Source organism: Flaviaestuariibacter terrae (assembly GCF_054777635.1).
In genome coordinates this window covers 57,672-115,342 of the sequence record NZ_BAAHAL010000022.1, presented here as the reverse complement: position 1 = coordinate 115,342, position 57,671 = coordinate 57,672, and the positions used below count along the sequence as shown (strand labels likewise).

Below are 57,671 nucleotides of genomic sequence, written 5' to 3'. Positions count from 1 at the left end.
CGGCTTTGGTCTCGACGTAAGCAATGTGACTGTGGAGAAGTTCCCGCTCATCGTGGCGCCGGTGACAAATTTGAAATTGAGAAGGGTCGAATAGCGCACTATTCGCATGCGGAAAACGCGGATCATGCAGCTATTTTTTCATTGAAAAAGCCCATCGCGATGCGATGGGCTTTTTGATCTGCGTTATCCGCGCTATCCGCGTCCTTATTTCTTCTTCCGCTCCGTGAGGTGCACCTCGTCGCGGTCGACGTGGAGGACGTGCTCGACCCCGTGCTTCAGGGCAACGTTTTCGGCGTCGTGCGATACGGGGAACCCGAAGCATACCGGGTAGTCGTACTCGAGAACGGCGTCGCGGATGATCTCGTACACATCTTTGCCGAAGGGCCGCTCCGTGTCTTTCATCCCGGTGAAGCCGCCTACGACGAGGCCGGCGAGGCGCGCCAGCTTGCCGCTTCGCTTCAGCTGTACCAGCATCCGGTCGATATTGTATAAATACTCACCCACGTCTTCGATAAAGAGGATGGTCTTTTTCGTTTTGAGCTCCGACGGCGTTCCGAGGCAATGGGCCAGCAGCGTGAGGTTGCCGCCCACGAGCGCTCCCTTGGCGTGGCCCACGCGGTTATGATCGTGCGCGGCCAGGTGGTACTCGGCGTGCTCGCCTTCGAGAGCGGCGCGGAGCGTGGCCAGCGAGGCATGGCCGGGGCCGCCTTCGTTGAAGGCCGCGGCCATCGGCGCGTGGAGGCCAGGGATACCGTATTCCTGCCAGATATGGCTGTGGAGCACGGTAATGTCGCTGAAACCGATGATCCATTTGGGCTTGTTGCGGAAGGCCTTGAAGTCGAGGCGGTCGATGATGCGGCTGACGCCGTAGCCGCCGCGGGCGCAGAGGATCGCGTCGACGCTGTCGTCGTCGAGGAGGCGCTGCAGGTCGATGCGGCGCTCTTCGTCGGCGTCGGAGAAGTAGTTGCCCGAGCGGCTGTGGGTGGTGTCGCCCAGCCGCACGCTGTAGCCCCATTCCTGGAGGGTATCGATGCAGGTGCTCATTTGCTCGAGGGCCATAAACCCGGCGGGTGCCGTGATGCCGATGCAGGCGCCTTTCTCGAGGGGCGAAGGTATTTTGCTCATAAAGAATCGGTAAGGGTGCTGCCCGTGTCCAGAACGGTTAGCCGGTGCAGGGCGCCGCACTTAAGGGCGAAGTTAGGCCGCTGGTGTCCAACCGGGAAATTAAACGCCACGGGATAGGGCACGTCGCCGATCCGCTGCAGCACGATGTCGTGCAATTCGCGGCCAAACTCCTCGCCCGGGTCGTCGGGCTTCAGCTTGAAGCCGCCGAGGATGAGCCCGGCGAGGCTGCGCAGCTTACCCGTTCGGTACAGGTTCTGGAACATCCGGTCGACGCTGTACGGATACTCGCCGGTGTCTTCCACAAACAGGATCTTTCCTTTCGTGTCGATGTCGGAGGCGGTGCCCGCGAGGTTCTCGAGGGTGCGGAGGTTGCCACCTACGAGCAGCCCCGTTGCCCGCCCGTTGCGGTTGTGCGCGAACGGGGGCACCGTGTAGGTCATCGGCTTGCCCTGCAGGGCATCGCGGATCGAGAGTACGGTATCGCGCTGGATGGGCTCGGCGGCTTCCCAGTTGTCCGGGAACGAATTGCACATCTTGGAGTGGAGCGTGGCGATGCGGCAATGACGGTGGATATGGCTGTGGAGCACCGTGATGTCGCTGAAGCCGATGACCCACTTGGGTCGTTTTTTGAATTTTGTCCAGTCGAGCGAATCGACGATGCGTACAGACCCGTAGCCCCCGCGGGCGCAGAGGATGGCGCCCACCGACGGATCATCGAGCAACTGCTGCAGGTCGGCGCGGCGCTCGTCGTCGGTGCCGCCGAATGAAAAGTCTTTTTTGCCGATGCTGCTGCCCAGGCGCACGTTGTAGCCCCAGCCCCGGATCTGCTCCAGGGCTGGCTGCAGCTCCGCTTCGGTGATGGCGCCCGCGGGCGCCGTTATGGCGATGGTGGCGCCCGGCTTCAGGTAGGGCGGGATCCGCACGCGGAGCGTCTCGTCGTCGCCCGCGAAGGCCGCGGCTTCTTTCGGGGCAAGGCTCCCGGCGAGCAAGGTTCCCAGGGTGGCGAGGAAAGACTTTCGTTGCATGGGTCTCAATTTACGGCATGCATGCGAACACGTCGTTGGCAAGCTCTCGGAGCCGTCATTGCGAGGCGGGCCGCCCGGAGGGCGGACCAACGAAGCAAGCCCCCGGGGCCGGCTCAGCGGTTTCATGCGGCCGCAGAAAAAGCCCCCAAGGGCTTGCTTCGGGCCTTCGCTTCACTGTGGCCCTCGCAATGACGGCTACGCAGCGAAACCATTAAAACCTTCAAAACCTTCAAAACCTTCAAAACCTTGTCGAAACCTTCCTAACCCGTCCCTGAACCTTTCGGTGTGTACATTTGCCCCGATGACAAACCCGAAACGCTATTTAGTAACCTCCGCCCTCCCCTACGCCAACGGCCACAAGCATATCGGCCACCTGGCGGGCGCCTATATTCCTGCCGACATCTACGTACGCTACCTGCGCGCGCAGGGCCGCGACGTTGTGTTCGTGTGCGGCTCCGACGAGCACGGCACCGCCATCCCCATCCAGGCGATGAAGGAAGGCACGACTGCGCAGGCCATCATCGACAAATACCATTTTATCATGAAGGAGAACTTCGACGACCTGTCGATCTCCTTTGATGTATACGACCGTACATCGGCGCCCGTGCACCACGAAACGGCGAGCGAGTTCTTTACCTTCCTCAACGACCGCGGCGCGCTGATCGTAAAGGAAAGCGAGCAATACTTCGACGAGCAGGCCAACACCTTCCTGGCCGACCGCTACATCAAGGGCACCTGCCCCAACTGCGGCTTTACCGGCGCCTACGGCGACCAGTGCGAGAAGTGCGGAACGGCCCTGAGCCCCGACGAGCTGATCAACCCTGTAAGCACGCTCTCCGGCAACCCGCCCGTAAAGCGCGCGACGAAGCACTGGTACCTCCCGCTCGACCAGCACGAGGCCTGGCTCCGCGCCTACATCCTCGAGCAGCATAAAGACGACTGGCGCCCCAGCGTCGTAGGCCAGTGCAAAAGCTGGATCGACGGCGGCCTGCAGCCCCGCGCCGTTACCCGCGACCTCGACTGGGGCGTGAAAGTTCCGCTCGCCGACGCAGTGGGCAAAGTGCTCTACGTGTGGTTCGACGCACCCATCGGCTATATCTCCGCCACTAAAACCTGGGCGGCGCGCGAAGGCAAGGACTGGAAGCCGTACTGGCAGGACCGTGAGACGAAGCTGGTGCACTTTATTGGCAAGGACAACATCGTATTTCACTGCATCATCTTCCCGCTGATGCTTCACCTGCACGGCTACATTGTGCCCGACAACGTGCCCGCCAACGAGTTCCTCAACCTCGAGGGCGACAAGATGAGTACCTCGCGCGCCTGGAAGCTCGACATGCAGGATTACATTGATGACTTTATCAAGAAAGAGAATGGTGGCCCGCAGCTGGCCGACGCGCTGCGTTATTACCTGACGACCATCGCGCCCGAAACAAAGGACAGCGACTTTACCTGGAAAGGCTTCCAGGATGCCGTCAACGGGGAGCTGCTGAATAAGTTCGGCAACTTCATGAACCGCACGCTGGTGCTGATGCACAAGCTCACGGCCGGCAAGGTTCCGAAGTGGCATGCCGATATCGTAACGGAGCGCGACAACAACCTGATCAAGGACATTCAGAATGCAAAGGCCAAAATAGAAACACTGCTCGAGGAGTACCGCTTCCGCGATGCCCTGGGCGAAGTGATCGCCCTGTCGTCGCTCGGCAACGTGTACCTGCAGGAATGCGCTCCCTGGACCGTGGCGAAGAAGCTGACCGAAGGCGGCTCCGCAGCCGAGGCCGCACAGAAGTCGATCGACAACTGCCTGCACCTGTCGCTGCAGCTATGCGCCAACCTCGCGATCCTGATCAACCCCTTCCTGCCCAACACGGCGAAGAAGATGTGTCACCTGATGAAGGTGGTGGACGGCATGCTGGAGTGGAAGAACGCCGGTTCGCTGAAGCTGCTGTCGGTAGGCTATTCGCTCCGCGCTCCCGAGCTCCTCTTCCGCAAGATCGAGGACGAGGAAGTGGCGTACCAGGTAGAGAAGCTGAAGGCGGGGATGGAAGCATCGAAGGCGGCACAGGAAGCTGAGAACGCGAGCCGTGAGCCGTCCGCCGTGAGCGGTGAGCAGGTGAACGGTGAGCTTACGACTGAAAGCAAATCTGAAATCGCAAATCTGAAATCTGACCCGTCCGCCATAGCTTCAGCGAAGGCGGAAATAGTATATGACGACTTCGCAAAGATCGACCTCCGCGTGGGCACGGTAACGGCCTGCGAGAAGGTGCCGAAGGCCGACAAGCTGCTGCAGCTCACGGTTGATATGGGTAACGAGGTGCGCACGATCGTATCCGGTATCGCGCAACACTTCACACCCGAATCGATGATCGGCAAGCAGGTGCTCGTGGTGGCCAACCTCGCGCCGCGAAAGATGCGCGGCATCGAAAGCCAAGGAATGATCCTGACGGCCGAACAGCCGGATGGAAAATTGATACTGGTGGGACCGAATGACCGGACCGAGCCCGGATCGGGCGTACGGTAAGGCGGCACGCAGATCACACGGATAACGCAGATAAGGAAAGCCATCGCTACGCGATGGCTTTCCTCTTTTGTGCTTGATCCGCGCCATCTGCGTTATCTGCGTGCCCTTCTCCCGCTTCCAACTTCCGAAATTGTTTTTCCCTTACCTTCATTACCAATAGTTGCATAACTAACTAATTTATGGACAAACGCATCATAAAGAAGGTAGCCGTCCTCGGGTCGGGGGTCATGGGAAGCCGCATCGCCTGTCACTTTGCCGGAATCGGCGTACCCGTGCTGCTGCTTGATATCGTACCGTCGGAAGCCAGGGAAAGCGACAACAAGGCCGCGCGCAACAAGATCGTCAACGATGCGCTGGCGGCGGCGGTCAAGAGCAACCCCTCTCCCATCTATACGAAGGACGTGGTCAAAAAGATCACGACCGGCAACTTCGACGACAACCTGAAGGAGATCGCTTCCTGCGACTGGGTGATCGAAGTGGTGGTGGAGCGCCTCGACATCAAGCAATCCCTTTATGAGCGCGTGGAGCAGCACCGCAGGCCGGGCACGCTCATCACGTCCAACACCTCTGGCATCCCGATCCACCTGCTGGCCGAAGGCCGCTCGCCCGACTTCAAAAAGAATTTCTGCGGCACGCACTTTTTCAACCCGCCACGATACCTGCGCCTCCTCGAGATCATCCCGACACCCGACACCGATACTGCCGTCGTAGACTTCCTCATGGATTACGGCGACCGCTACCTGGGCAAGACCACTGTGCTCGCCAAGGACACACCCGCCTTTATCGCCAACCGCGTCGGTGTTTGGGGCATGATGGCCATCTTCGGGCTTATTGATAAAATGGGCCTGACGATCGACGAGGTCGACGCGCTCACGGGGCCGCTGATCGGCCGTCCCAAATCGGCCACCTTCCGCACCGCCGACGTCGTGGGCATCGACACGCTCGTGAAAGTGGCCAAGGGTGTGTACGACAACTGCCCGCAGGACGAGCAGCGCGACACTTTCCAGATTCCTTCCTGGCTGAATAAGGTTGTTGAAAACAATTGGCTCGGCGACAAAAGCGGGCAGGGCTTTTTCAAGAAAACAAAAGGTGCTGGTGGCGAGAAGGAGATCCTCACGCTCAACCTGCAATCGCTCGAATACGGTCCGCGCGTGAAGCCGAAGTTTGCCTCGGTAGATGCCGCCAGGCCGGTGGAAGACCTGAAGCAGCGCCTCCAGATGCTGACCGCCGCGCCCGACAAGGCCGGCGAGTTTCTCCGCCATTTTCATTACGGCCTCTTCTCCTACATCTCGCAACGCATCCCCGAGATCTCCGACGAGCTGTACCGCATCGACGACGCCATGATGGCCGGCTTCGGCTGGGAGATCGGCGCCTTCGAAAGCTGGGACGTGCTGGGCGTGGAGCGCTCCGTGAAAAAAATGAAGGAAGCCGGCTACGCCGTTGCCCCCTGGGTGGACGAAATGCTGGCAGCCGGCAACAAGACCTTTTACAAAGTGGAAGACGGGAAACGTTTGTCGTACGACCCCGCTTCGAAAACCTATAAGCCCATCCCCGGCGGCGGCGACTTCATCGTGCTGCGGCACCATACCGAGGTATGGAAGAACAGCGCCTGCCTCGTGACCGACATCGGCGAGGGCGTGCTGGGCCTGCAATGGCAAAGCAAGATGAACTCCATCGGCGGCGACGTGCTGGCCGGGATCAACAAGGCGATCGAACTGGCCGAGAAAGGCTACAAGGGACTCGTGATCGCCAACGAAGGACCGAACTTCAGCGCCGGCGCCAACGTGGGAATGATCTTCATGCTGGCCGTGGAGCAGGAGTACGACGAGCTCGACTTCGCCATCCGGATGTTCCAGAACACGATGATGCGGGTGCGTTATTCGTCGGTACCGGTGATTGTAGCTCCCCATGGCCTCGCCCTTGGCGGCGCCTGCGAGATGAGCCTGCATGCCGACAAGTGCTGCCCCGCGGCCGAGACCTACACGGGACTCGTGGAGCTGGGCGTGGGCCTCATCCCCGGTGGTGGCGGCACCAAGGAATTCGTGCTCCGCGCCTCCGACGAAATGCACGAGGACGAGCCCGAGACCATCACCCTCAAGAACCGCTTTCTCACCATCGCCACGGCCAAGGTGGCCACATCGGCTCCCGAAGGCTTTAACCTCGGTGTGTACCGCAAGGGACTGGATGAGGTAGTTGTAAACCAGGGCCGCCGGATCGCTGTGGCGCGGCAATCGGTGCTGGAAATGTCGGACGCCGGCTATGTGCAACCCATTCCCCGCAGCGACGTCCGCGTGCTGGGCCGCTCGGCCCTCGGCTCCCTCTACGCCGGCATCCACGGGATGCAGACCGCCAACTACGCCACGGCCCACGACGCCCTCGTGGCCCGCAAGCTTGCCTTCGTGATGTGCGGCGGCGACCTCTCGGAGCAGAGCCTCGTGAGCGAGCAGTACCTCCTCGACCTCGAGCGCGAAGCCTTCCTCAGCCTCTGCGGCGAGCGGAAGACGCTCGAGCGGATACAGGGCGTATTGAAGAATGGCAAGCCGGTGAGGAATTAAATATCGAATATCGAACAGATGAATAGCGAATATCGAAGTGGGGCAGAATCATCCCGAAGGCTCTTCCATGAGCACCCTGACTTCGATATTCGATATTTGATATTCGCTATTTGATATTCTTCCTGCCCTTGCATAGCTTTTGCATGGGCTGCCCTATATGCCCCGACGCCTCTTGTATCTTCACCTTCGGTCACTCATCCTGATTTCCCTTATCTGGATCATTTTCGGGGTGGTGTTTTTTGAAAACCTCATCCGTAACTGCAACGACCTCGGTGTGCGGGTGTCGCTGTACCAGTTTTCCGTTGCCTTCGGGATCATCGGCTTCGTGATCACGGCCGTGATCATCTTTTACCTGAAGCCGGCCTTCAACCACCACCCGGTGTGGCGGGCATCGCTCTATAAGCTTCTCATTACGCTGGTCCTGTTCTTTTTCATTGCCTTCGCGCTGCTGCTGCTGTACTACGTGTTTCTCTACAAGAAACACTTCCACTTCGGGCACTTCCTGGAGTCGTTCTTCACCAAGATCATGCGCACGCGCACCTTCACCGTATTCATTGTCGACATGGCCATCATGACCGTGATGTCGATCGCGATGCTGGAGGTGAAGGATAAGTACGGTCCCGGGATGTTCTGGGCGATGATCAGCGGGGAGTTCAACAAGCCGGTGGTGCAGAACCGCATCTTCATCTTCCTCGACATCAACGAAGCCACCTCCATTGCCGAAACCCTCGGCCACGAGCGCTACTTCCTCATGCTCCGCCGCTTCTTTGCCGACATCACGATGCCCGTGCTCGCCTCGGAGGGCGAGATCTACCAGTACGTGGGCGACGAGGTGGTGCTCAGCTGGGCCAACACGCCCGAGAACAAGCTGCAGGCGCTGAAGTTTCTCCGCTATGCCTACTTCCTGATGGAGCGAAAGGCGGCCTTCTACGAGAAACGCTTCGGCTACATCCCGCGCTTCAAGGCCGGCGTGCATGCCGGCGAGGTAACGGCCGGCTTCGTGGGCGTCGTCAAGAAGGAGCTGCTCTACACCGGCGACACCGTCAACACCACTGCGCGGATCCGCGGCGTGTGCCACGACGTCAACGAAAGCTTCGTGCTTTCGGGCGAGTTCATGCGCGACCTCGAAAAGCCCCACGGCTACAAGATCAAGGCCATCGGGCGGATCGAGCTGAAAGGAAAAGTGGAGTGGGTGAAGCTATACTCGATGAAGTTTGAGTAGCGGCCGGGCTGCGAGAGCAAGCAACTAACAGTTCTTCCGCGTAAGCGAGGTTCGCTGATGTATCCCCTTTGCGTTTGTAAACTGGTCAGCAGGTTAGCCGACGCATGTTGCCTCAGGGCTTCCTCCTGGCAACCAGCCTGCGTTCTGCCCCGCTCAACAGGGCTTCAATCCGCATGTCAATCAGGTCAAGCAGGCGCTCCGCTGCGATGGCTACCGTGCCGCTTTCGTCGAGCCCGCCCACGATCCTGGCAGCCGGGAGCGTATCGGTCTTTTCGCCCTTGACCGTGCGCAACACGGCCACATTCCCGACGCGGTACCGCAACCCTTCGGGCGCGCCGGTCAGCTCGAGGCTTAGCTGCAGCGTTTGCCGCTCGCCGCTGGCGGCAGCGGGCAGATCCTTATACAGGAGCCAGGGCCCCGCAGCTTGCCGCGCATCGAAAGTCCAGCCCATGCTGCGTGCCGCTCCGAGCACGTCGGCGGAACGGTCCATGCCGCTGCCGCTATCCAGCACAAACAAGCCGCGGTAGATCACCGAGTCGCCGCGGATCGGCGTCGTTTGCGCCAGTACAGCGTTCGAGCAAAGCAGGAATAGAAGTATAACGGGGAGGCGCATATGCTTAAAATTGATACCCGAATGTGAGCAGGGGCAATGCCCGCTCTTCTTTGGAAAAGGCCATGGAAAAAACGATCAGGGCTTTGTTGAAGGGCGCAATCCAAAGGCCGCCGCCATAGCCGGTATGAAGGACGTCCGACTGCTCGCCGTCGCTCCACACGCGGCCCGCGTCTTCAAAGGCAAGCAGCCCTACCGGTCCGCGAAACAGGTAGGCATTCAGCGTGCCGAGCTCGGCCCGCAATTCCGCGTTGCCATATACCCGGCTGCGGCCCGAAAAGCGCTGGTAGCGGAAGCCGCGGAGATTCTGGTTAAGCCCCAGCGTGGCGGCCTGCGGCAGCACGAACTTGCCCCACAGGTGCTCGCCGCCCAGGTCGATAGCCGCTACGAGCTTTTTGCTGAGCAGCTCGTGGTAGATGGCGAAGTGGCCGCCGGCCCGCACGGGGTCGCCGTCGCCGCCGCCAAAGCCCCAGAGCGGCGTGACGGTCGCCGAGGCCAGCACACCGCGCTTCGGTCGCTTGCGGTCGGAGCGCGTATCGACCTCGAAGCCGAGACGCGCACCGAGATAGCGGCTCGGGTCGAAGAAGCGCACGTTCTCGGCTGCCGCCGTTTCGCCGACCAGCTTGCCGTCGTTGCGCCTGCGTGAGCCTTTGAAATACTGGAAGTATGGTCCCGCCGAAAGCGTAACCGACGGCGACACATGGTAGCGCGCGCTGACCCCCGCAACCACCGACGTATAAAGCGCGAGGTAAAAGTGATCGTCTCCCGGCGCCGGGTCGCGGAGCGTGGTTTCATTACCATACCCATAAAACCTCGTGCGCACGGTGGGCCAGCGGCCGTCGAAAGAGATCTGCGCATCAGTATGCGGGAGCACGCCGATCCACTCGCCGCGGTAAAAGGCATGGTAGGCATTCGTTTGCAGCGCCCGCGCAACACCCAGCTGCTGGCGGCTTCCGTAGGGATTCTTGCGGAAGCCGTTGAGCACCGCCTTGTAGGTAAGACCAAGGAACAGGCCGCCATCAACGGAGTATTCAAGCACCGGCGCCGGGCCGAGCGTACGGTATGTATAGCCGAGGCGGAGATAAAGATTCTTATCGGGGTCGACGGAAAGGCGATGGATCAGCCCGTCACCCTGCAACACGTTCTGGTCGATGCTGAGGTCGTACACCTTCGCCCGCGCGCGCCCTTCTGCCGAGAAGCTGTCGCGGCCCGCGCCGCCGATCAGGCGAACCTGCACGTGCGACCGCTTGTCTCCTACCGCAAACCGGTCGTCGCCGGCGAGGCCGTACACCTGCACTTCCTCCGTTTCGCCGGGAAGGAAGCTGCGCTCGTACAGCCATCCCGAATCGCGGGCATCGCGGGCCACAACCTGCAGCCCGCCCGATGGCGTTGTTTGCAACGTAAACGATTCGGCCTCGCGCGAGCCGGTCAGCTGCACGCTTGCAGACAGGAACCGGTAGTACGCATGCATTTCCCTTTTGAAATAACCACGGCGCTCTTTGAGCTTCTGCGCGATCTCGGGACCATGAAAGTCGCGGATCTCCAGCGGCTGCTGCGCGAGGGCCGAGTCGATCACCGCATCGGTCATCTGCCCGAGGAAGGCATCGATGGCAGCGTTCCAATCGGACCAGGAGAGGTGCGTCAGGAAATAGCGGTCGAAGTTGCGCGCCGGCCGGTTGAAGGTGCGGATATTCCGGGCCTTCGCACCGAAGCCCTGGAGCTCGGGGGCGATGCTTTTGCTGCGGGCCAGGTGCGGCAGGAGACCGTCGTTGGTGAAGAAGGCCTGGTCGCGGTCTTTGGGAATGGGCCGCCAGATGACGCGGCCGGCACTATCCTGCGGGTACCACACCCATTGCCCCTCGTGGCGGTCGAAGTCCATGAGGAAGTTATCGAGCAGTCGTGCCCGGAGCACCGCGTGCTGGTCTACCGTATTTCGGTGCGCGCCCTGGAGCTCCTGCACCAGCTCCTCGGTGCTGAGGAGGCGCGGAATGCTCCGGCCCTGGAGGTCCTGTTTGGGTGCCCGGTTTTCGAGCAGCGCCACGCGGCCGGCGAAGTCTTTTTCAAAGGCGCCGAGCCGCTTGTCGGGCGCTACGTACACGAGGGTATCGGGCAGGTACATTACGCCAGCGTGGCGCGCGAGGTAGTTGGCGGTAAGGGCGGCGTAGGGATAAGAGCCGGAGATGCCGTCGGCCACGATCCGCTCGACGGCCGTCTTCTTAAAGGCGGGATCGAGGGCTTTGGCGGGGAACTTCTGCACGGAGCGAAGGCTCCAGCTTCCGCCTTGGCGGTCTTTGAGGCGCAGCGATTTCGTTTGCTTGCCACCCCCTTCCTTCTCCACCGTAAAGCGGGCGCTGTTGAACAGGGGCGCCGAAACCGGGGTGGACCATTCGCGGCGATAAGCTCTCCCGTTGAGGAAGCGGGACAGGCGCGTTCCGGCCAGCGCCGAGTCGGCGGCGGCCCGCCGCGGCCCTTCCTGCGCCGGCTGGGCCACGGCAGCAGCGGGCAGGGCAAGCGCCAGGAGCAGTATCCAGGTAAGCCGTCGGATGATTTGAGGAACGTCCATAGTCTGCTCGGCAATAATTTCATGCCACAGCTCGTCGGGTGGGAAAAGTGCCGGTTCAGGAAGACCGCGCAGCCTCATCCCGCTCTGCAATCAAAGTTGCCGAATAACCGTCAATGAGGATGGAGGCAAAGGCCTCTGATTGTTCCTCTATGGTCAGCATGGTCGCGTTTAGCAACAAGGAATCAGAATCAGGCCTTTTTCGACCTTTTTGGGTTGCTTTCCCGCAAAATCCGGTTACAGCTTTTCAACAAAAACTTTAAGAAGAGCAAATCAGTTCTGGCTAATTCAATAAGGCAAGCCTCCGCCTTTCAAAGAACGGGAACAGCGGGGGGCAAAACTGATAAGTTGGAACCCAGTCCTATGCACGAGAAAAATTCCTCAGCGAAAGCTGAGAATTTTCGTTTGTGCCGTCGCTGCAGCGGTGCCAAGTACAGAGCTAGCAGCATTCAACCTTTCGCTCAGCAAATGGAATATAAAAAACAGTATTGGTCTCATTCATCGACGAACTGCTTTTCATGCTGCTGTTGATACTATGCAACCGTTCTTTGATTGCGAGTTCTTCTAGGGATAATCCCTCCCCACTGCCATTTCGATTAGGCGCATTATCGGTAATGCTCAAAACAATCTGATTGTCCTCTATGGATAAAATGCTGCTAATCTCCGTGGCCCCGTTCGCAGCGGCGGCTTTCAGTTTTTCCTGGAAAGTTCTGTAAATGACGATCGACACGCTAAGGCCGGTATCCACCTCCTCTTCGAACGACAGAAAAGTTACGCCTATCTTCATCTTAGCCGCTATTCGCTTACTCTCGAATTCCATGGCTTCTACAAGACCAAGATCCCTTATCATGTTGGGATAAACCTTGGTCGCCAGGTTCCTGAAATAATGCAACAGGTCGTTTAGCTGGTCCGAAACACTTTCTGTTATGCCCTGTGAAGCATTCGTGAAATTTGCTTTTCCCGAATCGATGTTGATTTTAATAGCTGTTAGCTGCTGCGCCAGCCTTTCATGTATTTCATAAGCCAATTCTCTTTTCTCATCCTCTCTTATATACTGGAGATGCGAGGTTAATCGACGCAATTGCGTATTGGCTTTCTGGATTTCTGTTTTTGCGGCTAGGGCCTCTTCCATTCTCCGGCCATTCAACTGATCCAATTGTTTCTGTAAATTTTCAGAGATTCGGATAAATGTGAACCAACCGCCTAAGATCAGCAGCACCAAAACACCAACCAAAACAATATTCTGTATCGCTTTCGCATAACGTTTTGCCTGTAATTCGGCTAGTTGCAAATTGATGTCTGCCAGCAGCCTTGATAACCCGATTTTGAGCTCGTTTTGCTGCCCGAGATATTCTGTGGAAAAGAGTATGCTTCTTGCCTCCCGGAGCTTGTTTAAACGCATTAGTTCAAAGGCACGGTGTTCCAACTCAAAGAGATTGATAGAAGCCAGATCGAGTTTGCCGCTGCTTTTTATCGGAATCAAATTCTTGATTTGCGACAGCGTTTGAAGGTACCGGGGTTCGATTTCACGATACCTTGTTTGCCACTCTACGTCACCGGTCATTGTGAACAAGCGGGCGGACATTGTCAGTGCCTCGTCATAATGGATAAGCTTGCCGTTGAGGTCAGTGAGTATTAACTGCTGCCCGATCCTTCTTTCCTCGGATCTAAATGCTCCATATTGATAAATAAATATCAGGATAAGCAGAAAAGCAGCAAAGATTATTGCTACCTTATTGAGCAGGTTTTTATTGATTAGCATGATCTTCGATCCCACTCTTAAGAAAAGTATGTCAAAGCAGTTGGTGTTCCGGCGGGATACACAAACTTAATAATACTTCTGTTTTTAATATGTAGAGCAGGCGGTTCATTTGATCGGTTAAATAGAAACAGCGGTTGCGTATAGGTGTAAACCTAATTAGTAAAGGATAGGTAATTCTAATTGGAGCGGCATCGGCTCTCCGACGCTCCGCCCACCGGTGCATAATCATCACTTAATAAAATCAGCGCGGGCTCCAGGTTGGGAGCCCGCTTTTTTGTGCCGGTATTCGTACACGAAAAAGGCGGTCATTCGTTCACCACAGTTCCCTCCAGCAGCCGCACTACTTTCTGAAACCGCTCCACCAGCACTTCCCGGTCGGCCGCGTCGGGGAGGCCGGTCTGCGCGCTCTGCTCCACGAGCCGCGCGTGGCGCAGCAGCGCCGCCCGTTGCTCCGCGCTCCGCGCGCATTGCGCCACCGTAGCGATGCAGTCCAGCATCCGCAGCAGCACCATGATACTGCTCCGCCCGTAATCGCGGATCTGGATAAAGGCGGCATCCGCCAGCCCGCCAAAGGTGATGGGGCTCGTGATCAGCCGCAGCTGTCCCTGCTCGTCGTAGCGGCGCGCGGGCGGAAAGCTCCGCCCGCAGGTGCGGCAAAGCGCCGTGCCCAGCCAGTCGAGGCAGGTCATGGCGGTAAAGGGATCGTTGATGGCGGGCGACAGCGCGCGCAGCGCCACTTCCACGAGCTCGTTGATGCCAAAGGTCAGGTCCTGCACCAGCGTCCGCTGCGCCCCCAGGATGAAGGCGGCGTTGATGGATTTCTCTACGGCGGACGAAACCGCGCCCCCCGGCCATACCGAGGCGATCGCGGTACCGGCGGTCACGAAATCACCCGGCTGTCGAAGGAGTTGTAGCACAGAGTCATGCTTACACGCAAGTAGCAGTAGGGCTTCGTCGTCGCGCACCTGCACATAGCCGCTCGCCGTTGCGAGGACCCGGCGCGGCGGAAGCGTCAGGCTTGGCGGCTCCTCGCTGATCGCGCCTTCGTGTTCCGGAACAGCGCCACCGGTTAACACGTGTGGAAGCTCGCGGTCAATAGTGAGTTGCAGGTCGTTGCTCACCCGCTCCACCACCACGGAGGCCTGCACCGAAACGGCCACGTGGTTGATAAAGAAGATCAGGATCGCGAAGCTGGTGACGCCCAGCAGCAGGCCCACCGTAACCGACACCTGCGGGAGCGGTTTCGTCGCTTCCTCGCGCAGCTGCAGGATCACGAGCATCGAGAAGATAAAGGTGGCGGTGAAGGTTCCGAGCGTCATTTGCGTGCCGGTATCGCGGAGAAAATTGCGGAGCAGCCTCGGCCCGAACTGAGAGGCGGCGATCGTGAGCGGCACCATCATGATCGAGAACACGACACCCACGATACCCACGGTGCTGGCGGCGATGGTCAGCAGCAGCGAGCGTACAGAAGCCCGGTCGTCGTGGTACAGCCAATGCGTCGGCAGCGATCCACTGGCCGTGAGCAGGCGATCGAGCCAGCTCGTGCCGAGCCAGAGCACGGCGGCACAGGCCATCATCAGCGACGGCACAAACCAATAGCTGGCGCGGAGGGTATCCCAGAGCTTGCGAAGACGGGCGGGCCTGGCCATCGGGTGCTGTTTGATTTGTTGAACGATGCGCTATCCCGACTAAGGTAGCAAGAAGCCGGCCTCGCCCCGGTTTGCTTCGTAAAACGTACCGTTCAGGCTGTGGCATGACCGCCGGGAAATACTGAGGATGCCAACGCGGTTCAGCGCGCCCTTTTGGGGCGATAAGCTGTGGGCATTCCGAAATGAACATTTATTGCAGAACGATGGTTTTCGTCAGCAGGGTTTTTTGTCCTTCCACGATAACAAAATAAGTGCCTTTAGGCTGCGCACTTAAATCAAGCATCGCGGGATTTCCGTTGCTGATATGCCCCTTCATCAATTGCACGAGCCGCCCCATTCCATCTACCACCTTTATTACGACGGCTTCACTGCTTGCCGATGTGGAGTAAACGCCCGTTATGCCTCTCGACGGGTTTGGAAAAACGGCGTAATACGGCTTGGCCGTCGGCGTTACCGACGAAACGGCCGTACCGATCATGGCATCGTTCCGCTTGTACCAAATGGGTGCGGTCACGATCTTATTTCCATCACCCTGCCTGAGTATGAAATAGTAATACCAGGTGTCCCCGTTCGGTTGACTATTTTCCGGGTTAGCAGCATCAAACGTTACCGAGGTGCCCGGTGCCACAAAGGTTTTGATCGGGCCGGCGGGAATCGCATTATTTATCGGGGCGCCCCACAGTTCGGCAATTGCAAGGGTATCATTCAGATCCAGGTCGGAAACATTCAGGGATAGCGCCGGAACCCCTGCTTTTTCCAAAGAGCTTCCCATGACCGACTGGCCACTTTTAAAATCAACCTTCACATTACAATCTTCTGAAGCATAAAACCGGTTCGCCCGCACCGCTTCCATTATTGCCGCGCGCGTCCGGGCAGTTGCCAGCACGACCATCCTGTTGCTATTGCTTTCACCGAAGGTGAAGTAGTGGGTGTCCTGGTCCATCTGTGGAGCAAGATGATACCCTTTAGCCAGCATGTTCTTATAGTAATCCAGATACGAAAGAGACGAAGGGAAATCGGAATAATTGGTGGCGGTAGAAAATGCGGGGCCACTTTCAACAGCCACGCCAACCAACGCATTATCGGCGGCTGCATTGTACGCGTTGTTGAAAAGTCCCGCATAATCGAATGGCTGGGGATGGGCAAGCGTGGCAAATGCACCGGTCCTGGCTGCCACAATCGGCCACAGCGAGTTGTAATCGTTTTTGGCCACGAAGATGTCATAGTTATTCGGCTCCCACCCGATAAGCTGGTTGTCAAAGCCGTAAACCAAAACGTGACCGCCGTTCGAAATCACACCCCATTCCATACCCCATAGCGTTACGATGGACTTTCCCGTAACCGCGCTCGGTACCCCGTTGACCAGATTGGCCTGGTCGTAGCCCACCCGGTAATTCGCAATATGCAAACCGGCCGTTGCATGATTATGCTCCGAAATGCCCAGAAAATCAAAGCAGTTTGCATCACGGGCAAACTCATAATCGTCTTTTGGCGTACGGCTGGTATTCTCTTTATTTCCGTCTGAATACGAAGAGTGGGCATGCAGGTTCCCGTACAAATACAGGTAGCCATTGGGTTGCGGCAATTGCGCAAAAAGCGTGGCCGGAACTGCGCAAAGCAGGAACAGCAGCAGACTGGTTTGTTTCATTTTTCCTGATTAGAGAGAGCAAACAGCTCAGAATGAGGTAGCCGGTAAAGATAATAGCTCAGAAACCATAGCCAGGTTAATGACTGCTTAACGTTACGGGCAATATGCCCCGCAGAAGCCGCTATACGGGCGACGGCTACCAGATACCCGGTCAGGCAAACCGGGCCTGCAAGGACCTGTTGCTTTGCTTCAATGACATCTTTCTGTGTTCTCCTGGGATAGATGACGATAGCAAGCGGCAATCAAGTGATGCGGAACGCAACTTCAGCTGCTTGCTTTCCGGATCAGCTCGTACCGCTTTTCGATCTCGATCATTGCGGTGGCGGCGAACTCCTGTAGCATTGCCTTTTCGCTTTCAGTAAAGGTGCGTGGCTCTTTGTCAACCACGCACACGGTGCCGATCGGGAACCCATCCTTCGTGGTTATGGGAGCGCCGGCGTAAAAACGAAGACCGAAGTTCCCGGTCACCAGCGGGTTGGCAAGGAGGCAGGGCTCGTTGAGGGAGTTCTCGAAGATCGTGGGCTTATCGCTCAGGATGGCGAGCGAGCAGAGGCTGACCCCGCGCGGGGCGCTGTCGGTTCCATCCATACCCATATTTCCGGGAAAGAGCACTTCGTCCTTGCCCACGAGCGACACCAGTGCGATGGGTGTATCGAAGGTCCGGGCAATGATCTGCGCGAGCCCGTTAAAGTAGCCGGCGGGCAGCTCGTTGAGCAGGCGATAGTGGGTCATCGCAGAAAGCCGCTCTTGTTCGTTGGCAGGGATGATGTCTTTACCGAAGCTGTTGGGATACTGTTGTTCCATGAATCGTTTGCGCTGACGGCTCCGTTGTAGGGACGGATGTCGCTGCAAAAATACGGGCGTGCAGCTGCTGCCCGGAGACTTTTGCATTCCATACAAGTCAACCCAGGGGCCGCCCGGCAATACCGATGCGGACTACCTGCCCAGTTTCGATTCGAGGAAAGCTTTGAGCTCCTCCGGTGAAAGATCCTTTTTGAGGATAACGCCCTTGTCGTCGAGCAGGAAATTCGCCGGGAAGCTGCGCACACTGATCCGCTCCGCTTCTTTTCCATTCTCATCGAGGTATTGAGGCCAGGCAAGCTGCAGCCTTTCGATAGCGGCCAGCCAGTCGCCGCGGTGCTCCCGGCTGTCTACCGAAATCCCGATGATCCCGAATCCTGAGTCCTTATACCGGGTGTACAATTCCCGCAGCGCCGGCGCCTGTACAAGGCAGGCCCGGCAATGGGAGTACCAGAAGTCAACCAGCGTATAGCGCCGGCCTTTAGCCAACGCAGCGATCGATACGGAAGGAGCCAGTGACAGGTCCGGAAAAATTTTGCCGGCACCGAGCTGCAATTCCCTGCCCAGGTCGGCGGCGAGCGCGCGGCATGTATTGGATTTTTGCACGGCAAGAGAAAAGAAGCGGGTGTTGCGGAGGATGCTCCGTTTATCGTCGTCGGTCCGCGCCTGCGCCACATCGAACACCAGTTCCCACAGTGCCACGTACGAGTTCGGGTGCGCGCTGATGTAGCGGCGCATCAGGCGTTGCTTCGCCTGCATATCATGGACGGCGCCCGTGAGCGTGTCCACGGTGGCGCCGAAGCTCCGTTTAAGACGCCGGTATTCCTCATTGGCGGGCGAATGGATATCAGTACGCAACTCTTTGTTGGTTGCCAGGTCGTCGACAGCGATGCGCACGTTGCCGCCATCGATAAAATAGATGTACGATGTATGACCGGAATTTTTTTTCGCATCATAGTAGGAGACATAAAGCGGGTGCGGATAACGCAAGCTGCCGCTGACTTTGAAAGCCCCGTTGCGCACCGGGATGAATGGCGAGAATACCGAATCGCCCGCTTGTTTGCTGCGGACACAATCGTTGTAATAAAGCGGGTAAACGCCTACGAGGAGGGCCAGCTTCTGCCCGTTGTAATAGTCGGAATGCCCGGTTACGGTAAAGGCCTTTGCCTGCGCCCCTGCCAGCGCCGGGAGCAGGGCAAGCAGTATGAGAATCCTGTTCATAGCAGTATGTTTCGAAGCAGGGATGCAGGACCGGTCCATTTTGCATACGGCCTGCGCTTATTTTTAGTTGATGGGAGAAGTTGAACTCGATACCGCCGGGGGCCTGCTGACCCTTCACGCCGAGCTCGTGTTTTACGGCGGCTTCGCCACGCCCGAACTGGCGGAGCAGCTCCGCGCCGAAACGGAGGACCTCTGGAACGAGCCGCAGGGCCGCGTGCGGATCGGCGACCGTACTTATACGGTCGTCTTCCGCATCGGTGCCGCCTGCATTCCCGCCCTCGACGAGTACCGCGTGCTTTCCAATACCGACCCGCGGGCCAACTTCTTCCGCATCGAAGACTTTGCCGGCAACAACATCTCCTTTGTCGACGGCCTTGGCTGCAACACCGGTTACTTCCTCCTCGAAAACCTGTACGCCGGCTCCACCACGGCGGCCCACGAATTCGGCCATACGATCGGTCTCGACCACCCGCTGCAGCTCGACTGGCGCGGTCGTGGCACACCGGGCATCATGTGCGCCCGCGGCACCCTTGTCGACCCGCAGTTCCAATACGACCCGGCCGTTCCCGCCGGTCAGAAAGGCGGCACCATGCACCCGCGCTTCCGCCGCGTGCGCCAGCAGGACATCGATGACTTGCGTCTCGACCGGCTCCGTTTTGTTCAGGGAAGGGCCGTGCTTGGCGAATTCAGCAACGTGTACCACTGGCCGCACCAGCGCTGAGGGCCCTTCGAAGCCGTCATTGCTCCCCATCCGAAGCCGTCATTGCGAGGGGGGCCGCCCAGTGGGCGGACCAACGAAGCAAGCCCTCGGGGCTGGCTCCGGGGAATCATGCGACCGCAGCGTGCTCCCTTAGGGATTGCTTCGGGCATTCGCTTCGCTGCTGCCATCGCAATGACGGTACTGGGTGCTGCTGCATCCTTCGTCATTGCGCGCGAAGCGAAGCAAGCCCTGGGGCCAGCTCTGTGGCCTCATGCAACCGCAGAATATACCCCATGAGATTGCTTCGGACCTCCGCTCCGCTCCGGCCCTCGCAATGACGGATTGACAAAAAATCTTTGAAAAATTCTACACGCCGCTCAGCAGCGCCCTTCGTACCTTTTAGCATCCCAAAACCAATTATATGAAACGAAAAGGATTGCTCCTGCTCCTGGGCCTTGCCAGCTTGGCCGCCCGGGCGCAGCACCGCCTGCCCGACAATTACTATTGGCAGCGCCTCGACAACGGCCTCGAAGTAGTGGTGATCGAAAACCACCGCGTGCCGCTCGCCACCATCGAGATCGCCGTAAAGAACGGCGCCTACACCGAAGGCCCGGAATACAGCGGCCTCTCGCACCTCTTCGAGCACATGTTCTTCAAGGCCAACAAGGATTACCCCAACCAGGAGCGCTTCATCAAGCGCACCGAGGAATTGGGCGCGATCTGGAACGGCACTACCGACGTGGAGCGCGTCAACTACTTTTTCACCTTCGCCAAAGACAGCCTTGAGGCGGGCCTTCGCTTTATGAACGCAGCGATGCGCTACCCCATCTACCGCCCCGAAGACATGCAGAAGGAGCGGCCCGTGGTGGATGGCGAGTTTCAGCGCGCCGAGAGCGACCCCGGCTTCCAGCTGTGGCACGAGTCGCAGAAGCGCCTCTGGGGCGACCTCGTGACGCGCAAGAACCCGATCGGCGAGCACGATGTCATCAACACGGCGACGCCGGAGAAGATGATGGTGATCAAAGACAAGTACTACCACCCCAACAACTCGCTCCTCATCATCGCGGGCGACGTGAACCCGACAGAGGCCTTCCGCCTCGCGCAGCGCGTGTGGGGCGACTGGGCGCACAGCGGCTTCAACCCGCTCGAAAAGTATCCCATCCCGCCATTCCAGCCGCTTCCCAAAACCGATTACTTCATCAAGCAGTCGTCGATCGCGCAAACACCTTACATGATGTTCTTCTGGCAAGGTCCCTCCTACCGCGACGACTCGGCCAACACGGTCGTAGCCGACGTCTTCTCCGCCGTGTTGCGCCTCAATGCGTCGAAATGGAAGCAGGCCCTGGTCGACAAGGGTCTTGCGCCCTATGCCGACATGAGCTATTCCACCTGTCACTACACCGGCCCCATTTCCATCACCGTGGTGCCCAACCCGGAAAAGCTGAAGGAATGCTACGCGGCGATCATGGACCAGCTGAGCCAGTTTGCCAATGACGACTATATCTCCGAGGACCTGCTGCAAACGGCCAAGGAAGTGTTGCGCCGCAACGAGATCCGGTCGAAGGAAAAGCCTTCCTCGCTCCCGATGCAGCTCTCGTATCAATGGGCCAGCACGTCGATGGAATATTATACCGACTACGAGGCCAACCTGATGCGCGTTACGCGGCAGGACCTGCAGAACTACGTGAAGCGGTATATCGCCGGCAAGCCTTACGTGGCGGGTCTTATCATCAACGAGGAGCTGGCGAAGAAAACGCAGCCCGAAACCTTTTTCAAGAACTAAGTCGCAGCAAAACTACCACACATGAAAAAGCTATTTTTCCTGCTTTGCGCGCTGCTCGGCACGCGCAGCCTGTGGGCGCAGATGGGCACTCCCTATGAGCTCACGATTAACGGCGTTAAAGTGATCGTTCAACCGAGCGGCAACGATATTGTAGAAATACGGACCGTCATCAAGGGCGGCGTTCAGAATTATCCTGCCGCCAGGGCGGGCATCGAGGCGCTGGCGATGGATGCCCTCACCGAATGCGGCACACTCAGGCACGACAAGAACGCGTTCAAGAACGCCCTTGATGCCGTGTCGGCCGAAATGAGCGGTGAAACCGGGATGGACTTTGCCACCTTCCGGATGAATTGCATCAAGAGCGACCTCGCTACCGTGTGGCCCCTCTACGTGGAGGCACTCACGCAGCCCCGCTTCGACGGCAAGGAATTCGACCGCATCCGCCAGGACGCGCTGACCCGCATCAAGGCTATGGAGAGCAACCCCGACCAGGCCATCGACCAGATGGCGCGGCGCACTGCGTTTGCGGGGCAGCCCTACGCCACCAACCCGATGGGCAGCTCCGGGAGCGTTTCGAAACTTACCGCCGCCGAAACAAAGGCCTACTTCCAGAAGCTTCTCAATCGAGGCCGCATCGTTGTGGTGGTGGTCGCCGACATTCCGAAGCAGGAGCTTGAGAAACAGCTGAAGACGCTGCTCGACAAGATCCCGGCCGGGCCGGCTTTCGTTCCGAAGAAATCGACGTTTACCGCTGCCGCCAACAGCTTCAGCGCGGCCAAGAAAGACCTTGCCACCAACTACGTGCAGGGCGTCAGCAGCGGGCCGCAGCCCGGAACGCCCGACTTCAACGCCTTTATGCTGGCCATGCGCATTTTTTACAACAAGCATTTCGTGGAGATCCGCTCCAACAATGGCCTGTCGTACGCACCCGCCACCTGGTTCAGCGGCGGCCTCACTCCCTACTCCGTGCTGTTTGCCTCCACTACCGAGCCCAACAAGTACGTGATCACGGCGCGGCAGCTGCTCGACAAGATCCGCAGGGAGGGCTTTACCGAGGAAGAGGTGCGCAATACCCGCACGATGTACCTCACCGCCACCTACTACCGCCAGGAAACCAATGCCGCGCAGGCCGCCTCGCTGGCCGCCAACGAGGTGCTGCACAACAACTGGCGCCGCGCCATCACGCTCAACGAAGACCTCAAGAAAATTACAGCGGCCGATCTCAACCGCGTCTTCCGCCAGTACATCAGCAATATCAGCTGGGTGCTGCAGGGCGACCCTTCCAAGGCGGATGAGAAACTGTTCAAGCAGAAGGATACGCCTGCGAAGACATTTTGATAATCTGCTAATTTTTTAGTCTGCTGGTCTGCTAATAAACAAAAGGCCGCGCGCTGCGCGGCCTTTTGTTATTTCAATGTGCCCGTCATTGCGAGGAGGGCGAACGCAGTGGAGGCCGACGAAGCAACCCGTTGCTCTATGTGGAGAATGCACATCGCCCGCTTCAGCACTAGCCGCTCCCACATAGATGAGCCGATTGCTTCGGGCTTTCGTTTCACTCCCGCCTTGGCAATGACGTTTGAAACTCAACCTATCAAAACCTCCAAAACCCTCAAAACCTCCAGAACCTCCCTAAGAACCTTTCTCCAACGCTTCCGTCGCAGCCGCGATATCGGGGTAGCGAAAAACAAATCCCTGCTCCTCGAGCTTTTTGCTGCTCACCGTGGCGCTCTTCAGCACTTCCACGCTCATTTCGCCGAGCATGGCCTTAAGCACGAAGGCGGGTACCGGTGCAGTTAGCAGGACAAAGCCTTTGGCCGAGGCGATGGCCTTGATCAAGGCGCGGTTGGATACCGGATGGGGCGCGACGGCATTGTAAACACCTGTATAACTACGGTCGACGATCGCCGTTACGAAAAGACGAACAAGATCGTCGATATGGATCCAGCTTACCACCTGGCGGCCGTTGCCCAGCACGGTGGCAACGCCAAAGCGCATCGGCTTGCGAAATTCGGCATAGGCGCCGCCGTCGCGGCTCAGCACGATGCCGATGCGGGTAATAACGAGGCGCTTGCCGAGCTCCTCAACAGGGCGGATAGCGGCCTCCCATTGCGAGCAGGTGCGGCCCAGGAAGGCGCTGTCGGCGCCGTCGCGCTCGGTGAACGGTTTCGGGTTGGGCACCTGCGGATCGGGCCCGTACCAGCCGATGGCGGAAGCGCTGACCACCGTTTCCACTTTATTAGGCAGCGTGCGGAGCGCATTCACGAGCAGCTGCCCGGCCTGCACCCGGCTTTGCACGATCTCCTGCTTGCGGGATTCTGTCCAGCGCTTGTCGGCAACGCCGGCGCCCGCCAGGTTCACGATGGCGTCGGCTGCAGCCAGGGCTTCTGCGTCGATGTGCCCAGCGGCAACATCCCAGGTTGCATAGCGAATGTCTTTGCGGCCCGACTTCCGGGGCGAGCGGCTGAGGATGATTACTTCATGTCCCTGCCCGATAAGGGCCTTGCTGAGCGCCGTGCCCAAAAGACCCGTGCCGCCTGTGATGAGGATGGTTGCCATATGTATAGAACAACAAAGGTGCGCGATCGTTGGCGAAAAAAGGCGGCCGGCGCTAATAGGATTCTAATTGCAGCACCCGCCCCGCAGCTGAGGGCGCGGCTACCTTTGCGGTCCCTTAACCCTATTCAAGCACATGCGGATTGCACAGCTGATCTTTTTCGGCATCCTGTTCATCCTGGCGCTGTTCTCGCTCACTACCTGGATCAACTACCGGCAGTCGGAAGCCGTCAAGGACAACACGGAGTACGTGTCGCACTCAGCTACCGTGGTGCGGCAAAGCAATCGCTTCCAGCGCAACATCCTCAACATCGTCAGCAACCTGCGGGCATATTTTCTTACCGGCGACAGCAGTTTTATCGGAACGTTCCAGTCGGCAGCACAGGAAAACGACGCCATCCTCAGCGAGCTGATGGCCGGCGCCGACAGCCGACAGCTATCCGGTCTGCGCCGCATCAGCGCCCTCAACAGCCGCTGGAGCGCGGAGTTTACGCGGATCCTCGGCAACGTGCACCGCAAGGCCATCAGCAGCCGCGACCCCGTTGACCTGAGCGCGGTATACAAAACTGAATTCCCCATCATTGCAAAAGGCGATGTGGCCGAGGACCTGCAGGTGGAAGTGCGCGGATTTATCAACGAAGAATACAAGCGCCGCGAAGAGCAGAAAAAGCTGCTGGCAGCCACCATCATCAAAACACGCGGGCTCTCGCTGGGGCTCACACTGTGCTCCATCATCATCGGGCTGCTCATCGCCGGGTTTCTCGCCCTCACGATCTCGAAGCGCATCCTCCGCCTCGTGCACATGGCCAACACGATTGCCGAAGGCAACTACAAAGTGCAGGTAGAGCCGGGCCGCGACGAGCTCGGGCATCTTGCCGTGTCGCTCAACCACATGGCGCAGGTGCTCGACGCCAACATATCGGAGCTCAAGCGAAAGAACGGGGAGCTCGACCAGTTTGCGCACATCGTGTCGCACGACCTGAAGTCGCCGCTGCGCGGCATCGGCAACGTGGTCAACTGGATCGAGGAAGACCATTCTTCGGAGCTCACACCCAAGCTGCATGAATACATTGCGCTTGTAAAGGGCCGCCTCGCGAGGGCCGAAAACCTCATCACCGGCATCCTCGCTTATGCACGCGTGGGCAAGGAAGTTCAGGGACGCGAAACCGTAGTTCTACGGGACATGCTCCAGGAGATCATCGACAACCAGTTGCTGCGCGCGGGCACCGTCATCCGCCTGTCTCCGTCGCTGCCCGTGCTGCAAACCGAGCGCCTGCCGCTGTTCCAGCTGTTCAGCAACCTGGTCAGCAATGCCGTTAAGTACAATGACAAAGAAGCGCCAACGGTCGATGTAACACACGAGGAAAAGGCCGACCATTACATCTTTCACGTGCGCGACAACGGGCCCGGCATCTCAGCCGCTTACCACCGCAAGATCTTCCAGATCTTTCAAACCCTCCAGCCCACCGAAGGCCTCGACAGCACCGGTGTGGGACTGGCTATCGTAAAGAAAATTCTCGATGCCCGCGGCGAGAGCATCTCGCTGCAATCAGAACCCGGCGAAGGAAGCACCTTCTCCTTCACCTGGAAAAAACAAGAGCCATGGAAAAAGTAATTCAGATCCTGCTCGTGGAAGACGACGAGCTCGACGTAATGGATATCCGCCGCACGCTGGACAAGATGAAGATCGTGTACCAGCTGCAGCACGCCCGCAACGGAGAGGAAGGACTGCAGGCCCTGGAAAGCGCCGGCAGCCAGCTTCCGGACGTTGTGCTGGCCGATATCAACATGCCCAAGATGACCGGTCTTGAGTTCCTCCAAGTGCTGCGCCAGAAAGAAGCGTGGAAAGGGCTCAAATGCTTTATGATCACCACATCCGACGAAAAGATGGAGCGCGAGGCCGCGCGCCGCCTGGGTGTTTCGGGCTATATCGTGAAGCCCTTCAAGCTCAATAACCCGTCATCGATGGATTCGTTCAACCTGATGATCGACCTGATGAATATGCGGGGCTAGCCGCACTGGCTGCATCTCTTCAAGTTGGTTCCTCAGGGGCGATTGAAATAAAGCGTAAGGCCGTCGGCCGCGTATTGCTGCAGGAGCAGTGTATCGTTGCGAATCTCCGTTGGCACATAGCCGTTACCCGAAGGCGTCGTAAACACGTAGCCGCCGCCGAAGTAGGAAGCGGGCGCCCAGCCGATCGGGCCCTGCTCCACAACACCCAGCGAATCGTTCCCAAATACAACATAGTCCGTCGAAAGGATCATGTACGAGCCTTGCGTCACCGGGTGATCGCAGGCGGCGCAGAGACCGCCACTTATCCGTCGCAGCTCCCAGCGCCCCTTCGTGGCCTCCTGTACCGAGGCGAGTGGAATGTCTGTGAGCGACGTATTGAAGGTCCGGCCGGAGGCATCCTTGCGGCATTGGGTAAGCGTAGTGGCCAGCAGCAGGAGCGCGAGGCCCCGGGCGATTCGTAAGTTCATGCGATCTTTTTGCTACTGACAACCGCTGCGCAGCAAACGTTGCGCCGGGCATAAAAAAACCCCCGGTGCAATGACCGGGGGTAACAACTAAAAACACAAGCCCACGAGCGGCTGTTTTCAACAGGACGGAAACCGGTCCGGGCAGGACCGGTACCGCGTTTTAGTCCGGCTTTTTGCCGTCTAAGAAGGTGTTGATCGTGGAGATCTGGGCGCCGTTGTTGCCATCCGGCTGCACCGTATAATTACTGTAGAAATTCTCGACGCTGCTTTGGTTGCTCTGGAGCTCCATATTGCGTCGGATGTAGGCCGGTACCTGTTCAAACTCATTATTCGGGTCGGCCGAGTGCATATTAAACGAGAGGTTTCTCAGTTTTTGCAAACGTTCGGCTTGCCTGCGTTTTTCCTCACCAGCCCCGTCCTGCGGAGCAGGTTCCTCGGCTGGCTTGTTGTTTGGCGTATGAGCTTGTTGTTGCGGCACGGCCCCATCCGCCGCTTGTTCACTGCGGATCACCAGTTGCATCTGGAAGGTTTCCTCGTCTTCGTTCGATGCAATAGGTCCCGCAGCGGGTTTTCCTGCAGAAGTCGGTGTAGAAACATCCGGTTTGGATTCTGCGTAGATATTGGATGGTCTGGCCAGATAACCACCCGCCGCTGCAGACGGCGGGTTTGCGTTGCCGGCAGCCGAACCTTCCGGAACGGCGCCGATAATATTTTGGCGGAGCTGCTCAAACTTGTCGTCGAGCTGCCGCTTCTGTGCTTCGAGTTCGAGCCGCTCGCGCTCGCGCTCGGCTTCTTCGTCTTTGAGCTTCAATTGGAGCATCATCGGGCCTTCTTCGTCTTCTTCCGCTACGCGGTGCACGAGCGGCAGCTCGGGCTGCATTGCTTCGTCTACCAGCTGCGGGGCCAGCGGATCGATGACTGCAACAGGCGCGGGCGGGGCTTCGGCCTTGGGCTTGGGCTGCTCACCGAGCGTCAGCACGATCTTCTCCTCGCGCGGGGCCGGAGCGGCGCTGGTCGCCGCTTTCGGTGTGCCCGGCGTAAACGGATCCTTGTGCTCAAAGCCGGTGGCGATGAGGGTGATGCCCAGCTTGGCGCCGAGGCTGTTGTCGTAGCCGAGACCGAGGATCACATCGGTGTGCTCGCCGGCCTGCGACAGCAGGAAGTTCTGGATGATGTCCACTTCGTCCATCGTGAACTCGTGCTCGCCTTCGGAGGAGTTGATGTTGATCAGGATCCACTTGGCACCCTGGATCTCGTTGTCGTTCAGCAGGGGCGAGTTGAGGGCTTCCTCGATGGCGCGCTGGGCACGGCCTTCACCGTCGCAGGCTGCATTGCCCAGGATGGCTACACCACCGTTGCGCATCACGGTGCACACATCGGCAAAGTCAACGTTGATCTGGCCGGTGCTGTTGATGACGTCGGTGATGCACTTGGCGGCGGTGGCGAGCACGTTGTCGGCCTTCGCGAATGCCTCGCGCATCTTGAGGTTACCAAACTGGTGACGCAGCTTGTCGTTGGAGATCACGAGCAGCGTATCCACATATTGCTTCAGGTTCTTGATGCCTTCTTCGGCCTGCAGCTGGCGCTTGCGGCCTTCGTAGGAGAAGGGCGTCGTAACGATACCCACGGTGAGGATGCCGAGGTCCTTGCACACCTTGGCGATGATGGGGGCACCACCGGTGCCGGTGCCACCGCCCATGCCGGCGGTAACAAAGGCCATCTTAGTATTCACCTCGAGGGTGGCTTTCAGCTCTTCGAGGCTTTCCTCGGTGGCCTGGCGGCCGATCTCGGGGTTGGCGCCGGCGCCGAGGCCCTGCGTCAGGTGCGGACCGAGCTGCACCTTGTTGGGCACTTCGCTGGTCGCGATCGACTGGGCGTCGGTGTTGGCGATAATGAAGTTGACGCCTTCGATGTTCTGGCTGTACATGTGGTTCACGGCATTCGTGCCGCCGCCACCGATGCCGATGACTTTTATGATGGAGGATTTCTCCTTGGGGAGATCAAAGTGGATCATGAGTTATTCGTTTGGCCCCTCCCCGCCCTCCCCGAGGGGGAGGGAGCAGAAAGGCAGATTTTGGAATTTGGTAACTGTCATTCCCCTTCCTTTCGGGAAGGGGTCAGGGGATGGGCTTATAAATGCTGATCTTCTTCTTCCTTGAAAATGTCGATCAGGCTGTTGCGGAACTTGTCCCAGAAGCGCGCGCGCGGCTTGAGGGCGGTTTCGGTTGCGGCGGCAACGATAGTGTGTTGCTGCTGCAGCTCGCCTTCCGCTTCCTCGGGCAGCTGACGCAGGTTGTCGGGTACTTCCACGAGGCGGAAGTCCTTTTCAAACTGCTTGCGGTTGTGCTCGTAATCGTCGTAGCCTTTCAGGATAAGCCCGAGGCAGGTCGAGTACGTGGGCTTCGCCAGCTCCTCGATATGACCCGATGCCAGGTGCTCCGTCGGCAGGCCGATGCGGGCATTAAGGCCGGTCACATACTCGGTGAGCTGGATAAGGTGCTTCAGCTGCGAGCCGCCACCCGTGAGGATGATCCCGCCATTGAGCATCCGGCTGTCGAGACCCACCTGCTTCAGGTGGTAGCTCACGAAATCGAGGATCTCGCTCATGCGCGCCTGGATGATGTTGGCGAGGTTCTTCACCGAGATCTCCTTGGAAGGCATCCCGCGAAGACCGGGGATGGTGATATAGGCGTTGCTCTTCGCTTCGTTGGCGAGCGCGGAGCCGAACTGCACCTTCATCTGCTCGGCCTGCGTCTTCAGGACGCCGAGGCCCGTCTTGATGTCGTTCGTAATGTTCTCACCGGCGAAGGGGATCACCGCGGTGTGCTTCAGGATGCCTTCGTAAAAGACAGCCAGGTCGGTGGTGCCGCCGCCGATGTCGACGATGGCCACGCCGGCCTCGAGGTCTTCCTGCGCCATGACGGCGGCCGAGGAGGCGAGCGGCTGGAGCACGAGGTCCTTGGTGATCAGACCGCTCTTCTCTACGGAGCGGTTGATATTGCGGATCGCGTTCTTGTCGCCGGTGATGATGTGGAAGTTGGCACCAACCTTCACGCCGCTGTAGCCGATCGGGTCGGGGATGTTCTGGAAGTTGTCGACCGTGAATTCCTGCGGGATCACATCGATGATCTGGTCGCCGGCGGGAATGTAGGTTTTGTACTGGTCGGAGATGAGCTGGTCGATCTCCTTCTGGGCGATCTCGTCGTCGGTGTTGTGGCGCACGATGTCGCCGCGGGTCTGCAGGCTCTTGATGTGATGGCCGGCAATACCGACGTACACCTCGTTCACCTCCAGGTTGGGATTCGAAGCATAGCAGTTCTCGAGTGCCTGCTTGATCGCCTTGATCGTTTCGTCGATGTTCAGCACCTGCCCGTGCTTCACACCGTTGGAGTTGGAGCGACCGAAACCGAGGATCTCCAGCTTGCCGTACTCGTTCTTGCGTCCGGCAATGACGGCGATCTTGGTAGTTCCGATGTCCAAGCCCACGATGATGGGTTGCTCGTTGTTCATGTTTATGGGTTGTTTTTAGTTGTTCAGGTAGATGGTTAACGTATGGGGTAAGGGTTTAATACTCGTTGGTTGTTCGTTTCGGCGGCTTCGGTCGCGCGGGCATTACGGCCCGGGGCTTTCCGCCTCCTGTTGCCGCCGGCACCCTGAGTGGCGTCGGTTGCGGGCGGGCTGCGGGCTGCCGTACCGGTTGCACGGCGCGGTGGGTAGCAGGGTTTGCTGTTGTCACCCCGGGGCGCTTCTGCGCCGTATCGCGCCGGACGGGCGCCGGCTCCGCAGCGGGTGTTGCGGGCTCCGGCTGCGTGGCGATCGAGTCGATCGGCAGCGAGCCGTGGCTTCGTGCCGTATCGGCGGCGAGGCCAACCTGCACCGCGGCCAGGCTGTCTTCCTGCATCTGCCGCTGCGAGCGGTCGAGCAGGTCCTGGATGTTGCGCTGCAGCTGCAGTGAATCCACAGCCGACACCGGCCCACGCTGTACCCCGAGCACCTGCCCGGCATACTGCACGTCGATGACGGTATATTTATCAAGGCCGTTCTTCGCCAGCACTTTCCTGTAAAAAAGCAGCAGGCGCGCCAGCTTGGCATCGAGATTCTGCGCATCGCCGAGGCGGATTACGTGGTTGCCGACAACCGGGATCGCTTCGTACAGGCCCGAAGGCGTCAGGTCGACCTGCGCGATCTGTTCTTTCCAGAACGGATCGGCCGTCAGGCGCACGGCCAGCGCTTTCACATCGGCGGCACGGAGGCTGTCGGCCCGGTTGAAGTGCGCCGAGCCCGGGTAGTTGGTAACGACCAGCACGCGGGCGCTTTCCTTTTCGAGCAGCGGCATCCGCTGGCCCGACGAATCGATGTAGAACGAAGCGCCGGCGGTGGTGAACACGCGGGCCACGGGCTCGCGCTCCGTAACCTGCACATGCAGCACGTCGCGGCTGTCGATCCAGAGCTCGGCCTCGCGGATCCAGACGCCCTTCTCGAGCGAAGCTTCCAGGCGGGCCAGGTTGAGGCGGTCGAGCGAGCGGCCTACCAGCGCGCTGCGGGCCGACTTCGTCAGCTGCAGCAGGATATCGCTCTTGTCGATAAAGAACTGCTCGCCGTCTCCCTTGATCGAAATGCGCACTTCACGCACTACATGTCCCTGCTCGGGGCGGTTGGCCGCCACCAGGAGCACGATCATTCCCGTTCCGGTCAGTAACCAGAAGAGGGCGGTGAGCACTTTTCGTATGAGACGCTTGCGGTTCATTTAGGCTTTCTCAAAAATTTCTTTCAGCCGGGGCAACAGGGTATCGATATCCCCCGCTCCGGCGGTGATGATTACTTCTCCAAACTCCTTATCCAGCTGGGATGCGTGTGCGGTGGCCCAATCAAGCAGGCCTTCCTTGCTCAGCAGTTGTTTGTCCTCCTTATCCACCGCGTCCAGGATGAGCGCGCTCGTGACGCCTTCCATCGGCAGCTCGCGGGCGGGATAAATGGGCAGCAAAAGTATGCGATCCGCCCATTCCAGACTCTTGGCAAATCCTTGAAACAGGTCTTTTGTTCGACTAAAAAGGTGCGGCTGGAAGATCACTGTAATTCTACGGCCCGGGAAGAGGCTGCGGGCGCTCTTCAGGAGTGCGCTCAGCTCTTCGGGATGGTGGGCATAATCGTCGATCAGCACGGGCGCCGTGTATGCTCCTTTCACCTTCGGCTGCGGCGCGATGACGTACTCAAAGCGGCGGTGCACACCTTTGAAGTCGGCCAGCGCATTCTGAATCAGCTGTCCTTCAATTCCGATCGAGTGCGCAGCGGCCATGGCGGCCACCGAGTTCTCCACGTTGTGCATCCCGCCGATGTTGAGACGCACGTTGTAAAAAGTGGTATCGGGGAGCTGCAGGTCGAACGTGTAGCCACCGTTCTCGATGCGGATGTTGGAGGCATACACGTCGGCCGCGTCGTTCTGGAGGCTGTAGGTCCAGCGGCGGTCGGCGTTGATCTCTTTAGCCCGGGCGAGGCCATGGCGGGCGATCAGGAGGCCACCCGGCTTCAGCTTGTTGCCGAAGGTGACGAAGGCGTCTTCCATGGTCTTCGCATCGCCGTAGATGTCGAGGTGATCGGGGTCCATCGAGGTGATGATGGCCACGTCGGGGCTCAGCTTCCAAAAGGAGCGGTCGTATTCGTCGGCCTCAATGATGGCCACGTCGTTGAAGGAGCTCCAGAAGTTGGTATTGTAATTCGTGGAAATGCCACCGAGGAAGGCATTGCCGCCGTAGCCGCTGTGGCGGAGAATATGCGCCACCATCGTGGAGGTGGTCGTTTTGCCATGAGTGCCGGCCACGCAGATGTTGAACGACTCCTCGGTGATGCCGCCCAGGATGTCGCTGCGCTTCAGCACAGGGTAGCCGTTCTGCTGGTAGTAAACAAGCTCGGCATGCTCTTTCGGCACGGCCGGTGTGTACACCACCACCTGCGCATCCTTGGGAATGAGGTTTACGTCCTCGCTGTAGTGCACTTCGATGCCTTCGGCCACGAGCTGGCGCGTAAGGTCGGTTTCCACGCGGTCGTAGCCGCTTACGCGTGCGCCGCGGCCCTTGAAGTAGCGGGCCAGCGCGCTCATGCCGATGCCTCCGATACCGATAAAGTATACGGACTTCACATTCCGTATCGACGGCACGTTTGTGGGTTCATTCATCATGGTGGTTCTACGCGATCTGTTTTAAAATGGCTTGTGCGATATGTTGGTCGGCATCGCTTACCCCGAGCTTGCCGATATTTCGTTTCAGGATTTCCTGCTGGTTTCCGTCGCCAGCCAGGGCCAGCAGCTCGGTCACCACTTTCTCGTTGGCCTCGCTGTCCGGGATCATCAGGGCCGCGTTCTGCGCCACGAGGTGTTGCGCGTTGGCGGTCTGGTGGTCTTCGGCGGCATACGGGTAGGGCACGAATACCACGGGGCGCGCTACCACGCAGAGCTCGGCTACGGCCATGGCCCCGGCGCGCGAAACCACGATGTCGGCAGCGGCATAGGCCTGCTCCATGTGCGTGATGAAGTCGCCCACCCAGATCCCCGGCTTTCCATCGGCCGCCTCGCGCCAGCGCGCTGCGTTGGTCTTGCCGGTTTGCCAGATCAGCTGGATGCCCGCGCGAACGAGCTCGTCGAGCCGCGAAGCCAGCGCTTCGTTGATGGAGCGGGCGCCGAGCGAGCCACCAACGGCCAGCACGGTGCAACGTCCCTCCTGCAGCCCGAAGAACCGGAGCGCGTCGCTCTTCGAGAGGGCAGCCGTCTTCACGATCCCGGGGCGGATCGGGTTGCCCACGACCTCGATGCGGTCGGCGGGAAAGAACTTTTCCATACCGCCCGAGGCTACGAACACGCGGGCCGCCTTCTTACCCAGCAGCATATTGCTCTTGCCGGCGAAGGAGTTGCTTTCGTGCAGGAACGTCGGGATGCCCTTCGCCTGCGCATAGCGCAGCACGGGGAACGACGAGTAACCGCCCACGCCAACGACGGCGTCCGGACGAAAGTCCTTCACGATGGCCCGTACCTGGAAGAAGCTCTTAATGAGCTTGAAGGGCAGCGTGATATTCTTAAGCAAAGAGCTGCGGTTGAAGCCCGCGATGTCCAGCCCCTTGATGGGATAGCCGGCCTGCGGGATCTTTTCCATTTCCATTTTGCCGCGGGCGCCCACGAAGAGTATTTCTACTGTTGGCTCCTGCGCCTTGAGGGCATTGGCAATGGCCAGTGCGGGAAAGATGTGCCCGCCCGTGCCGCCGCCTGCGATGATGATACGCTTGCTCATACCGTAATGCCCTCCTCTTCTTCAATGACGTCTTCTTCGCCTGCAGCGTCGAGCTCCGCCTGCTGCTGTGCGCGCTCTTCCTTCAGCTTCTCCTTACCCTCGATCTGCTCCACGTTGCGGGCCACGCTCAGGATGATCCCGATCGACAGGCAGGTAAAGAGGAAGCTCGAGCCACCCATCGACACCAGCGGCAGCGTGACGCCGGTAACGGGAAACAGGTTGACGTTAACGGCCATGTTGGCCATCGCCTGCAGCACCAGCGTGAACGACAGCCCCAGCGCCAGGAAGGCGCCGAAGGCATACGGACAACGCTTGTAGAGGCGGATGCAGCGGTATAATAACGCGAGGTATACGAAGATGATGAACGCGCCGCCCACCAGCCCGTACTCCTCGATGATGATCGAATAAATAAAGTCGTTGTAGGCCTGCGGCAGGAAGTTGCGCTGCTCGCTGTTGCCCGGGCCCTTGCCGAGGAAGCCGCCCTTGGCAATGGCGATCTTGGCCTGGTCGGTCTGGTACGAGTCGTCGTTCGACACTTCCTTGGAGCCGTACATGAAGTTCTCCACGCGGCTTACCCAGGTGTCCACGCGGGCCGTGAGGCGGTTGCCTTTGGCCTTCGGCGCTGCTACCGATGTCGTCGCCTCTTCCTCTTCGCCGCCGGTCTTGTGCTTCACAACCGCAGCGGAGATGAGGATAGCCACGGGAATAGCCGCGACACCGATCACGAGCAGCAGGTGCTTGCCCGACACACGCCCGATGAAGAGCAGCATCATGCAGGTGGCACCCAGCAGCAAGGCGGTGGAGAGGTTGGCCGGCGCGATAAGGGCGCAGGTGGCGGCCACCGGCAGGATCACGGGAAGGAAGCCCTTCTTGAAATCCTTGATCACGTTCTGGCGGCGGCTCAGGATACGGGCCAGGTACATGAACAGGGCGAGGCGCGCCAGGTCGGAGGTCTGCATCGTCATGTTGATGATGGGCAGGCGGATCCAGCGGGAGCCCTGGTTGATGGTGGCGCCGAAGAACAGCGTGTAGATAAGCAGCGGGATCGACAGCAGGAACAGCACCTTGGCCACGCGCGAATACAGCGTATAATTCACACGGTGCGCAAAGTAGATGACGCAGAAGCCGAGCCCGATGAACACGACCTGCTTGAACAGGTACACTTCGGTATTGCCCTTGTAATTTTTTACAGCCAGCGACCCGGTGGCGCTGTACACCACCAGCAGCGACACGAGCACCAGCAGCCCCACAAGGGCCCAGATGACCTTGTCGCCCTTGGTCTTCCGGAGCACGTTGGCGTTCTTGGCCAGCTCGGCAAACGATATGTCAGCGTTTTGAGGCATTACAGGTTCTTGACGGCTTCCTTGAATTGAGTGCCGCGGTCTTCGTAGTTTTTAAAGAGATCGAAAGAAGCGCAGGCGGGGCTCAGGAGCACCGCGTCGCCGGGGGCCGACAGCTCGTAGGCGGCGCGTACGGCGTCGGCGGCCGAAGCCGTGTCTACCAGCGGCACCTTGCCGTTGAAGGCCTCATGGATCTTGGCGTTGTCGGTGCCCATGCACACGATCGCCTTTACCTTTTCGGTGATGAGCTCCTCGATGAGGCCGTAGTCGTTGCCCTTGTCGATGCCGCCAAGGATGAGCACGGTCGGCTTTGTCATGCTTTCGAGGGCATACCAGGTGGAGTTGACGTTGGTGGCCTTCGAGTCGTTGATGAACTCAACGCCGCGCACTGTGGCTACGGGCTCCATGCGGTGCTCGAGGCTCTGGAACGTTTGCACCGCCTCGCGGATCTTGCTCTTGCGGATCTCCATCGTCGCACCCGCCACGCATGCTGCCATAGTATTGAATTGATTGTGCTTGCCCTTGAGGGCGAAATCGTAAACGCTCATCTGCTGCTGCTCGGCGCCGGGCACATTCACGTTCAGCTCATTGTCCTGGATGTAGGCACCGGGTTCCTCTTTACGCTTCATGCTCATGGGAAGTTTTTTTACGCTGTTGGGGATAAGGTTCATATAGGGAGCGATCACTTCATCGTCGGAGTTGTAGATGAAATAATCGTCGGCTGTCAGGTTCATGGCGATCCGGAACTTGCTCCGGATATAGTTCTCAAACTTGTATTCGTAGCGGTCAAGGTGATCCTCGGTGATGTTGAGCAGCAGGGCTACGTTGGGACGGAAGCGCACGATGTCGTCGAGCTGGAAGCTGGAGATCTCGGCCACGTACAGCGGCTTCGGGTCTTCGGCCACCTGCTTGGCAAAGGAGTAGCCGATGTTGCCCACGAGGGCGCAATCGAATCCTGCCGTTTTGCAGATGTGGTAGATCAGCGCCGTGGTGGTGCTCTTGCCGTTAGAGCCGGTGATGGCGATGATGCGGCTGTCGCCCTTGTAGCGGTAGGCCAGCTCGATCTCCGAGATCACCGGGATTCCTTTGGCGCGGATCTTCTTCACGAGCTCGTTCTTCTCCGGTATGCCGGGGCTCTTCACCACCTCGTCGGCATTCAGGATCAGCGCCTCGCCCACGGTCTTCTCGGCGAAGGGAATTCCCGCCTGCTGGAGCTCGTTGCGGTACCCCTGCTTCAGCGCGCCCTCGTCGTACAGGAACACGTCGTAGCCGCGCTGGCGGGCCAGCAATGCTGCCCCTACCCCGCTTTCGCCGCCGCCCAGTATTACGAGTCGCTTCATTGTTTGTTCTTTTATGATTCCCCTTAGCCCCTTGTCGCTTGCTTTTTCCGACATCAGAGATCCGAGATCCGGTATCAAAAGTTGGTGTTAGTCATCCGGTCCGTTCCGTTCGAAGGGTGGTTCTTCATCAGGGTTGTTTGTTCTAGCGAAGCTTCAGCGTTACGATCGAGAGCACCACGCAAAGCAGCGTGACGATCCAGAAGCGGGTAACGATCTTGGCCTCGTGGTATCCTTTCTTTTGGTAGTGATGGTGCAGCGGGCTCATCAAAAAGATCCGCCGTCCTTCACCGTATTTCCGTTTGCTGTATTTAAAGTACGCCACCTGCAGCACCACGCTCAGGTTCTCCACCAGGAACACGCCGCAGAAGATCGGGATCAGCAGCTCCTTGTGCACGATGATGGCCAGCGCCGCGATAAGTCCGCCGAGCGTGAGCGAGCCCGTGTCGCCCATGAACACCTGCGCCGGGTACGAGTTGTACCACAGGAAGCCCACGCAGGCCCCGATCATGGCGCCGATGAAGATCGACAGCTCGCCCAGGTTGGGGATGTACATGATGTTGAGGTAGTCGGCGATGAGCAGCGAGCCCGAGGCGTAAGCAAATACGCCGAGGCATAGCGAGATGAGCGCCGATGTACCCGTTGCCAAACCGTCGAGACCGTCGGTCAGGTTGGCCCCGTTCGACACCGCGGTGATGATCAGGATCACGATGGCGATATAAAGCACCCATGCATAGTTGCGCAGCGAGGCCGGCAGGAGGCGGGCGTAGTTGAACTCGTGGTTTTTGACAAAGGGAATGGTCGTGACCACTTCTTTCGTCGGCACATAATAGTGCGTTTTGCCGTTGATGACACGCGTATACACCGGTGCATGTGCCGAAGTAGGTGTGCCGAAATACTCGCGCCAGGTCTCCACGTTGCTGTTGAACCAGAGCGTTGCCCCTACGGTGATGCCGAGGGCCACCTGGCCAAAAACCTTGAACCAGCCGGCGAGGCCGTCTTTGTCGGTCTTCTTGTAGGCCGAGCCCTGGGCCTGCGCGGCACGCTTCGCACGCAGCTTCAGGTAGTCGTCGATAAAGCCGATCACGCCGAGCCAGATGGTGCTGAAGATCATCAGGCGCACATACACCTTGGTGAGGTTCGCCAGCAGCAGCGTCGGGATCAGGATGGCCAGGATGATGATGATCCCGCCCATCGTCGGCGTGCCCTTCTTCATGTTCTCCCCCGCGAGGCCAAGTTCCCGCACGCTCTCGCCGATCTGCTTCTTCTGCAAAAAGCGGATAAGACGCTTGCCGTACACCGTAGTGATCAGCAGCGACAGAAGCACCGCCAGCAGCACGCGCGTGGCGATGCCGTAGAACGCCGCGCTGCCCGGAACATGGATTCCGTTCGCTTCGAGCCATTGTATGAGGTGATAGAGCATTCGTTCTTGTTTGGTGAATGGTGAATGGTCAATGGTGAAAAGACTTCACTGGTAACCGTCAGCACTCGTTTTCTTTTAATTCCTTTCCCGGGGCTGCTGTCATTGGCGGTGGCATTGACCATTCACCATTGACCATTCACCCTATTTATCCAGTAATTCAAACATTTCCTGCAACACTTCCTTATCATCGAAGTGCTGCTTAACGCCTTTGATCTCCTGGTACTTCTCGTGACCTTTCCCGGCTATAAGCAGGATATCGTCGTCAGCCGCCATGCTGACAGCCGTCTTGATGGCCTGCCGGCGGTCGGCGATCGATACGAACTTGCGGCGCGCGGCCGTGTTGAGGCCGGCTTCCATTTCCGCCAGGATCTCGAGGGGATCCTCGCTCCGCGGGTTGTCGGAGGTGAAGATCACCTTGTCGCTGTGGGCGCAGGCAACCTCGCCCATGATCGGACGCTTCGTTTTGTCGCGGTCGCCGCCGCAGCCCACCACCGTGATGATCTGCTCGTGGCCCTTGCGCAGCTTCTTGATCGTCGTCAGCACGTTCACGAGTGCATCGGGGGTGTGCGCGTAATCCACGATCCCGAGCACGTGGCCCTTCTTCGACACGATATAGTCGAAGCGGCCCTCGGCGCCGGAAAGGTTGCTGAGCACCTCCAGCACGGCCTGCTTGTCTTCGCCAAGCGAAACGGCGGCGCCGTAAACGGCCAGCAGGTTGTAGGCATTGAATTCCCCGATAAGGCGGAAGTGTACTTCCTGGTCATTCACCGTCATCACGAGCCCAGTAAGCGCGTTCTCCAGGATCTTCCCCTTAAAGTCGGCAACGGTGCGGAGGCTGTAGAGCAGCTTACGCGCTGCGGTATTCTGCAGCATCACGGCACCGCGCTTGTCGTCGGCATTGCTGATGGCAAAGGCATCGGCCGTGAGCCCGTCGAAAAAGGCTTTCTTGGCCTTGATGTATTCGTCGAATGTCTTGTGGTAGTCGAGATGGTCGTGGGTGATGTTGCTGAAGAGCGCGCCCGCGAAGTGGAGTCCCGCGATGCGGCGCTGGTGCACCGCATGGGAGCTCACTTCCATGAACACATGGCTGCAGCCGCGGCGAACCATCTCTCCCAGCAGGGCGTTGAGGCTGACGGCGTCGGGTGTCGTGTGCGTCGAGGGAATCACCTCGCCAGCAATGAGATTTTCGACCGTGCTCACGAGTCCGCAGGTGTAGCCAAGCCCGGTGAAGAGTTTATAGAGCAGCGTGGCAATGGTGGTCTTGCCGTTGGTGCCGGTGACGCCTACGAGCTTCAGCTTATTCGAAGGCTGGTCGTAAAAGTTATGCGCGATGATGCCGGCGGCTTCGGCGCTGTCTTCCACCTGTACGTAGGTCACTCCTTCCTTCTGTTCGGCCGGGAGCGTTTCGCAAACGATCGACGTGGCACCGAGCTCGAGGGCCTTCGCGATAAAGGCATGGCCGTCGGAAGCCGTTCCTTTCACCGCCACGAAAAGCGCGCCGGGCGCTACTTTGCGCGAGTCGAGCTGCACGGAGTCTACCGGGATGTCCCGGTCGCCGGTAACGGCCCGGAGACGCACTGTGTATAATATGTCGGCGAGTACCTTCATTAATTGAGCAGCAGGGTTACAGTTTGATTTTTCGTGACGGGCGTACCGGGCGCGATGTCCTGGAGGAGCACCTTGCCGCGGCCTTTGGCCTGCACTTTTACGTTCATATTCTCGAGTACGTACAGGGCATCACGGAGTGTCATGTTGCGTACATCAGGTATCGTTTTGCGGACGACGCTGATCGGCCTGGCCACAGCACCGTTGAACGAGGCATCGAGCCGCGCCCAGTCGCCCACCTTCGCCGAATCACGAACGCCGCGGTAGCCAACGTTGCGGAGCACTTCTTTCATGCCGGGCGCATAGCCGGCGTATTCGTAGCGGAGGCTGTCGGGGTGCACCGGCACCGGTGTGCCGCGCTTCTGCTGCACCTTGGTCGCAAACAGCTTCAGCGCTACTTCCTTGAACACGGGGGCCGCGAGCTGGCCACCGAAGTGACGCGGCGCATGCGGCTGTGTTTTCACCAGCACGATGCAGGTATACTCGGGTGCATCGGCGGGGAAGTAGCCTACGAAGGAAGCCTGGTATACACCATCGCCGTAGCGGATCACCTGCTGGCCTTCCTTGCCGGCAACGTGCGCGGTACCTGTCTTTCCGGCAACAGGGAAGGGCATGTCCTTGAACACATCTTTCGCGGTGCCTTCCGTGGCAACGGCTTCCATGCAGCTGCGGGCGGCCAGCACCACGTCGGCGCGCACGATCTGCGGGTCGAGCACTTCGGGCTCGATCGTGCGCAGCGCCGTACCGTTCTGGTTGATGGCGCTCACGAGGTAGGGCCGCATCATCTTGCCACCGTTGGCGACTGCGTTGTACAGCATGAGCGTCTGGATCGGGCTCACCTCGATGGCGTAGCCGAACGACATGGTCAGCATCGCATGGAGGCCTTCTTTATTTTTCCGCCACTTCGGCAGCAGCGGCGCTTCCTCACCCACCAGACCGATACCGGCCTTGCGGTCGAGGCGGAAGCGATGGAGGTAGCTTTTGAATTGATCGGGGTTGTTGGCAAAAGCCTTGAGGGCGAGCTTCGCCATACCTACATTCGACGAGTGCGCGAAGGCTTCGCGTACCGTCAGCACGGGCTTCGGCGCGCGCTCGGCGTCGTTGATGACGCGTACACCCACATACTCGGCACCCGCGCTGCCTACCTCAACGAGGTCGGTCACGCGGCTCGAGCCCGATTCGAGCACAGAGAGCAGCGTGGCCAGCTTGATGGTCGAGCCGGGCTCGGTGGTATGAAGTGCGTAGTTAAGATCCTCATCGTAGCCTCCGTCCTTGCGGCGGCCCAGGTTGGCGATGGCCTTGACCTTGCCGGTCTTCGTTTCCATCACGATGCAGGTGCCGTACTGCGAGCCGTTTTCGGAGAGCACCTTCAGCAGCGCGTTTTCGGCAACATCCTGGATGTTGACGTCGAGCGTTGTGATCACATCCTTACCATTCTCCGGGTCGATCTCGTAGCCTTCGACGGGCACATAGGCACCGCCGGAGATAAAGCGCACGAGGCGCTTGCCCGATTCGCCGCTGAGCAGCGAGTCGTAGGTACGCTCCAGGCCGACGCTCAGCTTTTTCTCGCGGGCGAGGCCGATGGTGCGGCGGGCGAGAAGACCGAAGGGATTGAGGCGGCGGGTGTTCGTTTCCACGATGATCCCACTCTTGTTGCGCCCGAGGCGTACCAGCGGGAAGCTGCGGAAGGTCTTGTATTGGTCGAACGAAAGGTTCTTGTGCAGCGGGTAGTAGCGGTTGCCCTGGTTGTAGGCGGCCTTCAGCTCCTTCTTGTATTCGCCCACGGTTTTCTCGGGAGCGCCGGTGCTGTCGCGGAAGAAGTTCGAGAGCGCCGTGGCAAAGGAGTCCAGGTGCGCCTTGAACCGCTTGCCGTTCTTCTCGCGGAGACCTTCAGCACCAAAGTCGACGTAAACGTCGAAGTAGGGAATGGAGGTCGAGAGCATCTGGCCGTCTTCGCTGTAGATCGTGCCGCGCTCGGCATCGAGGGCCACGTATTTCTGGTGCAGCGAATCGCTGAGCGCGCGCCAGTGGTCGCCCTCCACGTGCTGGATGTAGAAGGCACGGCCCATCACCACGATCCCCAGCAGCACAATGCCGATGAAGCTCAGGTAAACGCGCCATAATATGTCCTTCTTTATTTCCAATTTGGTCCTGTGTGTTTAATTCTAAAGTCAAAATTCAAAAGGCAAAAGCGTTTGCGTCGATTGGTTTTGACCTTTGACTTTTTGCTTTTTACTTATTTCGTCGAGTCTGTGAGTACCACCGGCGCTGCGCTCATTTCCTTCAATCCGAGCGGCGCCACGGCTTTAACGATCTCGCTTTGCTTGCTTTGAAAGAGTACCTGGCCTTTGACGGTCTTGTACTCGTATTCGAGTTCTTTCAGTTCGCGCTGCGTGCGGGCGATGTCGCGACTCAGCTTGTCGGCCAGGTGGCCGTTGTAGATGTACACCACCGCCAGCGCTGCGAGGAACAGGAAGAAGGGCATCTGCCGCACCACGTTGCCGTAGTTCAGCAGGCGCTTCCAGTGAAAGCGCAGCTCGAATTCCTTCTTGTTGTTTACTTGATCCAATGTTTTATTATTCGTGTGTTCGTTACTTCATTCCCTAAACCCTTCAAAACCACTCAAAACCTCTCTAAACCTTCTCTGAACCTTTCTTCTCCGCTACGCGGAGCTTCGCGCTTCGCGATCTCGGGTTTCGCTTCTGCTCCTCCGCCGTCGCTTCGATCGGTTTTTTGTTCACCAGCTTCAGCGGGTTGTAGCGTTGCTTCGATTCGAAGGGATGCTCCTCTTCGGCCTCGAAGGTGCCGTTGCGGAAGAACTGCTTCACGAGCCGGTCTTCGAGCGAATGGAAGGTGATGATGGCCGCGCGGCCACCTTCCTTCAGCGATTCCGGCACCTGCTCGAGCAGCTCCTTCAGCGCGCCCATCTCGTCGTTGACCTCGATGCGGAGCGCCTGGAAAACCTGCGCGAAGTACTTGTTGGGGTTGCCTTTCACCACGGTGCTCACCGCGTTGCGGAAAGCCAGCGTCGTGTCGAGCGAAGTCGTTTTCCGTACTTCTACGATGGTGCGGGCCAGCGTTTTGGCGTTGGTCACCTCGCCGTATTGCTCCAGCAGCTTGTGCAGCTCGCTTTCGCTGTAGGTCTTCAGGATGTCGGCCGCCGTGCGTCCGCCGCGCTGGTCCATGCGCATGTCGAGCGCGCCTTCGAAGCGGGTGGAGAAGCCGCGGCTTCCTTCGTCAAACTGGTGGCTGCTTACGCCGAGGTCGGCGAGAAGGCCATCCACCTGCGGCACTTTATAGTACTGCAGGAAGCGCTTCAGGTGGCGGAAGTTGTGCGGCACGAAGGTGACACGGGCGTCGTCGGGCACGTTGCGCACCGCGTCGGCGTCCTGGTCGAACACCAGCAGCCGGCCCTTCGGACCGAGCGCCTTCAGGATATAGCTGCTGTGGCCGCCGCCCCCGAAGGTGCAGTCCACATACACCCCGTCCGGCTTGATGGCGAGCGCCCCGAGCACTTCGTTGAGCAGTACCGGGATATGGTATTCGGCGTTGGGAACAGCATCGTGCGCTGCGAGACCCGAGGCGTCGGCAACATGTTCGTTACCGGCAGCTTTCGGCTCACCGCTCACCGCTGACCGCTCACGCTTCTTACCCATTGAGGCCTCCTGTTTTCGGTGCCATCACCGAGGCCGCCAGCGAGCTGAAGTCGGACGCGGAAACGGAGTCAAAGAACTTTTGGTATTCGGTCTTATCCCAGATTTCGATCTTGTTCACGGCCGCTGCCAGCACGATATCCTTACCGAGGTGGGCGTACTCCTGGAGGTTCTTGGGAACCAGGATGCGTCCGGCGGTATCGGGCTCCACTTCTACGGCTCCATTGAGGAAGTAGCGGCGGAACTCGCGCACCTTCGGATCGAAGTCGTTGAGCGCGGATATCTGGTCGTAGAGCGGCTGCCAGCTCTGTACCGGGTACAGTGTCAGGCACTTCTCGAAACCCCGGTTAATGACAAATCGCGTAGCTTCGCCTTCCGGCAGCTGGCGCTTGAAACCAGCCGGCAGGAGGAAGCGTCCCTTCGCATCGAGGGTCGCTTCATATTCGCCGAGAAAGCTGATAGTTGCCATTTATTGGGATAAGTTGACACAAAATAACACTTTTTACCACTTTTGCATAGCATGTGGGAGGGCGTTATTTTATCCACCAGTCCCCGCACCCCGCAAAGCATTGATTTCACTCCGTTCCACGCCATTTTTGGGCGTTTAACCGGCCACGTTAGGTGAATTCAGTGTGCATAACCAAATATGAAATGTGGATAACCCGATAGTTATAAACAACCCATGAACGACCTGCCGATTTCCGCCTTTGATTACCCGCTTCCCGACGACCGTATTGCAGCCTTTCCGCTCCCCGAACGCGATGCTTCACGCCTCTTGGTGGCGGAAAGTGGGAGAATCGACGACCGGCACTTCCGCGACCTCCCTTCCCTCCTTCCCGAAGGCGCCACCCTGGTGGTCAACGATACCCGCGTGATCGAGGCGCGCATCTTCTTTCAGAAGCCAAGCGGCGGGGTGATCGAGCTGTTTTGCCTCGAGCCCGCCCGCCCCGCCGAAATGACGGCGGCCCTTCAGAGCGAAGGGCCGGTGCAATGGCGCTGCCTCATAGGCGGCGCATCGAAGTGGAAGCCGGGCCAGGTGCTCCGCAAAACGCTGGAGCTGCGCGGCGCCGAATGCGTGCTGGAAGCACGCTTCATCGCCAAAGAGCCCGAAGACTTTATCGTGGAATTACAATGGACACCCGCGCTTCCCTTTGCCGAGGTGCTCCATGCCGCGGGCGCTATCCCGCTCCCGCCCTATATCCGCCGCGCGGCCCAGACCGCCGACTCCGAGCGCTACCAGACCATCTTTGCCCGCAACGAAGGCTCGGTAGCGGCGCCTACCGCGGCCCTGCATTTTACCGAAAGCGTCACTGCGGCCCTCGAAGCCAAAGGCATCCGCCGGGTGCCCGTGACCCTCAACGTGGGAGCCGGAACTTTCCGGCCTGTCAAAAGCGAGACGATCGGGGGCCACCCGATGCACGGCGAATACTTCCAGGTGTCGCGCGAATCGCTGCGGGCGCTGATCGACAGCAAGACGATCATCGCTGTGGGCACCACAAGCCTGCGTACCCTGGAAAGTCTTTACTGGCTGGGCGTCAAGACGGCGGCGGCCGGCAGCCTGCAAACGGAGCTGGGCCAATGGGAAGCCTACGAGCTGACGGGCAGCATGAGCTACGCGGAGAGCCTGCAGGTATTATGGAACATCCTGGAGCAGGAAGGATTCGATACACTGTACGGACGCACTTCGCTCCTGATCCGCCCGGGCTACCGGTTCCGGTCGGCCGATGCGCTCGTCACCAACTTCCACCAACCGAAGTCGACACTGATACTGCTTGTGGCTGCCTTTATCGGCGAGGCCTGGCGCGACGTGTACCAGCATGCGCTGGATGGCGGCTACCGGTTCCTGAGCTACGGAGACAGTAGCCTGCTTTGGCGGGCGTCGTGAGCGGTGAGCGGTGAGCGGGTGAACGGTGAGCGCATACGCTTCTTGCGTCGCAACCCCTCAAAAGGGCTCACTGCTCACCTGCTCACCGCTCACGAGTCCTTATCTTCCTTAAAAAGCGGGAAGTCCATCGTGAACGCAGAGCCCTTGCCCAGCGTGCTTTCCGCCTTGATATGGCCCTGGTGCGCTTCCACTACGCTTTTCACGTACGACAAGCCCAAGCCGAAGCCTTTCACGTTGTGGATGTTGCCGGTATGCGCCCGGTAAAACTTTTCGAAGATGCGCTTGAGGGTTTCCCGGTTCATGCCGATGCCGTTGTCCTCGATACGGATATAAAAGCGGCGGTCGTCGGCGCTGGTCGTCAGCGCGATCCTTGGCGGCACATTATCCTTGGAGTATTTCACGGCATTGTCCATCAGGTTGTTCACCAGGTTGGAGAAATGCACTTCGTCGGCGAAGATGACGGGGTTCGCGGCATTGAGCTGGAGCTCGAGGGACCCGCCTTTTTCCTGCAGGCGAAGCATGAAGTTGTTGGCCACATCCTGGATGATCTGGTGCGCATCGAGCTCACGCCGGTTCAGCTGGATCTCCTGGCGCTCGAGCAGTGCAGCCTTCAGGATCGTTTCCACCTGCCGGTTCATCCGCTGGTTCTCCTCTTTGATGATATCACTGAAGTACGAGAGCTTCTTGACGTCGGCCTGCACCTTCTCGTTGCGCAGGGCATCCACGGCCAGCGAAATGGTGGCGATGGGCGTCTTGAACTCGTGCGTCATGTTGTTGATGAAGTCGTTCTTGATCTGCGCAAGCTTCTTCTGGCGAAACATTGTATAGAGCGTAAGACCAAAGGCCGCCATGATGATGATCGTGAACAACACGGCAAGGGCAATACGCGAGCGCAGTTGCATGTTGACGATTGTTTCCACGCGCGGGATCAGCACGATGAGGATCTCGTCGGGCGCGAGGTTCTCCACGGCCGAGCCGCCGGGCGGCGTGATGGGACGCAGGTACTGAAAGTGGCTGGCGGAGTCGGCATACCAGGCTTCGAACTGGTTGGAGCGGCGGCCGAGGTAAAAGCCGTTGAGGTTGGTGGCGATCCCGAATTCGAAGGGCACCTTCTCGAGGCGCTGTGCCGCGAACTGCTGGCTGATCTTTTCGTAGATCTCCTGGGCCGTGAAGCGCTGGGAGATCGAATAGTTGTGCGGAAGGTCGAGCGTATTGTCGAGCCCGGGGAAGGGCCGGTTGCCCCCGATCCCCGAAGCGGCCGAGGCACCCTTGTAGGCACCGAGCTCATCGGCCACGCGGTCGACCGCATCGCGCACCTTGTGGCGCACCTGCTCTTCCTGCACGAGCATCACGTTTTTCAGCCAGGAATACTGGATGAAAAAAATGCCCGCAAGCGACAGACTGATGAGTACGATGATGAGAGGGAAAACGCGTTTCACGGCCGGAAAGTAGGAAATAGGTCCCGTCCGCAAAAATAGGGCTGCGGCCGCGCCGATCGTGGCACAATTTATTGGCCTTTGACCTTTAACAAGTTTTGTAGTGTAACCCGTACATTTAATTAATATGGTAACCCCCGCTACCGGAGTGCTCCTGATCGCTGACCCTTTCCTGAAAGACCCCAACTTCATGCGTACGGTGGTGCTCCTCACCGAGCACCGCGAGGACGGCTCCATCGGGTTCGTCATTAACCGCCAGTATGAGAACACGCTCGACGAGCTGCTCCCAGAGATCGAGGGGCACAAGCTGCCGGTGTATTATGGCGGACCGGTGCAGATGAACACGGTGCACTTTCTCCACCGCTACCCCGAGCAGATCCCCGGCGGCATCGAGGTCATCAAGGGCGTGTACTGGGGGGGCGACTTCGATTCGGTGGTGGCCCTCATCAACAGCGGCGCGGCCGACCCCACAATGATCCGCTTTTTTATTGGCTACTCCGGCTGGAGCAACGGGCAGCTCGAATCGGAGCTCGAGGAGAAGACCTGGCTCACCGTTGAAGCCACGCGCCGCCTCATCTTCCACGAGCAGGCCGAAGAGATCTGGAAGGACTCCCTCAAGCACCTCGGCGGCGACTACGAGATGATGGTGAACTTCCCCATCGATCCGCAGCTCAATTAGGTAACGGTCCGCACAGTTGAACAATTACTCGTGCGCTGGTTTGATAACCGGATCCTGAACGCTCGAAGGATTCGTCCCCCTGATACAGATTTCCCTTCCCACGCATGCTTTGTCTTTTTTCGGATAACTTCTTTTTTCATTCACGGCGCGTCAGCGCCGGCATTTTATCGCCTCGGACTTTAGTCCGAGGAAAGTGAAGGCTTTTGAAGATCAGCGGCCTGTAGGGCCGCCACCTGATGGAGCGCCCTTCACGGCGCGCTCCTCACGATTCACGGGTTTCCTACTCCAGCATCACGCGCCGGTCTTTCGGGTACTTTACCTGGTAGCTGAGATTCAGCTTCCGCTCCTGCCCTGCCGGCAACTCGAACTGCCAGCTGATGATGCCCGTCTCCTTATCGAGCTGGCCATCGGTCTTCTCCTCCTCCACCGAAATTTCCTTAACCGTCGACACGGGCACCTGGTCGCTGATCGTAATGGACACCGCTGTACGCTTGTTGTTCCGCACCGTGATCTCCCAGGCACGGCTGTCGACGCGGTTCAAGCCCAGGAAGCGACGGGAGCTGTATTCCTTCACCAGCTTCCGCGTGATGCGGATGCCATTGTCCTTGCCGAGGGAAAGCGACAGCGTATCGGACGCCGCGTTGAGATCGAGGTAGGTCTTTCCGAGGTAGGCGCCTTCAAAGTACAGGCTCGCTTCACCGGGTGTCAGGTCAAGTTGCTGCCAGCCCGTAATCCGTGCCGTGAGGAAGGCGGCCGGGTCCACCTTGGGAGCGGCGTAGTAATCGTATGTGGCAGGAACGTCGATCTGCTTGATGCCAATGGTTGTGGTCTTCCCATCGGTCTCGAGCGAGTATTTCTCGTCAATCCGGTAAACAATGGTTGTCGGCTGGTATTCGGTCTGCACCGAAACGGTCTGGATGCTTTCCTTCGCAACCGGCGTCGCGGCGTATCCCATTTCCCCGGCGTCGCGCCGGACGCCAAGCCCGGTGGTCACCACCACGCTCTCGAGCGTTGTTTCTGACCGGGCAAGCGGGATGGTGTAATAGCCGGTCCGCACCTGCGTGTTACGCGATGAATAGCCCACGGCCGACACGCTCAGGTAACTGCCCTGCGCGACGCCGGCTATCCGGAAAAAGCCATTGGCATCGGCCGATACAGCGTTCCGCGTACCCGCCGCCGTTACCGTGGCGAAGGGCACGGGGTTGCCGTCCTGGTCGATGATGCGGCCGCTGATGTCACCGGGCGCCTGTCCACGTACCGGCGGCGCGCCGGCCACATAGAATCCCAGCATCCAGGGCTGCAGCTGCGACGGTGTGGCGTTGTCGTTGGGACTGCCGGTACTCAGCACGAGGCTGACGTCTTTCCAGGTCTCTCCGCTGCGCTGGTACACGTTGGCGTTCATCAGCAGCTGCAGCGGCTTCCCCACTTCGGTTACCCGCACGTCGTAGGTGGAGTACCAGCCGGCATCCTTTACGTTGTACGACAGGTCAAACTTCACGTTGCGCGCGTCGCGGCTGTCTACGAGGGCCGTCACCATGTATTGCACCGAGTCGCGTTTCTTTCCGAACTCGCGCAGCTGCGCCTGCAGGCGCGTCAGCTCGGCCTGCTCTTCGATGATGCGCCGCCCGTATTCGAGTTGCTTTTCGTACACCTCTGTCAGCCGCTGCCGCTGCAGATCGAGGGCTGCTTTGAGGTCCGGCGCCTTCACACCCGCCGAGCCGCCGATGGCCTGGTTCTTCTCCAGCATCTCCTCTTCCTTGCTATATACCTGGAGCTGCTTTTCATCGGCTTCCTTTCGCTGCGATACGGCGCGGATGCGCTCGATAAAGTTTTTCTCGTCCTGCTCCAGGCGGCGCTGCGTGAGGTAGTCGCGCGTGGCCTGCACCGACAGCAGGGTAATGTTCGCATCGGCTTTCAGCTGCACGCTTTGCGGGTCGAGTTGGTTGCTCATCCCGGTGAAGACGATCGCGTTGCGTCCCGCCGTGAGCAGGGCCGAAGCGCTGCGCTCCACGCGGGCTCCGGTGGAAAAGATAGTAACCCCTTTCACGGGCGCTTCGATGGATTGGGTTCTCGGCTGGGCAGTGGCGAACAGGGCTGTAAGCAGCAGCGCGACGAGCAGTTGGCAGGATCTCATGTGCGTGGATTGGCGGTTATCGATGTACGTAAGGCAAGCGATCCGGCGGAAAGGCTGCATTGCCGTCTGCCAACAGGTAATCCTCGATCCTGAAGGCGCACGCCTGTTAACGAAGAACGGATGCCCCTGGGCATCCGTTCTGTATTTTTCCGTGTAGCGCGTTAACGATTCACGATCGACGATTCACGTTACTCGTTGCTCGTGGCGCCTTCTACCAGCACGGTCACTTTGTTGTTGAGCACTTCCACGAAGCCGCCCTGGATATCAAAGGTGGCGGTGTGGTTTTGCTTGTCGCGGAGCACCTTCACGCGGCCGGCCTTGAGGGCGCTGACCAGCGGAGCGTGCTTGTCGAGCACTTCAAAGGAACCGCTCATGCCCGGCATCTGCACGCCGTACACTTCGCCGGAGAAAAGTTTGCGCTCGGGAGTCAGTATCTCTAAAGTCATAAAATCAGTTTGGAGTTTGGAGTTTGCGGTTTGGAGTTTGTTCGGGTAGCCCCAACTTCAAACTCCAAACATCAAACTGTAAACTTGTATTATCCCTGCGCCTGCGCCATCAGCTTCTTGCCTTTTTCGATCGCATCGTCGATGCTGCCTACGAGGTTGAAGGAAGCTTCCGGGTAGTCGTCTACTTCGCCGTCCATGATCATGTTGAAGCCGCGGATCGTTTCCTCGATGGGAACGAGCACGCCTTTCAGACCGGTGAAGGCCTCGGCCACGTGGAAGGGCTGCGACAGGAAGCGCTGCACCTTACGGGCGCGGGATACCGTCAGCTTGTCTTCGTCGGACAGTTCGTCCAGACCGAGGATCGCGATGATGTCCTGCAGCTCCTTATAGCGCTGGAGAATGAGCTTCACACGGTTGGCGCAGTTGTAGTGCGCGTCACCAACAACCGACGGCATGAGGATACGCGAGGTCGAGTCCAGGGGATCCACCGCGGGGTAGATACCAAGGTCAGCGATCTTACGCGACAGTACCGTGGTGGCGTCGAGGTGGGCGAAGGTGGTTGCGGGAGCCGGGTCGGTAAGGTCATCCGCAGGTACGTAAACGGCCTGTACGGAAGTGATCGAACCATTCTTGGTAGAGGTAATACGCTCCTGCATGAGACCCATCTCGGTGGCCAGCGTGGGCTGGTAACCTACGGCCGAAGGCATACGGCCCAGGAGAGCGGATACTTCGGAGCCGGCCTGGGTAAAGCGGAAGATGTTGTCGACGAAGAAGAGGATGTCGCGGCCTTTGCCGGTGCCGTCGCCGTCGCGGAAGTACTCGGCGATCGTGAGACCGGAGAGGGCTACGCGGGCACGGGCGCCCGGGGGCTCGTTCATCTGGCCGAACACGAAGGTGGCCTTGGAGTCGGCGAGCTCGTCCATGTTCACGCGGCTGAGATCCCAGCCACCTTCTTCCATGGAGTGCTTGAAGGCGTCGCCGTATTTCATGATGCCGGCTTCGATCATCTCGCGCATCAGGTCATTACCCTCGCGGGTACGCTCACCAACGCCTGCGAATACCGACAGACCGGAATAGGCTTTTGCAATGTTGTTGATCAGCTCCTGGATCAGTACCGTCTTACCCACACCGGCACCACCGAAGAGACCGATCTTACCACCCTTTGCATAGGGCTCGATGAGGTCGATCACCTTGATACCTGTAAACAGGATCTCGGAGGCCGTGGAGAGGTTCTCGAACTTGGGGGGCTTGGCGTGGATGGCGCGGCCATTCACTTTGGGCACCGGGGGCAGACCGTCGATGGGATCGCCGGTTACGTTGAACAGGCGGCCTTTTACAGCCTCTGTGGCGGGCATCATGATGGGACCGCCGGTGTCGACCACTTTCAGGCCGCGGGTGAGACCCTCGGTACCGTCCATGGCGATGGTGCGCACGCTGTCTTCGCCGAGGTGCGTCTGCACTTCAAGAACCAGCTTGTCACCGTTTTCTTTTTGTATCTCTAATGCGTTGTAAATCTCAGGAAGGCTGCCCTCGAACTGTACGTCGACTACGGCGCCGATGATCTGTTTTACCTTACCGACTTTTGCCATAAAAAGCGTTTAAAAGAGGCGTTTTTTTGGGTGATGGGGCGGATAGCAAGCGCTGCACCCCGTTTTCAGGCTGCAAAAGTAGGGAAAAGCGCGTTGAATATCGAAAAACGACCCGGGGAATATCGAATATTGGACGTACTGCCGCCCTGCCGAACCCGATCTCCCGCCTTCGATATTCGATATTCGTTATTCGATATTCGCTCTTCCAAACTCTTCCCGGTACCGCTGCAGGGCTTTCTCCTTCATCTTGGCCTCCAGCACCACGTCGACATCCTTTCCATAGGTACGGATCGGCTCATATATATAGTCGGCATGCGCTTCCTTGGGCGCGGCCGGCTCCTCGTGGTCGCGGCGGGAGCTCGAGTAGTGAAATACGGGGCGCAGGTCCCAGGTGCTGTACGCGAGGTGAAAAGCTTCCTCCTCCGGCATCCCGCCGCTGTGGAGCCGGTGGTGAAAGTAGTCGAACACGATCGGGATACCCGTCATCCCGTGCAGCGGCAGCAGGTCGGCCACGGTGTACAGCCCCGGCTTGTCGTCGTTCTCCACCGTCAGGCGCTGCTGCAGCGAGCCTGAGAGCTTCCGGAAGTTCTCCGCGAAGCGGCGGATGCTCTCCACCTTGTCGCCATAGGCGCCGCCGACGTGGATGTTGATCTTGTTCCAGTGCGAGGGCGGCAGGCCCATGAGGTCGAAGAGGCGGGCGTGGATCTCTAGATCGCGGATCGTATTGTCGAGGGTGGCGCCCGTGCCGGCCATCTTGTTGAAGGGCCCCGGGTGCGTGCTGAGGCGGATCGGGAGCCGGCCGCAGGCCTCAAGCCGCTCGCGGATGGCGGCGAAATCGGGCATCTGCTCCAGGTCGTATTCCGAGGCCCAGGGAAACAGCTCGGAGGTAACCCGGAACACCCCGACGCCCTGCGCCACATTCCATTGCAGGATCCGGTAAAGCGCCTCCACGTTTTGCAGCGCCAGCTGCGAGGCATAGGCGACGCCCTTCTGCTGGAAGGTGCGGCGGATCATCCCGCGGTTGGTGCTGATGCCTTCTTCGGCCAGTTGCACGTTGATACAGGCGTATCCGAGATTGAGCATGGGGAGCTGGTTTCGAAAACCGCGCCAAGACACGCGAAGACTTCTTCCCCGGACCCTCGCCCAGCCGGCTCACCTGCTCACCGCTCACTACTCACCCTCGCCTTATGCGCCGCCACCGCCTCCTGGTACACCGGGTCTGCCGCGGCTTCCTGCCATGCCTTATAGAAGATGGCCGCGCTCTCGGCCTTCACGGGATCGGGATCGCGGGGAAGCTCCGCGCGGCCATGGGCGCCGCTCTGACCCTTTTTATCGCGCGGCACGGCGCCCTTGTATTTCTGTCCCGAGGCGTGGTTGGCGTAGCGGCGGCTCCTTGTGTAGCCCATCTGCAAAAACTTGCGCGCCATATCCATCCCCACGAAATCGCCGGCATCGCGGTAGCCGGCAAAGAGCTCCAGCAGCTTCGCCGCCGAGACCCGGGCGATGTCGGGCGTGCGAAACCGCCAGTGCGGGAGCAACTCGCTTTTATAGGGCTGCACCAGCAACACACCCTGCTCGCCCTTCCCCATCCGGTACAACTCGGGGTGCGCGCGGAAATCGGTCTTGTTAAAGTCCAGCGTATAATCGAATCCCTTTCTCATTCATCGTTCCTTATTCTGTGCTCATTTCGATATTCGATATCCGTTATTCGATATTCGTTATTCGATATTCATACCAACCTCTTCGCTACGGGCACGTGTTTTGTAAAATAGAGGGTGTATGAAAAAGCTCCTCCTCTACCTGGCAACCTGCGGCTGCCTCCTCGCGGCCTGCAACGCCCAAACCCATGACAGCGACGACAGCAGCGGCATTGAGAGCGCGGCTGTTGCCGACAAAAAGGTCAGCAAGCGCGATCTGAGCATCGCCCGCGGCAATGCCTACAACGACCTGTTCCTCGACAGCACCGCGCTCATCGGCTACATAACGGCCAATAAGCTCCCCGACTCCATGGCCCGCCGCCTCGTTTCGTTTTACAATGCCCGCAACTACCAATACGCCTGGTTTTACTCCGGCGGCCTCACCGAGCAGGCACGCGGCTTCTGGAACCTCCTTGACTACACCATCAACCATGTAAAGGATTCATCGCTCCGCGACAAATCGCTGCAGAAGCGCATGGATGCCCTCACCAGCGAGGAAACGCTGCACTTTACCGCCGGCGACAAGTCGACGATGCAGACGGAATTCCAGATGACGCAGGCTTTCCTCAAATACATGCTTGGCTACTATGCCGACGGCCAGGTGAAGCGCAAGGAGATGGAGCGCTTCGTGCCCCGCAAGAAGGAAGACGTACAATACCTCGCCGACTCCATTCTGAAGAAAAAGCACAAGGACAATAAATACTACGACGATGTAAATCCTGCCTATGCCGGCCTCAAGCGCGAGGCGGGCCGCTACCTCGACATCGTGCGCAAGGGCGGCTGGCCTTCCATCAGCGGCCCGGCCAAGGCCTTCCGCCCCGGAGCCTCCTCGCCGCAGATCCGGGTGCTCAAGCAGCACCTGGCCCTCACCGGCGACATACCGGCCGGCGATACGAGCGCCGTCTTCACCGACACGCTGCTCAACGGCATCCGCAACTTCCAGGAGCGCATGGGCTACACCGCCGACGGCAAGCTCACCGAGACGCAGCTGAAGGACCTCAACGTGCCCGCCCAGACAAGGCTCGAGCAGATCGTGATGAACATGGAGCGGATGCGCTGGATGCCGGTAGCCCCCTCGGGTAACCTGATCGTGGTCAACATCCCCGAGTTCGTGCTCCACGTATTTGAAGGCAAGCAGAAGGCCTTCGACATGAACATCGTGGTAGGCAAGGAAGGACACAGCACGATGATGTTCAACGGCGACCTGAACCAGGTGGTGTTCAGCCCCTACTGGAACGTGCCGCCCTCGATCGTGAAGAACGAGATCCTGCCCAAGCTGGCTTCCAACCCCGGCTACCTCGATGCGCAGAACATGGAGCAGATCGGCACCGAGGGCGGTCTTCCGAAGATCCGCCAGCGCCCCGGCCCCGACAACTCGCTGGGCCGCGTGAAGTTTCTCTTCCCCAACAGCTTCAACATTTATTTCCACGATACGAATGCCAAGAGCCTTTTCTCGAAGGACAAGCGCGCCTACAGTCACGGCTGCATCCGGCTCTCCGACCCCGAGAAGATGGCCCAGTACCTCCTCCGCGACGACCCCAAGTGGGATCCCGCCAGCATCGAGGAAGCCATGAACGCCGGCACCGAACGCACCGTGCGCCTTAAGAACCCGGTGCCGGTGGTCATCACCTATTACACCGCCTGGGTCGACGAGGCCGGCCGCCTCAACTTCCGCGACGACATCTACGGCCACGACCGCGAGCTGGCGCAGAAGATGTTTACCGGGCAGCAGCAGACGGCGAAGCGATAGTCTGCTAGCCTGCTAATAATGTAGTCTGCTAATAATGTAAGAAAGCGTTCCGGTGGGACGCTTTCTTATTTCCAGGCGTCGCTTTGGGAAAGGATGAATGGCGCGGCTAGCACAATGCTCCTTACTTCAAAGGCAGCTCCGGCCGCGTCAGTGTTTCCCCCCGGCCTGTCTCGTCATCCCGTACGCCTGCGTACGGGATCTCTTCCCTTCCCTTCCGACGCATCAACAAATACTCCGCTGTATCATCTATACTGGTGCTGGGTGCGCTGTCGTTATTACGCCGTTGAGCCGGGGAGGATACAGTCGGAAGAGCCAAGGCAGTGCGCAGTCCGAGGAACCGCCGGGCCGCACGCACTGTGCCCGTCGGCAGCGGAGTGGCGGGCAGCCCCGAGAGATCACGGTACACGCCCACAGGGCCCGTCGGCAGCAGTGCGGCAGTGGAGTAGCCCCGAAAGATCCCGGCGCGAGCGCCGGGATGACGGGCGCCGTGGGGAGGGGGATTATGGGCGCGGCCACGACCAGCAACCTGGCTTCGACTGCAGCCCCGGCCGCGCCTGTGCTTCTCCCTGGCCTGCTTCGTCATTCCGTACGCCTGCGTACGGGATCTCTTCCTCTTGATTCCGGACTCATGCGAAGGCATCATACAGCCTCGTCATCCCTGCGCCAGCGTACGGGATCTATTCCCTACGCTCCGCCCGCGTACGGACCTATTCGACCATCTCAGTATTACCACATCACCACATTACCACATCACCCCATTATTTTTGCCTATGGCCTTTCAGCTGGTAGAAGTAACGACCCCTGCGCTCGCGCGCGATTTTTTGCAGGTCAACGTCGACGTTAATAAGAGCAACCCGAATTACATCCGTCCGCTCGACAAGGATGTGGATGATGTGTTCGACAAGAAGAAGAACAAGACCTTCCGCTTCGGCGAGGCGACGCGCTGGATCCTCCGCGACGGCGAGGGCCGGCTTGCGGGGCGCATTGCCGCGTTCACCAACAAGAAATACAGGAACAAGGGCGACGATGCGCCCGTGGGCGGCTGCGGCTTTTTCGACTGCATCAACAACCAGGAGGCCGCCGACATGCTCTTCGACGTGGCGCGCCACTGGCTGCTCCAGCGCGGGATGCAGGCCATGGACGGCCCCATCAACTTCGGCGAGCGCGACCGCTGGTGGGGACTTGAGGTGGAAGGTTTCCAGCCGCCGCTCTATTGCATGAACTTCAACCTCCCCTACTACAGGGAGCTGCTCGAGCACTACGGCTTCCGCCCCTACTTCAACCAGATCTGCTTCGGGATGGACATCAAGGCGCCGCTGACCGAAAAGATCCTGGAGCGCGCCGCCCCCTTCCAGCAGAACCCCGCCTTCACGGCGCGCACGATCGAAAAGAGCCGCCTCGAGAAGTACGCCGCCGACTTCGCCAGCGTGTACAACGCGGCCTGGGCCGGACACGGCGGTCTCAAGGAGCTCCGCACCGAGCAGGTCGTGATGATGTTCAAAAAGATGAAGCCCGTGCTCGACGAGCGCCTCGTGTGGTTCGTGTACAACGACGAAAAGCCAGCGGCCATCTTCGTCAACCTGCCCGACCTGAACCAGTGGTTCCGACACCTCCACGGAAAGTTCGGCCTCTGGGAAAAGCTCAAGTTCCTCTGGATCAAAAAGACGGTTCCCTGCACGAAAGCCACCGGCCTCGTGTTCGGCATTATTCCCGAATTCCAGGGCAAGGGCCTCGACGCCTTCCTCATCGCCGAAGCCGGCAAGGTGATGCAGCATATCGAGTACGAGCAGTACGAAATGCAATGGATCGGCGACTTCAACCCCAAAATGATCAACGTGGCGAAGAACATCGCCGATACCACCTACGTCAGCCGCAAGCTAACGACATACCGTTACCTCTTCGACCGCACGAAAGAGTTCAAGCCACACCCGATGCTGGGGTGAAATGTAGGATGGCTGATGTAGGATCTCGGATGTTATTTCGGATTTTTGATTTCAGATTTCCAGATTTGATGCAGGATAAAAACGGATCGCGTGCGATCCGTTTTTGCTTGGGCTACATCAAGTGACTTTGAACTGTTTGGAGCGCAAGCGAACTCGTTTGTTTTACCGGTACTCAGGACAGAGGCAACTTGAAGAAGAGGGGTAGATTGCGGATAGTTATGTGTTGGCCGCTATTGATGGAACACTCCGTTATTCGAAATGTTTATTCGCTGTTTTATGTTTAGAACTTCAATGCTTCTTTTGATCCTGTTTTTTGGATGCAATCATATCGAGACGCAAAAAACGTTGAGCTCCGAAGACATAAAGCGCATCGAAAGTCTGAAGCTTCTGGAAAAAGGCGAGCGGATCGAAAAATTCTATTCAGAATATAGAAAGAGCGTTGCTGGTAACTTTTATACCGATAGGCGATTTGCCAAATACTGGATAGACGAGCACGACAAGACAAAGAATGAAGTCAGTTCTGCACGTTACAGCGAAGTAGTCGCTGTGGATACTGTCTTTAACGCCGGGGCGACTTATACTCCGTTTTTACGTATCAAGAAGCGTGACAGCACCAGTTTCAAACTTTGCGTGGATGGATCACGAAACGACGTTCGGTCATTTTTTGAAGGAGCGCTGGCCGCTTGGCGGTTACATACCGGAGACTCTACCCACAGCGGCCAACGGGGGCAGTAGCGTTAGCTTGCTTTCCCAAAGTTGAAATATCTTTATAACAAACGCCACCGCAAAGCCCTGGTCGTTCGCGGCAAGCGGTGTTCTCCTGTCTTTAAGCAATTGAATTAACCAGAACTTTATGTTTCGACACATCTTGAGATCGAGTGTGTTTTTATTCCTGCCTGTATTTTTCATACAATGCAAGCCGAGCCAGGCTAAGCAGGAGGAACAAGCATATAAGCGCATCTACATTGACCAGTTTAAGCTGACCTACTTCAGGGCGTTACTTATCAAGAGCTACAATAATTCTAACGCCGTCCAGGAGATTATTAAAAGTGATCATAGCGGTTTCACCGAGCCAATCCTGAATGAGCGGGACTATAGCTTCATTGATAGTTTGACCACAGCCGACAACGAGATCATGCGCGTCGATTCAGCAAGAGGATCCCTGCGGGCAGAAGGAGCACAAGGAAAGCGTCCTTTGGGCTATATACTTAACAGCGTCAGAAGCCGCTGGCTGGATAGTCTTGCTATAAGGCGCTTCAGGCTTT

45 protein-coding genes (2 of these 45 cut by a window edge) are annotated in these 57,671 nt (G+C 58.9%); 15 read left to right on the top strand and 30 right to left on the bottom strand.

Going from position 1 to position 57,671, the window contains the following annotated elements; translation table 11 throughout:
- On the top strand, positions 1-94 hold the end of the coding sequence (locus ACYU7Z_RS17435) for a KUP/HAK/KT family potassium transporter (protein ID WP_460572831.1). 1,877 nt of this gene lie to the left of the window's left edge; only the last 94 of its 1,971 coding nucleotides appear in the window; its start codon lies off the left edge, out of view; the stop codon is at positions 92-94.
- Between the two features lie 110 nt (positions 95-204).
- Here ACYU7Z_RS17435 and ACYU7Z_RS17430 read toward each other — a convergent pair whose 3' ends face one another.
- Together ACYU7Z_RS17430 and ACYU7Z_RS17425 are read right to left on the bottom strand one after the other, a co-directional pair.
- Complete coding sequence (locus ACYU7Z_RS17430) at positions 205-1,125, bottom strand: S66 peptidase family protein (RefSeq protein ID WP_460572829.1); 921 nt, start codon at positions 1,123-1,125, stop codon at positions 205-207.
- On the bottom strand, positions 1,122-2,150 hold the full coding sequence (locus tag ACYU7Z_RS17425; protein WP_460572827.1) for a S66 peptidase family protein: 1,029 nt from the start codon (positions 2,148-2,150) through the stop codon (positions 1,122-1,124). Before ACYU7Z_RS17425 ends, ACYU7Z_RS17430 begins: the two co-directional genes overlap by 4 nt.
- 301 nt (positions 2,151-2,451) lie before the next feature.
- Between ACYU7Z_RS17425 and metG the strand changes: the two genes are divergently transcribed.
- The 3 genes from metG (at position 2,452) to ACYU7Z_RS17410 (ending at position 8,445) form a co-directional block, all read left to right on the top strand.
- Positions 2,452-4,668, top strand: a complete 2,217-nt coding sequence (gene metG, locus ACYU7Z_RS17420; RefSeq protein WP_460572825.1) for a methionine--tRNA ligase — start codon at positions 2,452-2,454, stop codon at positions 4,666-4,668.
- A gap of 179 nt (positions 4,669-4,847) precedes the next feature.
- A complete protein-coding gene (locus tag ACYU7Z_RS17415) occupies positions 4,848-7,223 on the top strand; it encodes a 3-hydroxyacyl-CoA dehydrogenase/enoyl-CoA hydratase family protein (protein ID WP_460572823.1) in 2,376 nt (791 codons plus the stop codon).
- Positions 7,224-7,380: 157 nt separating this feature from the next.
- Positions 7,381-8,445, top strand: coding sequence for an adenylate/guanylate cyclase domain-containing protein (locus ACYU7Z_RS17410; RefSeq protein ID WP_460572821.1), 1,065 nt, complete (start codon positions 7,381-7,383; stop codon positions 8,443-8,445).
- Between the two features lie 112 nt (positions 8,446-8,557).
- Here ACYU7Z_RS17410 and ACYU7Z_RS17405 read toward each other — a convergent pair whose 3' ends face one another.
- From ACYU7Z_RS17405 to ACYU7Z_RS17375, 7 genes are all read right to left on the bottom strand, one after another.
- Positions 8,558-9,058: a hypothetical protein gene (locus tag ACYU7Z_RS17405; protein WP_460572819.1), complete on the bottom strand. Its 501-nt coding sequence runs from the start codon at positions 9,056-9,058 to the stop codon at positions 8,558-8,560.
- Positions 9,059-9,062: 4 nt separating this feature from the next.
- Positions 9,063-11,618, bottom strand: coding sequence for a BamA/TamA family outer membrane protein (locus tag ACYU7Z_RS17400; protein WP_460572817.1), 2,556 nt, complete (start codon positions 11,616-11,618; stop codon positions 9,063-9,065).
- 436 nt (positions 11,619-12,054) lie between these two features.
- Entirely contained in the window at positions 12,055-13,377 is a 1,323-nt protein-coding gene (locus ACYU7Z_RS17395; RefSeq protein WP_460572815.1) for a sensor histidine kinase, read from the bottom strand.
- Between the two features lie 305 nt (positions 13,378-13,682).
- Complete coding sequence (locus tag ACYU7Z_RS17390) at positions 13,683-15,026, bottom strand: DUF2254 domain-containing protein (RefSeq protein WP_460572813.1); 1,344 nt, start codon at positions 15,024-15,026, stop codon at positions 13,683-13,685.
- A 190-nt stretch (positions 15,027-15,216) separates the two neighbouring features.
- Positions 15,217-16,674 carry a T9SS type A sorting domain-containing protein gene (locus ACYU7Z_RS17385; RefSeq protein WP_460572811.1) on the bottom strand — a complete coding sequence of 486 codons (1,458 nt, stop codon included), beginning with the start codon at positions 16,672-16,674 and terminating at the stop codon, positions 15,217-15,219.
- A gap of 264 nt (positions 16,675-16,938) precedes the next feature.
- Positions 16,939-17,478 carry a GAF domain-containing protein gene (locus tag ACYU7Z_RS17380; RefSeq protein WP_460572809.1) on the bottom strand — a complete coding sequence of 180 codons (540 nt, stop codon included), beginning with the start codon at positions 17,476-17,478 and terminating at the stop codon, positions 16,939-16,941.
- A 132-nt stretch (positions 17,479-17,610) separates the two neighbouring features.
- The gene (locus ACYU7Z_RS17375) at positions 17,611-18,696 is read right to left on the bottom strand and encodes a TlpA family protein disulfide reductase (protein ID WP_460572807.1); all 1,086 of its coding nucleotides are present in this window, start codon (positions 18,694-18,696) and stop codon (positions 17,611-17,613) included.
- 70 nt (positions 18,697-18,766) lie between these two features.
- Between ACYU7Z_RS17375 and ACYU7Z_RS17370 the strand changes: the two genes are divergently transcribed.
- The 3 genes from ACYU7Z_RS17370 to ACYU7Z_RS17360 all read left to right on the top strand — a co-directional run bounded on the left by ACYU7Z_RS17370 (position 18,767) and on the right by ACYU7Z_RS17360 (position 22,517).
- A complete protein-coding gene (locus ACYU7Z_RS17370; RefSeq protein ID WP_460572805.1) occupies positions 18,767-19,417 on the top strand; it encodes a peptidase M10 in 651 nt (216 codons plus the stop codon).
- Between the two features lie 400 nt (positions 19,418-19,817).
- A complete protein-coding gene (locus ACYU7Z_RS17365) occupies positions 19,818-21,179 on the top strand; it encodes a M16 family metallopeptidase (protein WP_460572803.1) in 1,362 nt (453 codons plus the stop codon).
- A gap of 21 nt (positions 21,180-21,200) precedes the next feature.
- On the top strand, positions 21,201-22,517 hold the full coding sequence (locus ACYU7Z_RS17360) for a M16 family metallopeptidase (RefSeq protein WP_460572801.1): 1,317 nt from the start codon (positions 21,201-21,203) through the stop codon (positions 22,515-22,517).
- A 291-nt stretch (positions 22,518-22,808) separates the two neighbouring features.
- On the opposite strand, the gene ACYU7Z_RS17355 is transcribed toward ACYU7Z_RS17360, so the two are convergent.
- Positions 22,809-23,735 (bottom strand): epimerase, encoded by a 927-nt coding sequence (locus ACYU7Z_RS17355; protein ID WP_460572799.1) that lies wholly within the window; start codon positions 23,733-23,735, stop codon positions 22,809-22,811.
- A gap of 133 nt (positions 23,736-23,868) precedes the next feature.
- On the opposite strand from ACYU7Z_RS17355, the gene ACYU7Z_RS17350 reads away from it, so the two are divergent.
- Positions 23,869-25,347, top strand: a complete 1,479-nt coding sequence (locus tag ACYU7Z_RS17350; RefSeq protein ID WP_460572797.1) for a sensor histidine kinase — start codon at positions 23,869-23,871, stop codon at positions 25,345-25,347.
- Positions 25,335-25,745: a response regulator gene (locus tag ACYU7Z_RS17345; RefSeq protein WP_460572795.1), complete on the top strand. Its 411-nt coding sequence runs from the start codon at positions 25,335-25,337 to the stop codon at positions 25,743-25,745. Before ACYU7Z_RS17350 ends, ACYU7Z_RS17345 begins: the two co-directional genes overlap by 13 nt.
- A gap of 32 nt (positions 25,746-25,777) precedes the next feature.
- Here the strand turns inward: ACYU7Z_RS17345 and ACYU7Z_RS17340 are convergent, their stop codons facing one another.
- From ACYU7Z_RS17340 to mraZ, 14 genes are all read right to left on the bottom strand, one after another.
- A complete protein-coding gene (locus ACYU7Z_RS17340) occupies positions 25,778-26,212 on the bottom strand; it encodes a hypothetical protein (protein ID WP_460572793.1) in 435 nt (144 codons plus the stop codon).
- A 160-nt stretch (positions 26,213-26,372) separates the two neighbouring features.
- Positions 26,373-28,226, bottom strand: a complete 1,854-nt coding sequence (gene ftsZ / locus ACYU7Z_RS17335; RefSeq protein ID WP_460572791.1) for a cell division protein FtsZ — start codon at positions 28,224-28,226, stop codon at positions 26,373-26,375.
- A gap of 116 nt (positions 28,227-28,342) precedes the next feature.
- On the bottom strand, positions 28,343-29,722 hold the full coding sequence (gene ftsA, locus ACYU7Z_RS17330) for a cell division protein FtsA (protein WP_460572788.1): 1,380 nt from the start codon (positions 29,720-29,722) through the stop codon (positions 28,343-28,345).
- A 55-nt stretch (positions 29,723-29,777) separates the two neighbouring features.
- Positions 29,778-30,959, bottom strand: coding sequence for a cell division protein FtsQ/DivIB (locus ACYU7Z_RS17325; RefSeq protein ID WP_460572786.1), 1,182 nt, complete (start codon positions 30,957-30,959; stop codon positions 29,778-29,780).
- A complete protein-coding gene (gene murC, locus ACYU7Z_RS17320; RefSeq protein ID WP_460572784.1) occupies positions 30,960-32,384 on the bottom strand; it encodes a UDP-N-acetylmuramate--L-alanine ligase in 1,425 nt (474 codons plus the stop codon).
- A gap of 10 nt (positions 32,385-32,394) precedes the next feature.
- A complete protein-coding gene (gene murG / locus ACYU7Z_RS17315; RefSeq protein WP_460572782.1) occupies positions 32,395-33,489 on the bottom strand; it encodes a UDP-N-acetylglucosamine--N-acetylmuramyl-(pentapeptide) pyrophosphoryl-undecaprenol N-acetylglucosamine transferase in 1,095 nt (364 codons plus the stop codon).
- Positions 33,486-34,832, bottom strand: coding sequence for an FtsW/RodA/SpoVE family cell cycle protein (locus tag ACYU7Z_RS17310; protein WP_460572780.1), 1,347 nt, complete (start codon positions 34,830-34,832; stop codon positions 33,486-33,488). Before ACYU7Z_RS17310 ends, murG begins: the two co-directional genes overlap by 4 nt.
- Positions 34,832-36,169 carry a Mur ligase family protein gene (murD, locus tag ACYU7Z_RS17305; RefSeq protein WP_460572778.1) on the bottom strand — a complete coding sequence of 446 codons (1,338 nt, stop codon included), beginning with the start codon at positions 36,167-36,169 and terminating at the stop codon, positions 34,832-34,834. The genes ACYU7Z_RS17310 and murD overlap by 1 nt, the downstream gene beginning before the upstream one ends.
- Positions 36,170-36,311: 142 nt before the next feature.
- Complete coding sequence (mraY, locus tag ACYU7Z_RS17300) at positions 36,312-37,589, bottom strand: phospho-N-acetylmuramoyl-pentapeptide-transferase (protein ID WP_460572776.1); 1,278 nt, start codon at positions 37,587-37,589, stop codon at positions 36,312-36,314.
- A 141-nt stretch (positions 37,590-37,730) separates the two neighbouring features.
- On the bottom strand, positions 37,731-39,197 hold the full coding sequence (locus ACYU7Z_RS17295) for a Mur ligase family protein (RefSeq protein ID WP_460572774.1): 1,467 nt from the start codon (positions 39,195-39,197) through the stop codon (positions 37,731-37,733).
- The gene (locus ACYU7Z_RS17290; protein ID WP_460572772.1) at positions 39,197-41,338 is read right to left on the bottom strand and encodes a penicillin-binding protein; all 2,142 of its coding nucleotides are present in this window, start codon (positions 41,336-41,338) and stop codon (positions 39,197-39,199) included. The genes ACYU7Z_RS17295 and ACYU7Z_RS17290 overlap by 1 nt, the downstream gene beginning before the upstream one ends.
- A gap of 92 nt (positions 41,339-41,430) precedes the next feature.
- On the bottom strand, positions 41,431-41,763 hold the full coding sequence (locus ACYU7Z_RS17285) for an FtsL-like putative cell division protein (protein ID WP_460572770.1): 333 nt from the start codon (positions 41,761-41,763) through the stop codon (positions 41,431-41,433).
- A gap of 64 nt (positions 41,764-41,827) precedes the next feature.
- Positions 41,828-42,850, bottom strand: a complete 1,023-nt coding sequence (gene rsmH / locus ACYU7Z_RS17280; RefSeq protein WP_460572768.1) for a 16S rRNA (cytosine(1402)-N(4))-methyltransferase — start codon at positions 42,848-42,850, stop codon at positions 41,828-41,830.
- Positions 42,843-43,316, bottom strand: coding sequence for a division/cell wall cluster transcriptional repressor MraZ (mraZ, locus tag ACYU7Z_RS17275; RefSeq protein WP_460572766.1), 474 nt, complete (start codon positions 43,314-43,316; stop codon positions 42,843-42,845). Before mraZ ends, rsmH begins: the two co-directional genes overlap by 8 nt.
- Before the next feature lie 213 nt (positions 43,317-43,529).
- Between mraZ and ACYU7Z_RS17270 the strand changes: the two genes are divergently transcribed.
- Positions 43,530-44,732, top strand: coding sequence for an S-adenosylmethionine:tRNA ribosyltransferase-isomerase (locus ACYU7Z_RS17270; protein WP_460572764.1), 1,203 nt, complete (start codon positions 43,530-43,532; stop codon positions 44,730-44,732).
- Between the two features lie 89 nt (positions 44,733-44,821).
- Here ACYU7Z_RS17270 and ACYU7Z_RS17265 read toward each other — a convergent pair whose 3' ends face one another.
- The gene (locus ACYU7Z_RS17265) at positions 44,822-46,171 is read right to left on the bottom strand and encodes a sensor histidine kinase (protein ID WP_460572762.1); all 1,350 of its coding nucleotides are present in this window, start codon (positions 46,169-46,171) and stop codon (positions 44,822-44,824) included.
- 124 nt (positions 46,172-46,295) lie between these two features.
- On the opposite strand from ACYU7Z_RS17265, the gene ACYU7Z_RS17260 reads away from it, so the two are divergent.
- Positions 46,296-46,847, top strand: coding sequence for a YqgE/AlgH family protein (locus tag ACYU7Z_RS17260; RefSeq protein ID WP_460572760.1), 552 nt, complete (start codon positions 46,296-46,298; stop codon positions 46,845-46,847).
- A 280-nt stretch (positions 46,848-47,127) separates the two neighbouring features.
- Here ACYU7Z_RS17260 and ACYU7Z_RS17255 read toward each other — a convergent pair whose 3' ends face one another.
- The 5 genes from ACYU7Z_RS17255 to ACYU7Z_RS17235 all read right to left on the bottom strand — a co-directional run bounded on the left by ACYU7Z_RS17255 (position 47,128) and on the right by ACYU7Z_RS17235 (position 52,677).
- A complete protein-coding gene (locus ACYU7Z_RS17255; RefSeq protein WP_460572758.1) occupies positions 47,128-48,981 on the bottom strand; it encodes a DUF4139 domain-containing protein in 1,854 nt (617 codons plus the stop codon).
- Positions 48,982-49,169: 188 nt separating this feature from the next.
- A complete protein-coding gene (gene atpC, locus ACYU7Z_RS17250; RefSeq protein WP_460572756.1) occupies positions 49,170-49,427 on the bottom strand; it encodes a F0F1 ATP synthase subunit epsilon in 258 nt (85 codons plus the stop codon).
- 89 nt (positions 49,428-49,516) lie between these two features.
- Positions 49,517-51,016, bottom strand: a complete 1,500-nt coding sequence (atpD, locus tag ACYU7Z_RS17245) for a F0F1 ATP synthase subunit beta (protein WP_460572754.1) — start codon at positions 51,014-51,016, stop codon at positions 49,517-49,519.
- Between the two features lie 186 nt (positions 51,017-51,202).
- The gene (gene uvsE / locus ACYU7Z_RS17240) at positions 51,203-52,099 is read right to left on the bottom strand and encodes an apurinic/apyrimidinic endonuclease family protein (protein WP_460572752.1); all 897 of its coding nucleotides are present in this window, start codon (positions 52,097-52,099) and stop codon (positions 51,203-51,205) included.
- Positions 52,100-52,176: 77 nt separating this feature from the next.
- Positions 52,177-52,677, bottom strand: coding sequence for a DUF4385 domain-containing protein (locus ACYU7Z_RS17235; RefSeq protein ID WP_460572750.1), 501 nt, complete (start codon positions 52,675-52,677; stop codon positions 52,177-52,179).
- A gap of 118 nt (positions 52,678-52,795) precedes the next feature.
- On the opposite strand from ACYU7Z_RS17235, the gene ACYU7Z_RS17230 reads away from it, so the two are divergent.
- From ACYU7Z_RS17230 to ACYU7Z_RS17215, 4 genes are all read left to right on the top strand, one after another.
- Positions 52,796-54,463, top strand: a complete 1,668-nt coding sequence (locus ACYU7Z_RS17230; RefSeq protein ID WP_460572748.1) for a L,D-transpeptidase family protein — start codon at positions 52,796-52,798, stop codon at positions 54,461-54,463.
- A gap of 770 nt (positions 54,464-55,233) precedes the next feature.
- Positions 55,234-56,406 (top strand): hypothetical protein, encoded by a 1,173-nt coding sequence (locus tag ACYU7Z_RS17225; protein WP_460572746.1) that lies wholly within the window; start codon positions 55,234-55,236, stop codon positions 56,404-56,406.
- Positions 56,407-56,706: 300 nt separating this feature from the next.
- A complete protein-coding gene (locus ACYU7Z_RS17220; RefSeq protein ID WP_460572744.1) occupies positions 56,707-57,141 on the top strand; it encodes a hypothetical protein in 435 nt (144 codons plus the stop codon).
- Between the two features lie 118 nt (positions 57,142-57,259).
- On the top strand, positions 57,260-57,671 hold the 5' portion of the coding sequence (locus tag ACYU7Z_RS17215; RefSeq protein ID WP_460572742.1) for a hypothetical protein. The gene runs 41 nt beyond the window's last position; the window shows 412 of its 453 coding nt (coding positions 1-412); its start codon is at positions 57,260-57,262; its stop codon lies off the right edge, out of view.

Coding starts and splice junctions, on each gene's coding strand:
- ACYU7Z_RS17415 (WP_460572823.1), top strand. CDS start 4,848: ATGGACAAACGCATCATAAAGAAGGTAGCCGTCCTCGGGTCGGGGGTC.
- ACYU7Z_RS17365 (WP_460572803.1), top strand. CDS start 19,818: ATGAAACGAAAAGGATTGCTCCTGCTCCTGGGCCTTGCCAGCTTGGCC.
- ACYU7Z_RS17230 (WP_460572748.1), top strand. CDS start 52,796: ATGAAAAAGCTCCTCCTCTACCTGGCAACCTGCGGCTGCCTCCTCGCG.
- ACYU7Z_RS17235 (WP_460572750.1), bottom strand. CDS start 52,677: ATGAGAAAGGGATTCGATTATACGCTGGACTTTAACAAGACCGATTTC.
- ACYU7Z_RS17390 (WP_460572813.1), bottom strand. CDS start 15,026: ATGGCCAGGCCCGCCCGTCTTCGCAAGCTCTGGGATACCCTCCGCGCC.
- murD (WP_460572778.1), bottom strand. CDS start 36,169: ATGAAGCGACTCGTAATACTGGGCGGCGGCGAAAGCGGGGTAGGGGCA.
- atpD (WP_460572754.1), bottom strand. CDS start 51,016: ATGGCAAAAGTCGGTAAGGTAAAACAGATCATCGGCGCCGTAGTCGAC.
- ACYU7Z_RS17385 (WP_460572811.1), bottom strand. CDS start 16,674: ATGAAACAAACCAGTCTGCTGCTGTTCCTGCTTTGCGCAGTTCCGGCC.
- ACYU7Z_RS17295 (WP_460572774.1), bottom strand. CDS start 39,197: ATGAAGGTACTCGCCGACATATTATACACAGTGCGTCTCCGGGCCGTT.
- ACYU7Z_RS17270 (WP_460572764.1), top strand. CDS start 43,530: ATGAACGACCTGCCGATTTCCGCCTTTGATTACCCGCTTCCCGACGAC.
- ACYU7Z_RS17370 (WP_460572805.1), top strand. CDS start 18,767: ATGGGAGAAGTTGAACTCGATACCGCCGGGGGCCTGCTGACCCTTCAC.
- ACYU7Z_RS17375 (WP_460572807.1), bottom strand. CDS start 18,696: ATGAACAGGATTCTCATACTGCTTGCCCTGCTCCCGGCGCTGGCAGGG.
- ACYU7Z_RS17400 (WP_460572817.1), bottom strand. CDS start 11,618: ATGGACGTTCCTCAAATCATCCGACGGCTTACCTGGATACTGCTCCTG.
- murG (WP_460572782.1), bottom strand. CDS start 33,489: ATGAGCAAGCGTATCATCATCGCAGGCGGCGGCACGGGCGGGCACATC.
- ACYU7Z_RS17340 (WP_460572793.1), bottom strand. CDS start 26,212: ATGAACTTACGAATCGCCCGGGGCCTCGCGCTCCTGCTGCTGGCCACT.
- mraZ (WP_460572766.1), bottom strand. CDS start 43,316: ATGGCAACTATCAGCTTTCTCGGCGAATATGAAGCGACCCTCGATGCG.
- ACYU7Z_RS17410 (WP_460572821.1), top strand. CDS start 7,381: ATGCCCCGACGCCTCTTGTATCTTCACCTTCGGTCACTCATCCTGATT.
- ACYU7Z_RS17345 (WP_460572795.1), top strand. CDS start 25,335: ATGGAAAAAGTAATTCAGATCCTGCTCGTGGAAGACGACGAGCTCGAC.
- uvsE (WP_460572752.1), bottom strand. CDS start 52,099: ATGCTCAATCTCGGATACGCCTGTATCAACGTGCAACTGGCCGAAGAA.
- ACYU7Z_RS17260 (WP_460572760.1), top strand. CDS start 46,296: ATGGTAACCCCCGCTACCGGAGTGCTCCTGATCGCTGACCCTTTCCTG.
- ACYU7Z_RS17310 (WP_460572780.1), bottom strand. CDS start 34,832: ATGCCTCAAAACGCTGACATATCGTTTGCCGAGCTGGCCAAGAACGCC.
- ACYU7Z_RS17405 (WP_460572819.1), bottom strand. CDS start 9,058: ATGCGCCTCCCCGTTATACTTCTATTCCTGCTTTGCTCGAACGCTGTA.
- ACYU7Z_RS17350 (WP_460572797.1), top strand. CDS start 23,869: ATGCGGATTGCACAGCTGATCTTTTTCGGCATCCTGTTCATCCTGGCG.
- ACYU7Z_RS17325 (WP_460572786.1), bottom strand. CDS start 30,959: ATGAACCGCAAGCGTCTCATACGAAAAGTGCTCACCGCCCTCTTCTGG.
- mraY (WP_460572776.1), bottom strand. CDS start 37,589: ATGCTCTATCACCTCATACAATGGCTCGAAGCGAACGGAATCCATGTT.
- rsmH (WP_460572768.1), bottom strand. CDS start 42,850: ATGGGTAAGAAGCGTGAGCGGTCAGCGGTGAGCGGTGAGCCGAAAGCT.
- ACYU7Z_RS17380 (WP_460572809.1), bottom strand. CDS start 17,478: ATGGAACAACAGTATCCCAACAGCTTCGGTAAAGACATCATCCCTGCC.
- ACYU7Z_RS17425 (WP_460572827.1), bottom strand. CDS start 2,150: ATGCAACGAAAGTCTTTCCTCGCCACCCTGGGAACCTTGCTCGCCGGG.
- ACYU7Z_RS17360 (WP_460572801.1), top strand. CDS start 21,201: ATGAAAAAGCTATTTTTCCTGCTTTGCGCGCTGCTCGGCACGCGCAGC.
- ACYU7Z_RS17255 (WP_460572758.1), bottom strand. CDS start 48,981: ATGAGATCCTGCCAACTGCTCGTCGCGCTGCTGCTTACAGCCCTGTTC.
- atpC (WP_460572756.1), bottom strand. CDS start 49,427: ATGACTTTAGAGATACTGACTCCCGAGCGCAAACTTTTCTCCGGCGAA.
- ACYU7Z_RS17225 (WP_460572746.1), top strand. CDS start 55,234: ATGGCCTTTCAGCTGGTAGAAGTAACGACCCCTGCGCTCGCGCGCGAT.
- murC (WP_460572784.1), bottom strand. CDS start 32,384: ATGAATGAACCCACAAACGTGCCGTCGATACGGAATGTGAAGTCCGTA.
- ACYU7Z_RS17355 (WP_460572799.1), bottom strand. CDS start 23,735: ATGGCAACCATCCTCATCACAGGCGGCACGGGTCTTTTGGGCACGGCG.
- ACYU7Z_RS17430 (WP_460572829.1), bottom strand. CDS start 1,125: ATGAGCAAAATACCTTCGCCCCTCGAGAAAGGCGCCTGCATCGGCATC.
- ftsA (WP_460572788.1), bottom strand. CDS start 29,722: ATGAACAACGAGCAACCCATCATCGTGGGCTTGGACATCGGAACTACC.
- metG (WP_460572825.1), top strand. CDS start 2,452: ATGACAAACCCGAAACGCTATTTAGTAACCTCCGCCCTCCCCTACGCC.
- ACYU7Z_RS17395 (WP_460572815.1), bottom strand. CDS start 13,377: ATGCTAATCAATAAAAACCTGCTCAATAAGGTAGCAATAATCTTTGCT.
- ftsZ (WP_460572791.1), bottom strand. CDS start 28,226: ATGATCCACTTTGATCTCCCCAAGGAGAAATCCTCCATCATAAAAGTC.